Origin of the sequence: Mesorhizobium sp. M0145 (assembly GCF_040322355.1) — a bacterium.
Taxonomy (GTDB): Bacteria; Pseudomonadota; Alphaproteobacteria; order Rhizobiales; family Rhizobiaceae; genus Mesorhizobium.
Genome location: NZ_JAMYTK010000029.1, coordinates 1 through 55,737 on the forward strand (window position 1 = coordinate 1; position 55,737 = coordinate 55,737).

Consider the following 55,737-nt stretch of genomic DNA (forward strand, 5'->3'; position numbering starts at 1 on the left):
TGACTGGAGGTCAGAAAATGAACATCAAGAGCCTTCTTCTCGGCTCCGCTGCGGCACTGATCGCAGTTTCCGGTGCGCGCGCCGCCGACGCCGTCGTCGTCGCCGAGCCGGAACCCGCTGAATACGTCAAGATCTGCGACGTCTACGGCGCTGGCTACTACTACATCCCCGGCACCGAAATCTGCCTGCGCATCGGCGGCTATGTCCGCTATGACATCTCCGTGGGCCAGGCTGGCTCGTTCGACGGCGCCAGGTACCAGGACCTGTCGGATGCCTTGGATGGTGAAGACAACGTCAACGACGGCTATTACAAGCAGGCTCGCTTCACGTTGAGGACCTACACCGGCCAGGAAACCGAGATGGGCACCTTGAAGACCTACACCGAGACCCGCTTCAACTGGGGAACCGGTTATCAAGACGTGCCTGGGTTCGACGAGCACTTTTCCAGGTTTGGTAGCAGAGGCGTTTCGCTGAATTTCGCCTGGATCCAGCTCGGTGGTCTTCGCGTCGGTAAGGACGAAACAGCCTTCAACACGTTCACCGGCTACGCCGGCAACGTCATCCAGGATACGATCGTTCCCTACGGCGGCTTCGACACCAATGTCGTCCAGTACTACTTCGATGCCGGCAACGGCTTCTCGGCCGTGGCGTCGTTGGAAACCGGTGAAGGCTTTATCCTTAACAGCGCCAATACTGCCATCACTCTCGGTCACGACTCGGTCGACAGCTATGTTCCGTATGTCGTTGGCGGCGTGAAGTACACGCAGGGCTGGGGTTCCATCAGCGGTGTTGTTGCCTATGACAGCAGCCTGGAAGAATGGGCCGGCAAGGTTCGCCTCGACGTGACGCCGATGCAGAACCTGTCGCTGTTCCTGATGGCCGGCTACGGCTCTGACGACAATCTCCCGCGCAACTTCTACAAGCAGTGGGGCGGTAACTGGGCAGTCTGGGGTGGTGGCACCTACACCATCAACGAGAAGACCTCGTTCAACCTGCAGGCGTCGTATGACGAAGCCAAGGAAGCTGGCGTCGCGGCCAATATCGCCTACGATATCGTTCCCGGCATGACGATCACGGCCGAAGTGGACTGGGCTCATAACAGCCACCACATCGATAGCGACTCGCTGCCCGGTTATGAATACAACTGGACCGGCATCCCGGGCGACAAGAAAAACGCCGTTGGCGGCTTCCTCCGCTTCCAGCGCTCGTTCTAAGGGCTGGACTTAAGGCAAGTGAAATCCAGCCCGGGCGCCTTAACGCCCGGGCTGTTTTTGTTTTCGCGACTGGTCGCAAACAGAAGGAAAAGGGGGTTCGGTAGCTGAACAGGGTTGTGGAACGATGTCGTTGGGATCCGCCACTGGTGGATGAAATCGGCCACAACGCTTAAAACTCTTGAAAGGGCACCGCCAAGCAGGTAGGTCTAGGCCTATCCACTCGGGGGTGTGGCGAATAATGACGAACGATGCGATTCAAGAGGGAGGAACCTCTGATCATTTTTCGATGTTTTCTTCTCAAACTGCAAAAATAAAATACAGTTACAACAAGATACGAGAAGTAAAGTCGCACAGGATCGGAGAACTTTTTTCAGCATACCGGGACATACTTTGGGATGACGGGCGGCATAAATACAATGTCAGCTCCTTCATCGGCGAAATAGACGAGATCCTCCTTGGGGAGCGTTTCAGCGCCTTTGACCAAAGCACCCTCGACAATCTTATCGGCACCTTGCGCCAGCGCGGCAACAGCAACGCAACCATCAATCGGAAGATGGCTGCCCTCAGCAAACTGCTGCGCAAGGCTCACAAGATGGGAGATATCCACAGCCTGCCCGAGTTCCGCCGCCAGAAGGAGCGGGCGGGACGGATTCGTTTCCTCGAAAGGGACGAGGAGGCCCGGCTGTTCGCTGCCATCAAGAGCCGCAGCGAGGACGCTTATCGGCTTTCCGTCTTTCTCGTCGACACCGGTTGCCGCCTCGGCGAAGCGCTGGGTTTGATCTGGAACGATATCCAGGAGCACCGCGTCAGTTTCTGGATCACCAAATCCGGCCGCAGCCGCACCATTCCGATGACCGAGCGGGTAAAAGAGGTGATCAAGCTGCCGGCCACCGAGGGCCGCCGGCCCAAAGGCCCGTTCACCAAGCTCAGCCAGGCGCAGTTTCGCGCCATCTGGAACGATGCTAAGGCCGAAGTCGGGCTTGGCGCCGACGATCAGGTCGTGCCGCATATATTGCGCCATACTTGCGCCTCGCGTCTCGTCCAGGGCGGCATCGACATCAGGCGCGTACAGATGTGGCTCGGTCACCAGACGCTGTCGATGACCATGCGCTACGCCCATCTGGCCACCAACGACCTCGACGGCTGCGTCACCGTGCTGGAAACGCCTCGGTCCGGTGGCTCGGACATCGGCGGTGCAAGCGCTTTGTCTGCTCCACCTCCGGCAAGGCGAGGGCCAAAAGGCGAGCCGGCCGCAAGCAAGGCCCCAAAGCCAGCGAAGAGAAGCGCCAAATCCTGACGGATCTGACGTGAGATATCAGCCAGCCGCTCAGGGTTGCGCTGCCCCTCATTGCCCTGCCGGGCATTTCTCCCCGTATAGCGACGGGGAGAAAGGCGCCCTTGCGAAAGATTTCGCTAATCCCCAGCGTTGCAGACACCACCCTTCTCCCCGTCGCTATACGGGGAGAAGGTGCCGGCAGGCGGATGAGGGGCAGCGCCGACATCGATAAAATTATTTCACCGCTAATTCCGGAACTGTCAACGGCCGTCGGAATGCTTTGACCGACGCAAAACCTGCGCGTGAATTACTTCGCTCGGTCGAGCTTTACTTCCTGCCACCCCGCCGCTCCGCCCGATCGAAAAAACCAGCGATCCTGCCCGGCAGGATCCCGGACGCCAAAAAAAGTGCATGCCCCTGGCCGTCGGCAGTGATCGTCTCGATATCGGTATGGCGCGTCCGCATCTGCTCGAGCGTTTCGGCGGACAGCAGCTTCGAATTGGCGCCGCGTATGACGAGCATCGGGATGGCCGCCAGCGCGTCGAACTGTGGCCACAGATCGGCCAGCGGCCGGCTGGGATCGAGCCCCGCCAGCGTCTCGACCAGTTTCGGATCGAAATCGGGCAGAAATCCCTCCTCGGTCTCGCGGTAGAGGGCTGATGCCATCCGCTCCCAATCCGCATCGGTCAGCGCCGAAAAATCCCCGCCATGGGTGCTGCGCAGGCCGCAGACCACCTCCTGGTACGTCTTCGGCCATGGCGCGAGGTCGAGATAGGAGCGGATATGGGCGAGACCTTGCGCCTCGATCACCGGGCCGATGTCGTTGAGAACGACGGCCTTCAGCACGGCCGGCCGCATCGCCCCGAGCACATGGATGATCAGTCCGCCGCGCGAGGTGCCGATGAAGGCTGCCTCGTCGACGCCAAGTGCAGCCAGCCCGGCGAGAATATCCCCCGCTTCGATGCCGATATTGTAATGGCCGATATCGGCATCGTAGGCGGACTGCCCGCGCCCGCGATAATCGAAGGCGACAACCCTGCGCTTCGCCTGCGTCGACAGATAAAGCGCCAGCTCGTGGAAATCACGGCAATTGCGGGTCAGGCCGGGCAGGCAAACGACTGGCCAGCGGCCGGAATTCGCTTCGCCGTAGATGCGGGCGTGCAGGGACAGCCCGTCCGGCGCGGCGTAGAAGAAATCGGAGAAGCCTTCGTCGTTTGGCATGTACACTCGATTCCGTGCTGCTGTCAGATCGTTTGCGACTGCTACAGGCGAGGGCAGGGGCGGTCAAATCGGGGGCTCTTCCTTCTCTCCTTGTGGGAGAAGGTGGATCGGCGCGTTAGCGCCGAGACGGTTGGGGGGAGGGTGGACGGACGCTGTCGGAACCAAGCTGGAGCACCCCTCATCCGACCGAGCTTCGCTCGGCCACCTTCTCCCACAAAGGGAGAAGGAAAGGCTAACCCCGGCCGTTCACCAGATCCCCGACAATGTCGTATTTGCCGGAGATACGCATCTTGTAGACCTCGTAGTTCTCCATCACGCGCTGGACGTAACTTCTTGTTTCCGTATAGGGAATCCGCTCGATCCAGTCGACGATGGCATCGATGTCCTTGCCGCGCGGATCGCCGTATTTCGCCACCCACTGGGCGGCGCGGGTGGGGCCGGCATTGTAGCCGGCGAAGGTCAGCACGTAGGAGCCGTCGAAGCGGCCGAGCTGCTCGCCGAGAAAGGCAGCGCCCAGCGTTGCGTTGTAGCCGGCATCGGTGGTCAGCCGGGCCTGCGAGAAAGTCATGCCGGCCTTCTTCGCCAATTGCTTGGCCGTGCCTGGCATCAGCTGCAGCAGTCCTCGCGCGCCGGCGCTGGAGACGGCGCCGATATTGAACTCGCTTTCCTGACGGGCAATCGCATAGGCCAGCGCCTTGCCCGAGCCGGAAATGTTGGCGGTGTCGGGAATGACGCCGAGCGGATGCGACAGCGCGCCGACGTCGATGCCACGTGCGCCGGCGATCTTGCCGACCTTCAGCGCCATGAAATGGTTGCCTTGTCTTTCCGCCAGCATCGCAAGCAGCGCCAGTTCGCCGGGGCTGCTCAACTGCCCGGCAAGGTCGCGGTAGAGGGTTTCGGCATAGCGGTCATAGCCTGCCTGCTGCAGCCGCTCGATGGCGCTGACCGCCTCGCGGGTGGCAAAATTCTGGCGATCGGCGGCACTTGGCTGCGGGTAGACGATGTTGAGGGTATGCCGGCCGACACGCTCGCCGGCGAGCTGGCCGTAAAAGGTCGTGCCGTAGCTGGCGGCACGGCTGAAATAATCCTTGGCACTGCCGGGACCGCCGAGTTCGGCGGCACGGCCGAGCCAGTAATAGGCGCGCGACAGCGACATCGGCCCTTGGGCGAGCTCCGCGATTTGCGCAAAATGCTTGGCGGCGGTGCTCGGGTCGTTGAGGCCGCGCAGCGCGTACCAGCCTGCATGGAATTCCGCCTCGGCAGCATTGGCGGGACTTTCGGCGGCATGCGCGGCGACTATTCTGTAGGCGGTCTTCATGTCGCCCTGGTCGACCAGCTCGCGCGACAGCACCCGGCGTTCGACCCACCAGGCGTCCGGATCGACCAGAGCGTCGCGGTCACCCGGCGCCTTCAGCACCAGCGCGGCGGCATCGGAAAATTTCTGTTGCTTGCGCAGATATTCGGCTTCGGCAAACAGATAGCCGGCCGCCCGCTGCGCTGCCGGCACCGCCTTCAGCAGCTTGGCCGCGTTCTTGTCGCCTTTGGTGACTGCCGCCCAGGCATCGGCCAATTGCTGGGCACCGGCGAGACCGGCGACGCGCAGCGCCGAAGCGACCCGATCGGCATAGAACATGCGCTCCATGCGGAAGCGATGGTCGGCGGCCGGGATCAGCGCGCCGAACTCGCGGATGACCGCCGCCTCGTCCGTGGCTTCGAGCTTTTCGGTGCGCCAGAATGGCGACAGCACCGAGCGCGCCGCCTTCGTATCGCCCAGCGCTATATAGGAGCGGGCAAGGATCACCACGCCCTCGAAGGTCAGCGGCTGGCTGCCGTCGAACGCCCGCACCACGACCTGTGGCGCGGGGTTCTCGCGATAGAGCGCGCGCTCGCTGTTCTTGCGCAAGGCGATCGTGCCCGGCCAGTTCGGCAGCATCTTTGCCGCATCGGCGATGTCGCCGCTCGGCACCTGGTCGCCGCCATAGAGCGCTATCGCCCAGGCAAGGATATGCCGGTCGAGCGATTTGGCCGGCTGCGTCTCGCGTACTTGGCGCGCGCGCTGAATGTCGTTTGCCGCCAGCGCGTCGAGACCGCTCTTCAGCGCCGCGACGCTGGCGGATGGCGAAGGGGACTGCTGCAGTGCATCGTTCTGCGGCTCCGTCATCGGGATCGCCGACGTGACCTGCCCATCGACGCTGCCGCCGATCGCCGCACCGGGGATCAGCACAACGATCGCGCCGAGAAGCGCGAAAAGATGAGGCCGCCTGGTCGGCATGGATTTGGTCTTTTCCTATTTCTTCGATGCTACAGCTGGCACAGATGAACTGCAGCCTATTCGTCTGTGATGAAGGGCGCGTAAAGAAAACCCTATCGAGGTCGTTCGAATTGCAATTGCTGGCGCAATGCTTGCCGCGCAACAATGTCGAGACTATGGTGCGCCGCTTCGCTTTCGGCTAGAAGGCGCGCACGACAAACACCTACAGCGCCGCGCGTCTTCTCAGACGCGCAAAGGACGCTGTAGCAATTTAAATTTGGCGCATGATCCTTTCCGAAATCGACTGCGATTTTCGGGGTCATGCGCTAGTCCCAAGGAGTTGGACGACATGCTAAGAGGCTCGCTGACCGCGCTCGTCACACCGTTCGAAAAGAGCGGCCGTTTCGACGAGAAAGCCTTTCGCGCGTTCATCGCCTGGCAGATCGCCGAAGGCACGACGGGCGTCGTCCCTGTCGGCACCACCGGCGAGTCGCCGACGCTGTCGCATGACGAGCACCGCCAAGTCGTCAAGGTTTGCATCGAGGTCGCCAAGGGCCGGGTTCCGGTCGTCGCCGGCGCCGGCTCCAACAACACCGACGAGGCGGTCGGCCTGGTCCAGTATGCCGAGAAGGCGGGCGCCGACGCGGCCCTTGTCGTCACGCCCTATTACAACAGACCGACGCAGCGCGGCCTCTATGCGCATTTCGCCGCCGTCGCCAAGGCAACCAGCCTGCCGATCATCATCTACAACATTCCGCCGCGCTCGGTGGTCGACATGAGCCCCGAGACGATGGGCCAGTTGGTGCATGACTTCAAGAACATCGTCGGCGTCAAGGATGCCACCGGCAAGGTCGAGCGGGTTTCGGAGCAGCGCGCCACCTGTGGCAAGGATTTCATCCAGCTCTCCGGCGAAGACGCCTCGGCGCTCGGCTTCAACGCGCATGGCGGCGTCGGCTGTATTTCGGTGACGGCAAATGTCGCACCCAGGCTTTGCGCTGAATTCCAGGAGGCAACGCTTTCCGGTGACTGCGCCAAGGCGCTCGACCTGCAGGACCGTCTGTTGCCGCTGCACAAGGCGATTTTCATGGAGCCCGGCGTTTCCGGCGCGAAATATGCGCTGTCGAAGCTGGGCAAGGTCGAGAACGTGCTGCGCTCGCCGCTAATGACGGTCGAGCCGTCGACCGCCGAGAAGATCGACGCGGCGATGAAGCACGCCGGCTTGATAAACTAGGGATGAGGCGCCACCTCTCCGCATCATGAATCACGTCAGAAAAGCCGATCCCAACAACAAGACCGTTGCGGAAAACCGCAAGGCGCGGTTTTCCTATGAGGTGCTCGACACGATCGAGGCCGGCCTGGTGCTGACCGGTACGGAAGTGAAATCGCTGCGCCAGGGCCAGGCCAATATCCAGGACAGCTACGCCTCGGTCGAGGGCGGCGAGATCTGGCTGATCAACTCCTATTTGCCGGAGTATCTGCAGGCCAACCGCTTCAACCATGAGCCGCGCCGCCGCCGCAAACTGCTGCTCAACAAGCGCGAGATGGCCAAGCTGGCGCAAAGCGTCGACCGCGAAGGCATGACGCTGGTGCCGCTGAAGATCTACTTCAACGACCAAGGCCGTGCCAAGCTGCTGCTCGCCGTTGGCCGCGGCAAGAAGCTGCACGACAAGCGCGAGACCGAAAAGCAGCGCGACTGGTCGCGCGAGAAGGGCCGGCTGCTGAAAGAGCGAGGGTGAGGGGCGGTCCGCGAAGCGGAGGAAAAGCCAGCGATTTGGCTTTTCGAGCGACGAACGCCCGGAGCCGTAGCGGCGGGCAGGGCGGACCAAAAGGGATAGGTCTCGTTTGAAAAACCGGATCGTCTTATGGGGCGCGGCCGGTCTGCTCGTGGCGGGCCTCGTTCTGGCCGGCGGCTATACCTACTTCCAGACATTTTCTCCGGACCGCCGCAAATATCCGGTCAGGGGCATCGACGTCTCCCATCATCAGCGGCAGATCGACTGGCGGCGTGTTGCCGCCGACGATGTCGCCTTCGCCGTGATCAAGGCGACGGAAGGCGGCGATCATGTCGACGATGCCTTCGCCGCCAATTTGCGCGCGGCCCGCGCCGCCGGTCTTGCCGTCGGTGCCTATCATTTCTTCACCTTCTGCAGACCGGGTACGGATCAGGCACGCAACTTCATCTCGGTGGTGCCGCACGATCAGCCTTTGCTGCCGCCGGTGGTAGACATCGAGTTCGGCGGCAATTGCCCGCAGCGGCCAACTCCCGAACAGCTGAGCGCCGAACTCTCCGCCTTCCTCGGCCCGGTCGAGGCGGCGTTCGGCAAGACGGCGATCCTCTATGTGACCGACGAGGCGGCGCAAGCCTATGCCGGGCAGCTAGCCAGCCGCCCGCGCTGGCTGCGTTCGCTGGCGCTGCGGCCGGCCCATGACAACTGGATCTACTGGCAGTATCACAACCGGGGCCGCGTCGACGGCATCAGCGGCGACGTCGACTTGAATGTTCTCCAGGGCGGGCCGGCGACGCTGGCCGCGTTGTTTGCCGCAGCGCCTGAAGCGACGGCGTCGGATTGACGCTATTCCTGTCCACCAAAACACCGTCGATGGCCCGAAGACAGAGCGACGAAGCGTTCCCCATGTGGCTATTCATATCGCAGGCGGCGCCGTGCTAAGTACATTTGATGCCGGAGCGCCCTTCATCAACCAATGACAGCAACGCCCCGCCTGCTGCGACGGACGGCGGCGACCCCCGCCTGGCATTTGTCTATGCGGAGGCGGTGCGTGGCCTCCAGCACCAGCAGGGCGTGGTTGAAAGTCTCAATACGCGCGCCGGCAATCTGATCTTCGCAACCGCGTTCGCGAGTTCTCTCCTCGGAGGCAGGGCGCTCCTGGATGGCGTGGGGCCTTGGGACTGGCTGGCGCTGACATTGCTTTTTCTTATCGGGCTGCTGGTCGCGATTATGGTGTGGCCGTATTATAACTATACGTTCCGTTTCGATCCAGAGAAGCTGCTCCAGGACTTCGTCGATCAGCACCCTCCCGCAACCCTGGACGGGATGCACCGAGCGCTTGCGCTGCGCATCAAATCCGACATGGCCAGCAATTGGCGGATCATCCAACGCCTGCGCGTCGCGCTGCAGCTTGCACTGTTTCTGTGGTTGCTGGATCTCCCGGCCTGGTTGTTCGCGATCGCCCGAATCTAGGGCTCGTGCCCTGGCGGGCGTCGCCCGACTCTATGTCTTCAGAAAAGCTTCTATCTGACTGAAGACGTTGACGAACATCGCTTCCGTCAACACGCCGGTATTGGTGTTGTAGCGCGAGCAATGATAGCTGGAAAACAGCGTGATGCCATTGGCCTGCTGCTGCCCACCATGCCGGAACGGATAGGCTGCAACGCGTTGGCCGAGCGCCCGCACGGTCGACTGGTGCGCGATCGAGCCAAGCGCCAGCACAGCGCGCAGATTTGGAAATCGCGCGATCGTCGGCACCAGGAACGTCCGGCAGGTCGCTATCTCGGCGCCAACCGGCTTGTTGTCCGGCGGCACGCAGCGCACCGCATTGGTAATCGCCGTACCGACAAGCTCCAGCCCGTCATCCGGTCGCGCTTTGAATTCGCCGCGCGCAAAGCCGTGCGCGATCAGCGTGTTGTAGAGCAGGTCGCCGGCAAAATCGCCGGTGAAGGGGCGCCCCGTCCGGTTCGCCCCGCGCAGTCCAGGCGCCAGCCCGACGATCAGCAGACGCACTGCATCCTCGCCTTCCGGCGGCAAAAAGGTCGGCACCGGCGCGTTGAACCAGGACGGCTCGCGCCGTCGCCACTCGGCGATGAAGTCGTGCAACCGCGGGCAGAGCGGGCAATCGCGATCGGGTTCGGGGGAGACGACCAGGGGCGCGGTCAAGGCAACGACCGTCAATAGTCTTCCTCGTCGACTTCGGCCGGTTCGGGCCGGCGCACCGGCCGCTCCGACGGATCGCGGCCGACTTCATTCTTAAGCGTCATCAAGTCGATGAAATGGTCGGCCTGGCGGCGCAGATCGTCGGAGATCATCGGCGGCTGCGAAGCCATGGTCGAGACGATCGACACCTTGCGCCCGCGCCGCTGCAGCGCCTCGACCAGCGTGCGGAAATCGCCGTCGCCCGAAAAGATGACATAATGGTCGACGACATCGGCAAGCTCGAGCGCATCGACGGTCAGCTCGATATCCATATTGCCCTTAATCTTGCGCCGGCCGGTCGAGTCGGTGAATTCCTTGGCCGGTTTGGTCACCACCTTGAAGCCGTTATAGTCGAGCCAGTCGATCAGCGGCCGTATCGAGGAGTATTCCTGATCCTCGACCAGCGCGGTGTAGTAATAAGCGCGCAGCAGATAGCCGCGTTTCTGGAAGCTCGCCAGAAGTTTGCGGTAATCGATGTCAAAGCCCAGCGCGCGCGAGGTGGCGTAGAGATTGGCACCGTCGATAAAGAGAGCGATTTTTTCACGAGGATCGAACATGGAAAATGTCCTTTTTCGAAATAAGCGGTCGTCTAAATGCGTGGCGACTATCGGCCGGTCTGATAATAGACCTGTTGGCCTTCATCGTTCGAGATAACGCCAGTTTTACGGCAATCCAAGGCACCATGCCGCACCGCAAGCAATTGTGATCGGCGCTGTGTCGTCGCAGGCGGCCCGCGTCAGAGCTGCGCACCGCCATAAAAGCTTGTATTTTGGCAGCGTTCAGGTTATGGACCGCGCCTGTTTTCCATCAAATCCAGGCATGAAAGGGGCAACTCATGGCCCGCGTAACCGTTGAAGATTGCATCGACAAGGTCGACAACCGCTTCGAGCTGGTGCTCTTGGCCGGCCACCGCGCCCGTCAGATCAGCCAGGGCGCGCAGATCACCGTACCGCGCGACAACGACAAGAACCCGGTCGTTGCGCTCCGCGAAATCGCCGAAGAGACGCTGTCGCCGGACGACCTCAAGGAAGATCTCATCCATTCGCTGCAGAAGCATGTCGAGGTCGATGAGCCGGAAGCCGATGGCGAGGCGATTGCCGACCAGACCGGCAGCGCCGTTGCAGCCACCGATGCCGACGACGCCGAGGACAACGTCACCTTCGATCGCATGACCGAAGAAGACCTGTTGGCCGGCATCGAAGGCCTGGTGCCGCCGGAAAAAAGCGACGATTATTGATCTTAGCGACAACTGCCGACACTTTCGCGTCGGCAGTTTCGTGGCTATCTATGACATGCGCCGTACGCCAGTGCGGCGCATGATTCATTTCAGCATTGCGAGATCCCGGCCATGATGCGTCAGTATGAGCTTGTCGAGCGCGTGCAGCGCTACAAGCCTGACGTCAACGAGGCGCTGCTCAACAAGGCCTATGTTTACGCCATGCAGAAGCATGGCCACCAGAAACGCGCCTCCGGCGACCCGTATTTCTCGCATCCGCTCGAAGTCGCCGCCATCCTCACCGAAATGCACATGGACGAGGCGACGATCGCCGTTGCCTTGCTGCACGACACGATCGAGGACACCACGGCGACCAGGGCCGAGATCGACGAATTGTTCGGCCCGGAAATGGGCAAGCTGGTCGAGGGCCTGACCAAGCTGAAGAAGCTCGACCTCGTCTCGAAGAAGGCCGAGCAGGCGGAGAACCTGCGCAAGCTGTTGCTGGCGATCTCGGAAGACGTGCGCGTGCTTCTGGTCAAGCTCGCCGACCGCCTGCACAATATGCGCACGCTCGACCATGTGCCGGAAGCCAAGCGCCTGCGCATCGCCGAAGAGACGATGGACATCTACGCGCCGCTGGCTGGTCGCATGGGCATGCAAGGCATGCGCGAGGAGCTGGAGGAGATTGCCTTCCGCTTCATCAATCCGGAAGCCTACCGCGCCGTCACCGCACGGCTGGCCGAAATCTTCGAGCGCAACAAGGGCGTGCTGTCGGAGATCGAGAAGGCGCTCTCCACGCTGTTCGACAAATATTCGATCAAGGCCGAGGTCAAGAGCCGGCAGAAGAAGCCGTGGTCGGTATTCCGCAAGATGGAGGCCAAGGCGCTGTCGTTCGAGCAGCTGTCCGACATTTTCGGCTTCCGCGTCGTTGTCGAGACGGTCGAGGACTGTTACCGCGCGCTCGGCGCCATCCACACCACCTGGTCGATGGTGCCCGGCCGCTTCAAGGATTACATCTCGACGCCGAAGCAGAACGACTACCGCTCGATCCACACCACCATCGTCGGCCCGTCGCGCCAGCGCGTCGAATTGCAGATCCGCACCTATCAAATGAACAAGATCGCCGAATACGGCGTCGCGGCTCATTCGATCTATAAGGATACCGGTGGCAAGATGAATGGTGCCGCCCATGCGATCTCGAAGGAAACCAATGCCTATGCCTGGCTGCGGCGCACCATCGAGCAGCTTGCCGAAGGCGACAATCCCGAGGACTTCCTCGAAAACACCAAGCTGGAACTGTTTCAGGACCAGGTATTCTGCTTCACGCCGAAGGGCATGCTGATCGCGCTGCCGCGCGGCGCCACGCCGATCGACTTTGCCTATGCCGTCCACACCGACGTCGGCGACACTTGCGTCGGCGCCAAGGTCAATGGCCGCATCATGCCGCTGATGACGGAGCTGAAGAACGGCGACGAGGTCGAGATCATCCGCTCGAAGGCGCAGGTCCCGCCGGCGGCGTGGGAATCGGTGGTCGTTACCGGCAAGGCACGCTCGGCCATCCGCCGCGCCACCAAGAACGCCATTCGCAAGCAATATTCGGGTCTCGGTATCCGCATTCTGGAGCGCGCCTTCGAACGCTCTGGCAAGACCTTCACCAAAGAAAGCCTGAAGCCGGTGCTGCACCGGCTGGCGCGCAAGGACATCGAGGATGTACTGGCCGCGGTCGGCCGAGGCGAACTTGCCTCCACCGATGTCATGAAGGCGGTGTTTCCCGACTACAAGGACGAGCGTGTCACGCTGGTCGCGCCCAAGCAGCGCGAGGAGGGCTGGTCGAAGATCCGCAACGCCGCCGGCATGCTGTTCCAGATTCCGGGCCGCGCCGCACGCAAGGACAAGAACCAGCCGCGAGACGATGCAGTGCCGATCCGCGGCGTGCGCGGCGATCTGCCGGTGCGCTTCGCGCCGGAGGGGGCAGTGCCAGGCGATCGCATCGTCGGCATCGTGCAGCCGGGAACCGGTATCACCATCTATCCGATCCAGTCGCCGGCGCTGCAGGCCTTTGACGACCAGCCCGAGCGCTGGATCGACGTGCGCTGGGATATTGACGAGCGCACCAAGGAGCGGTTCCCGGCGCGCGTCTCGGTCACCGCCATCAACGCGCCGGGTTCGCTGGCCGACATTGCACAGGTCGTCGCATCCAACGACGCCAACATCCACACTCTGTCGATGGTGCGCACCGCGCCCGATTTCACCGAAATGCTGATCGATCTTGAAGTGTGGGACCTCAAGCACTTGAACCGGCTGCTGTCGCAGCTAAAGGACAATTCGAGCGTCAGCGATGCAAGGCGCGTGAATGGGTGAATAGCGAATAGTGAATAGTGAATAGTGAATAGTGAAAGAGGGTGCTCTCACTACCCTACTACCATTCACCATTCACCATGGACATGGAGTGAACGATGAACACCGATGAAGTGCTGGGCATTTTCCGCGAGGCCGGCGCCGTTCTCGAAGGGCATTTCATCCTGACGTCGGGCCTGCGCAGCCCGGTCTTCCTGCAGAAGGCGCGCGTTTTCATGCATGCCGACAAGACCGAGCGCTTGTGCAAGGCGCTCGCCGAAAAGATCCGCACTGGCGTGCCCGGCAGGATCGACTACGTCGTCGGCCCGGCGATCGGCGGGCTGATCCCGGCCTATGAGACCTCGCGCCATCTTGGTGCGCCGGCGATCTGGGTCGAGCGGGAAGGGGGCGAATTCAGGCTGCGCCGCTTCGAGATCGCCAAGGGATCGCGCGTCGTCATTGTCGAGGACATCGTCACCACCGGCCTGTCGATCCGCGAGACCATCGACTGCCTGCGCGGCCTTGGCGCCGAAGTCGTTGCCGCCGCATGCATCATCGACCGCTCGGCCGGCAAGACCGATGTCGGCGTGCCGCTGATCGCGCTCGCCGAATATGAAGTTCCGGCCTATCCAGCCGACATGCTGCCGCCCGAACTCGCCGCCATACCGGCGATCAAGCCGGGCAGCCGCAATATATGACTGAGACGCTGCCGTGATTGCCGGCATCGATCATTTCGTGCTGACAGTTCGTTCGGTGGACGATACCTGCGCCTTCTATCAGCGCGTGCTTGGCTTCGAGCGCCTCGACGAGCCGGATCGACCAACGGCGCTGCTGTTTGGAACGCAAAAGATCAATGTGCATGAGGTCGGGCGTACCTTCGAGCCGAAGGCCAAGGCGCCGACGCCGGGCTCCGGAGATTTCTGCTTGATTGCTGCCCGGCCGCTCGCCGAGATATGTGCCAACCTCGCCGCCAATGGTGTGGTGATAGAGGTCGGCCCGGTCGAGCGTGCCGGCGCTCGTGGCGCGATAATGTCGGTCTATTTTCGTGACCCGGACGGCAACCTCGTCGAGGTCAGCGAATATCGATCCTAAGCGACGCTCCTTAAATTCGCCGCGATCATACCCTGTTCAGAACGGCGATACCCAAGGCTGGCGCGACCGGCCACCGAGCGGATGCCTCGGCCTCGTTGTTCTTCGGCCAGCGCATCGCTATATCAAAGTCGTAGTTGCTTTTCGGCGACCGCAGAGCGCAGCATAGGGCTGTCGCGCCCGGCTGGAGAAGCCGGCGTGAAGCTATTGACGGAACTAGGAACAGGAACAGAGTGCTTTTTCGACGGCGCAAGCCTGATGGTTTTTTCGAGCGGGTGCGTACTTATTTGTGGCCGCGCCGCTCGTTCTCGCGCTCGCTGCGGTATTTTTCCAAGCGCATCCTGCGGCTTAGGGCCACGCCGCATGCCGTGGCCGCCGGTGTTGCGGCGGGCGTATTCGCGTCGTTTTTCCCGCTTGGCTTTCACTTCATCATTGCTGCCATCCTGTGCTGGCTGATCGCCGGCAATCTTGTCGCGGCAGCACTCGGCACGGTCTTCGGCAACCCCCTGACCTTTCCGCTGCTATGGGCCGCCTCCTGGGAGGTCGGCAAGCTGATCCTGCATGAACACCTGCCGGCGCATGGCCCGCCCGCGCATCTCGGCGACATGCTGCATAATCTTTCCTTTGCGCAATTGTGGGGACCGGTGCTGAAGCCGATGACGATCGGCGCAATACCGCTCGGCCTGGTTTTCGGCCTGCTGTTTTACGGCATCACCCGCTGGGGCATGGTCACTTTCCACGAGCAGCGCCGCAAGCGGCTGGCCGAAAGAGCGGCAAAGGCTGGAAAAACCGGGCCGGAAGTTCCTGCCGAATGATTATCGGTATCGGCAGCGACCTCATCGACATCAGACGCATCGAGAAGTCGCTGGAACGCCATGGCCAGCGCTTCATCCAGCGCATCTACACCGAGATCGAACAGGCGCGCTCCGAAAACCGCGCGGCGCGTGCGGCCTCCTACGCCAAGCGTTTCGCTGCCAAGGAAGCCTGCGCCAAGGCATTGGGTACCGGTCTGGCGCAGGGTGTGTTCTGGCGCGACATGGGGGTCGTCAACCTGGCCAGCGGCAAGCCGACCATGGCGCTGACCAATGGGGCGGCAGCGCGGCTGGACGAAATTCTGCCTGAAGGGCACCGCGCGGTGATCCACCTCACCATCACCGATGATTTTCCGCTCGCTCAAGCCTTTGTGATCATTGAAGCGTTGCCGGTCGAAGAAGCGCCACATTGATTGCATCTGACCACCGGCATGACGTTGCCCAGCGCGCGCCGAGACTCTATACCATCCAACGCACAATCGAGGACGACATGAGCGTGGCTGAAAAAACCCAGAAGAAATCCGGCGGACTTGGCGAAACCGTCAGCGTCATAGTCCAGGCCCTGCTGCTTGCGCTGGTCATCCGCACGCTCCTGTTCCAGCCGTTCTCGATCCCGTCCGGGTCGATGCGGCCGACTTTGCTCGAAGGCGACTATCTCTTCGTCACCAAGTGGTCCTACGGCTTCTCCCGCTATTCACTGCCGTTCGGGCCGAACATCTTTTCGGGCCGCATCTGGGGCTCAGAGCCGAAGCGCGGCGACGTGGTGGTGTTCAAGTTTCCGCCGGATCCTTCTGTCGATTATATCAAGCGCGTCGTCGGCCTGCCGGGCGACAAGATCCAGGTCAAGGATGGCCAGCTCTTCATCAACGACGTGGGCGTGCCGCGCGTCAAGGTCGGGCAGATCGACAACCGCGACATCACCGAGGAGAACGGGCCGGTCGATGTCTATCGCGAGACGCTGCCGAACGGCGTCAGCTACGACACGCTCGACCTGACGCAGGCTTCGATCGGCGACAATACCAAAGAGTTCAAGGTGCCGCCCGGTCACTATTTCATGATGGGCGACAATCGCGACAACTCGTCGGACAGCCGCTTCACCGTCGGCTTCGTGCCGGACGAGAATTTGGTCGGCCGCGCCAACCTCATTTTCTTCTCGATCGGCGGCAGCGCCAGCCCGCTCGAAATCTGGAAATGGCCGTCACTGATGCGCGCCTCGCGCCTGTTCGATTTCGTCAATTAGGGCCATGGCGGCGACGAAACGGCTGACCGCCGATGCGCTCGCCGAGGCGCTCAGGGAGCGCACCGGCCACAGTTTTGGCGACCATCAGCGCCTGCAGCGGGCGCTGACCCATGCCAGCGCTCGCGGCAGTCACGCCGGCATCGACTACGAACGTTTCGAATTCCTGGGCGACCGCGTTCTCGGCCTTGTCGTTGCCGATATGCTGCTGGCGGCATTTCCCGACGCCGCCGAGGGTGAGCTGTCGCTGAGATTGAACGCTCTGGTCAACGCTGAAGCCCTGGCGGAAATTGCCGAGGAGATCGGCCTGCCGGAACTTATTCGCGCCGGTTCGGACGTACGCGGCCTCGACGGGCGCAAGCGCGTCAATCTGCGCGCCGATGCATTGGAATCGCTGATCGCCGTGCTCTATCTCGACGGAGGGTTGGAAGCGGCCCGTGCCTTCATCCACAGATACTGGCAGCCGCGCTCGCAAGCCATTGACGCCGCCCGTCGCGATGCGAAAACCGAACTCCAGGAATGGGCGCATCAGGCGGCAGGCGCAGTGCCGGTTTACATAATCGACAGCCGCGAGGGACCGGACCACGATCCGCTGTTCACCGTCAGTGTCAAGGTCGGCGCCTATCCGCCGGCGACCGGCAGCGGGCGCTCCAAGCGCGAGGCGGAGCAGGCTGCAGCCGCGGCACTTCTGCAGCGGGAAGGCGTCTGGCTCGATCAAGGGAGTGCCGCATGACCGCCACCGAAGCTCCGGCAACAGAAGCTCCCGCTACCCGCTCCGGCTTCGTCGCGCTGATCGGCGCGCCCAATGCGGGGAAATCGACGCTGGTCAACCAATTGGTCGGCGCCAAGGTGTCGATCGTGACGCACAAGGTGCAGACCACGCGCGCTATCGTGCGCGGCATTGCCACCCACAACAACGCGCAGATCGTCTTCGTCGACACGCCGGGCATATTCAAGCCGAAGCGCCGGCTGGACACCGCGATGGTGACCACAGCGTGGGGCGGTGCCAAGGACGCCGATATCGTGCTGCTCTTGATCGATGCCGAGCGCGGCATCCGGGGCGATGCCGACGCCATCCTCGAGCGGCTGAAGGATGTCCGGCAGCCGATGGTGTTGATCCTCAACAAGGTCGATCGGGTCAAGCACGAGACGTTGCTGGCATTGTCGGCGGCAGCCAACGAAAGGGTGCCGTTCAAGCGCACCTTCATGGTTTCGGCGCTGACCGGGTCCGGCTGCAAGGACCTGCTCGACTATCTCGCCGAGACCTTGCCGGCCGGCCCCTGGTACTATCCGGAGGACCAGATCTCCGACCTGCCGATGCGCCAGCTCGCGGCCGAGATCACCCGCGAAAAGCTCTATCTCAGGCTGCATCAGGAACTGCCTTATTCCTCCCACATCGAGACCGAGAAATGGGAAGAGAAGAAGGACGGCTCGGTGCGCATCGACCAGACAATCTATGTCGAGCGTGACAGCCAGAAGAAGATCGTGCTCGGCCATAAGGGCGAGACGATCCGCGCCATCGGCCAGGCCGCGCGCATGGAAATCGCAGGCATACTCGAGCAGAAGGTGCACCTCTTCCTGTTCGTCAAGGTGCGCGAGAACTGGGGCGACGATCCCGAGCGCTACCGTGAAATGGGGCTCGAATTTCCGCACTGAGCCTGTTTGGGCGATCCGCAGAGCGGCCTGTTGGCCGCCTCAGGATTCTGAGCGGTCGCCGGGCTGCCCGATTGGTCGACTTGCATATTGAACAGCCGGCCGAAATCATTCCGGGAGGCCATGCGCCGGCCATGTCGGGCCGACCCGTTCCTTGGGGGTACCGGCGCGACGGGAAATCCTGAGCGGTTTCTGAGAAATTTCCGATACTTCATGCAAAACAGGCCAGCTGACCGGCTGGAACTCCTGCCGATACTGCGATCGAGCATGGTTACCGTTTGTCGTCTCTCCGTCATACACCCTGCCTATAGGCGTGCGAAGACCCGCTTCCGAGCAAACCGGAACAGGCGGGCAAGCAGCCAGATTAGGACATGACCAGGACTTGGAATCGCATCGACCCCATCCGTCAGATCGAGTTTGCAAACGCCGTCGCTGTTGAGATCGAGCGCGTGCTGGCGCGGCAAGGCAAGGTTACGAACAGCGATGCGGTCGTTGCAGCGGGCAGGGTCGCCGGCGCCGTTGCCGCCGCCGTCGCTTTGCTTGCGCCGACCGACATCAGTGCGATCGACACCATGCAGGAAAGATTACCCGGCATGGCGTCGCGTTTCGTGCGGATATTGGCAGCCGAAGCTGCGGAACGCCGTGCCCGGACGCATCTGTCGACGGCGCACGAAGGCCAAGGGGCAGACATCCAACACCTGGCCGGAACGGGCGACCTCGACTCGATGAGGCTCGAGGACTGGGCCGGTCGGGTCGCCGGGTCGACGTTCCTGCAGCAAAATCTCGGCATATCGCGCTCGACCCTGCATCGCTGGCAGCGGAGCGGCACCGTCGTTGCGTTGCGCACCGGTGGCCGCAAACATGTATTTCCCCTGGCCCAGTTCATCGACGGCAGGCCGGCGCCGGGTATCAAGGAAGTGTTATCCGCGATGCCCGATCCACGGCATGCCTGGTCGTGGCTGATCGGCCCCGCGCCCGGCCTCGCCGGACGTATTCCCATTGAAATGCTCAAACGGGATCTGGTGGCAGAAGTCGTTCTTGCCGCACAGAACGCAGCGATGGCGAAGTCGCCTTGATCTCGCTGCCAACGTTAGAAGTCTATTCCAAAAAAAGAACACGTAGAAGGAATGTATGTCGGACTCGTATCGGTTTGCCGGCTAATGGCATAAGTATATTTTTGTACAATTGTGACAGTGTCTCGTTTGTGCCGGGGGCAAATTGTGAAGAAAATATAAAGTGATATTTGTGCAACATGAATTTATTCTGTTATATAAACATTGATTATTTTTGGAATCGTCATTGAGACTGGAATGCGGATGAGTATGTTCGCCGCCTGAAGAGGGGGTGCGGTGCGCGCCTTTTTCGACGTGGGTGAGGCGTTGAGCCGTTCAACCCATGAATCCAAAGCCATTTTTAACTTTGACTGGAGAGGTCAGAAAATGAATATCAAGAGCCTTCTTCTCGGCTCAGCCGCGGCATTCGTCGCGGTCTCCGGTGCGCGCGCCGCCGACGCTGTTGTGGTCGCCGAGCCGGAACCCGCCGAATACGTCAAGATTTGCGACGTCTACGGCCCCGGCTACTTCTACATTCCCGGCACCGAGACCTGCCTGCGCATCGGCGGCTATGTCCGCTATGACGCCAGCTTCGGCGACGCCGGCCGCGTTTTCGATGGCGCGACGACACATGACCTTTTGGACGGTGACGAGCAGCAGACCTGGAACAAGAATGCCCGCTTCAATCTGAAGACGTGGACCGGCCAGGAGACCGAGCTCGGCACGTTGAAGACCTATACCGAGACCCGTTTCAACTTCGGCAACACCAAACACACCGTGAGCGGTGTTGATTTCAGCGTGCAGGACAACAAGGCGGTTACCCTGAACTTCGCCTGGATCCAGCTTGGAGGTTTCCGCGTCGGTAAGGATGAAACTGTCTATGATTCGTTCATTGGCTACGCCGGCAACGTCGTCCAGGACACTATCATTCCTTACGGCACCAAGGACACCAACCTGATCAGTTATTACTTCGACGGCGGTAATGGCTTTACGGCAGTCGCCTCGGTCGAAACGGGCTCCGGCGCTAGTCAGTCGATCGACAGCTATGTTCCGTTTGTCGTCGGCGGCGTGAAATACAAGGGTGACTGGGGTGCGATCACCGCGGTCGGCGCCTATAACAGTGCGTCGGAAGAATGGGCCGGCAAAGCTCGCCTCGACGTCAAGCCGATTACTGACCTGACCCTGTTCGTGATGGCGGGCTACGGCAGCGACGACAACGTCGCGAAGAACTTCTACAAGCCGTGGACTGGCAACTTTGCCGTCTGGGGCGGCGGCAGCTATGCCGTCAACAAGAAGACGTCTTTGAACGCCCAGGTCTCCTATACCGACGACCAAGACTTCGCCGTTGCGGCCAACGTCGCCTACACCATCGTTCCTGGTTACACGATCACCGCCGAAGTCGATTATTACGACAATTTCGATGCCGACGATGCCGACACAATCGGCGGCATCTTCCGCTTCCAGCGCTCGTTCTGATCAAACGACGATCTCGCAAAAAACGGCCCATAGCGATACGCTACGGGCCGTTTTGGTTTGGCGGCGGATACGTCGCACATCTTGATTTCGCCATCCAACCGGTGACAAGCTCTCGTCATGGAATGGCGCGACGAGGGAATCATTCTCGGCACCCGCAAGCATGGCGAAACCAGCGCCATTCTCGAGGTGATGACGTGCGCGCATGGCCGCCATCTCGGTCTCGTGCGCGGCGGCCGTTCGCGCAAACAGCAGCCTGTCTTGCAGCCCGGCAATCGCGTCGACCTGTTGTGGCGGGCGCGGCTCGACGAGCATCTCGGCACCTTCCAAGTCGAGGCTATCGAGATGAACGCCGCCCGGCTGATGGACAGCGCCGTTGCCGTCTACGGCCTGCAGACGATGGCCGCGCATTTGCGTCTTCTGCCTGAGCGTGACGCCCATGGCGGCCTTTACGAGACGCTTGCGGTGATGATCGCTCATCTCGACGATGCCGATGCCGCCGGCGAGCTGGTGGCCCGCTTCGAGCTGCTGGTACTCGACGAACTCGGTTTCGGCCTCGATCTCAGCCAGTGTGCGGCGACCGGCACCAGGCAGGACCTTGCCTATGTCTCGCCGAAATCCGGCCGCGCCGTGTCGCGGGCGGCGGGCGCGCCGTGGCGCGACAAGCTGCTGGCGCTGCCTGCCTTCCTGCAGCGCGGCTCCGGGCTGCGCGCCGATCCGGCGGCGATCGAGGACGCCTTCCGGCTGACCGGCTTCTTTTTGACCCGCCATGTCTACGAACCGCGCGGCATCGAGCCTCCCGGCGCCCGCGCCGGGTTTCTCGCCGCCTTGCGCAGGCATTATGCGCCCGGCCATGGATCCGGCAAGGCGAGCGCCGCAGAAACCGCCGGGGAGACCACCAGATGAGCGACGTTGAACCTTATCCCGGCAACGTTTCGCCGCTCGGCCGTGGCACAAGGGCCGCACGCTGACGGTTTCGGAAGCGGCGCTGAACGACGCCAACGGCAAAGCTGCTGGCTTTCGCCACCGAAACATGCTCGATCTTTCCGGCCAATCTGGCGGCACGTTGAATGGACCGGCCGTTTGGCCGCCGCATTTGAATGTCACTGAACATTGAATGTCAGTGACAACTGGCCTGGTTTGGGGGAACCGCCATGTTTGAAAGCCTGATTGGCCTCGTCGCCATCATCGTGCTGTTCGTCATCATTTCACGCCAGCAGAGCCGCATCGGCCTGATCGAGCGCGAGCTTGGCGCCTTGCGCAGCCTTGTGCTTTCGGGCACGCCTGCGCTGCCGCCGCAAGCCAAGGAACCGGCTGCAAACGACAGCAAACCGGCGGATGCCGCAATCCCGCTTGCGGCCGCAGCCGACATGGCCGTATCGCCACGGACCGCAGCGGTCGTGTCAGCTTCAGAGGCCGATGCCGATACAACGGCGCCGTCCGCGCCGGAGTCGGCGCAACCGGCGGCAGCGGCGAAGGCAGCTCGCCAGTCCGACGTCGAAACGGCGCTCGGTACCCGCTGGGCGGTCTGGGTCGGCGGCATCGCGCTGGCGCTGGGTGGCTTGTTTCTGATCCGCTACACCATCGAGGCCGGCATTTTCGGGCCACGCGTGCGGCTTGTCATGGCGGCGGCACTCGGGCTGGTGCTGGTCGCCGGCGGCGAGTTCATCCGGCGCACCGGCTTCAGGGTGCCGGTGCAAGGTGCCGCCGGTGCCTATATCCCGGCGATCCTGACGGCGGCCGGCGCTTTCATCCTGTTCGGTACCGTCTACGCCGCGTACAGCGTTTACGGCTTCATCGGCCCGACGCTCGCTTTCACGCTGCTCGGCGCCATCGGGGTGGCGACGATCGCGGCAAGCCTGGTCCACGGTCAGGCGCTGGCCGGCGTCGGCCTGCTCGGTGCCATGGTGACGCCGCTGCTGGTCGCCTCGCAGGCGCCCAATCCGTGGGCGCTGTTCGGCTATCTGGCGATCGTGCTCGCCGCCACCTGCGTCATTGCCCGCATCCGCGACTGGAGGCTTTTGATGGCCGCAGCCTTCGTCGCCACGGGCATCTGGACCATCTTCTACATGACCGACGCGCCGGGGGCGAACCTTGCCGTCATCCTCTTTATCGACGGGGTGACACTGGCCGTGCTCGCCTTCGTCTGGCTTGGCCGCCGCGACGAAGCGGTCGCCGGCAGCGGCTTCGACTGGCCGTCGATCGCGCCGGGCTTCTTCGTCGGCCTTTCGGCGCTGGCCCTGTTTGTCGATCCGGCCTTCGCCGCCATCCGCGGTGCATTGCCGGGGGCCGCCCTTGTCGCAGCCCTGGTGGCGGTGGCGCTCTACCGGCCGCGGGCGCTTGCACTGCTGCACGCCGCCGGGCTGGCGACGGTACTGGTCTATCTCGGCATCATTCCGCCGACCACGATCGCTTCCGATTTTTCGGGTGGCGCTCTCGGCGTCGACGGCATGCCGGTTGTGGGGTCCGATGCCTTGATGCTCAGGGTCGGCATCGCGCTCGGCCTGGTCTTCATCGGCGCCGGCTTTTGGGCGGCGCGCCGTTTTGCGTCCGCTGGCTGGCTGCGCGCCGCCGCATGGGCGGGCTGGAGCGCTGTCGCGCCGCTGGTCATCCTGCTGGCGCTCTGGTCTGCCTTCGGCAATCTCGACCGTGACCTTGCTTATGCGGGGGTCGCAGCCGTTTTGGTCGGCGTCTTCGTCGCCGGCGGCGAATGGATAGCGCGCGGCGAAGCGCCGCCGCTAACCGGCGGCGCTGCTGTCTCCTTCGCGCTCGGCGGGGCGGCGATTGCCGGCCTGCTGATGCTGCACATGGCCTTTGGTTCCGGCTGGACAACCATCCTGCTCGGAGCAGCCGCCGTCGTGCCGGCGCTGGCGACGCGCTGGCGCAGTTATCCGGTGCTTGGCTGGATTTCCGTTGGTGCGGTGATTGCAGTGCTCGGCCGCGCTGCCTTCGACCCGACCATCGTCGGTGCCGAGTTCCTGTCGAAGACGCCGGTGTTCAACTGGCTGCTGCTTGGATATGGCGTGCCGGCGCTCGCTTTCGGTTTTGCCGCCTGGCAGCTTGCCCGAACCACCAACGGCCGACCGCGCCTCGCAATGGAGGCCGGCGCCGCGCTGTTCGCCCTGCTCACCGTCGCCATGCTGGTGCGCCATGCCATGCATGGCGGCGTCATCGATACCGCTGCTGCGACGCTTGCCGAACAGGCGATCTACACGCTGATCGCGATCGGTGGCGGTGCCATCCTGGTCGCCATCGACATGCGCTCGCCAAGTTCGGTGCTGCGCTACGGCTCGATTGCAGCGGGCGTGGTCTCGGTCGCGTTCATCGTCCTCCAGCATTTTTTGGCGCTGAACCCGTTGCTGACGGATGAATCGACCGGCAGCATTCCGGTGTTCAACCTTCTGTTGCTCGCCTACCTCTTGCCGGCAGTCGCGACAGGCGCACTGGCGCTCTATGCCCGCGACAAGCGGCCGAAATGGTATGCGGCCATGCTGGCGGTTATGGCGGCGGTGCTCGCCTTCGCCTATGCGACGCTGTCGGTCAGGAGGCTGTTCAAGGGTGAGTTCATCGGCCTGTGGAGCGGCCTCGGCCAGCTCGAGACCTATACCTATTCGGCGCTCTGGCTGGTCATCGGCGTGGTGCTGCTCACCGCCGGTGTCTGGCTGAGGTCGCAGGTGCTGCGCATTGCGTCGGCGGCGCTGATCTCGGTCGCCGTGCTCAAGGTCTTCGTCTTCGACATGTCTGAGCTGGAAGGCGTGTTGCGGGCGCTGTCCTTCATCGGCCTCGGCGCGGTGCTCATCGGCATCGGCTTGTTTTATCAGCGGCTGCTGACAAGAGCGGCGAGGGAGGCCTAAGGGATCAGGGGAGATCGCTGGAGTCACGGCCTTCCTCAATTTTCCAAGGATGCAGAAAAGGCGCTGTCGCCGAAGCTGCCAATCTCCCACTTGTGGCGGAGATGCCCGGCAGGGCAGAGGGGGGCGCGAAGGAACGCGGCCTCAAAGGCGAACAGGGCGAAGCGAATTCGCATTTTTTGCCGGTCGCAACGTATTTTGTTCTTGCTTTGTGCCGGCAGCTATGGTACTAATTTCGCTATGGTGCCAATTGGCTCCAACGACCCGCCCGCCGAGGCGGGTTTTTTGTGTGTGCCGAGCATGATCGACCAGCTCGGAGGTGCAAGTCCTCTACCCAGCCTGATGGCGGCGAAGGGTTATCGAAGCACAAGGGCTCGATTCTGGATCGCTGCGCCTTCCGGCACGTGCCAAGGCGGGATATCGGGTCTTTGTCGCGTCGCTCGCGATGGGAGGGACTCTGTTTGCCTCTCAATCCTGCCGGGAATAAACCTGCCGCTGGCAGCGTTATTCAGATGCTTGGGTGACCGGGGCGGCGGACCGCTTCGCGCTGGCCGCTTGCGCCGCGCCGCGAAGGCGCGTTCAATCACCACGGACAGGGCTCCAGAACCAGCGGTCATGGACGAAAAGAAGGCAGCAATCCTTGGTGAAATACCGCGTCTGCGCCGCTATGCACGCTCGCTGTTGCGCGACCGCGATTCCGCCGACGATCTCGTCCAGGATTGTCTCGAGCGGGCACTTGTGCGGCTCGACAACTGGCAGACAGGAGAAAGCCCCAGGAGGTGGCTGTTTACGATCATGCATCATTTGTTCATCGACCAGATGCGCAAGGTGAACCGGCGCGGCGAGGCAGCGATGCTGCCGCTCGAGGCGAGCGAGGCGCAGGCAGCACCCGCCGAGCAGGTCGAGAGCATCGCCTCGCGCGAGATCGTCGAGGCTCTGCAGGCGATCAGCCCAGACCGGCGCGCGGCCCTTGTGATGGTCGCCATCGAAGGGTTTTCCTATGCCGAAGCCGCCAACATCCTTGGAGTCCCCGCCGGCACTTTGATGTCGCGCATCGCGCGCGGGCGTGAGGAACTGCGCGCGCTGCTGGATGATACCGCGCGCCGCCGATCGATAAGGATCGTCGAGAAATGAGCCGGCGCGATTTCTCCGAACGCGACATTCACATGGCGCTCGATGGCGAGTTGCCGGGCGACGAGCGGACGGCCTATGAGGCATGGCTCGACGCCAATGCCGAGATGAAGGCCAAGAGCGCACGCTACGCCGCCGACCGGGCAGCATTGCGCGCGGCCTTTAACGGCGTGCTGGACGAACCCGTCCCGGTGCGGCTGAATAAAGTGGTGCTCGGCGAGGCGCCAGCGGTCAGAGCGTCGCCGTCGCGCTCGCGTTGGTGGCTTGCGGCCGCCGCTGCCGCCATCCTGGTGATTGGCGGTGCTGGCGGCTATCTTGCCGGCATCGGCGGCCTCGGCCTGGAAAATACGGCCGAGGACCAGCTTGCCGAAGAGGCGATTGCCGCCCACGTCATCTATGCCGCTGAAAAGCGGCATGCTGTGGAAGTGCCGGCAAGCGACAAGGATCATTTGCAGAACTGGCTGTCTAACCAGGTAGGTTTGAAGCTCGTCGCGCCAGATCTGGCGGCGCAGGGATTCCAACTGGTCGGTGGCCGGCTGCTGCCTGCCGGCCAGGGCAAGGCCGCGATGCTGCTTTACGAGGACGACAAGGGCGAGCGCATATCGCTCTTCGTAATCGCCGAATCGGCGGCCAAGGCCAAGGGCACTTATGGGTCGGAGGAAAATGGTCCTGAGGCCGTCTACTGGCTGGACAAGGGTTATGGCTGTGCCGTCGTCGGATCGCTGCCGCGCGAGCAGCTAGCCGCGGTGGCCAAGAGCGCCTATGGCCAGCTTCTGGCGGGCTTGAAAAGCTGAGCAGGATCTCGTTTTTCCGGAGCCGCGCCGATGCCGAAACACGAAGGTCGTTTCAAAGCCTTTGCGCGACCTGCCTGCCTTGAAAACTGTCACAATTCGGCCCTAATCGAGGTGCGATAGCGCTTGCTGAATGCTGGCGCTTCGGCTGGTGTGACCGATGTTTAGACTAGGGCCGTTTCCACAACCCAATCGAGGTTTTCTGAGCCCGCATGCCTGCCGAGATTCGCAAGGCCCGCGCGTCCGACGTCGATGACCTCGCCGCCATCGAAAAAGCTGTTTTCTCGAGCGACCGCATTTCTCGCCGCTCCTTTCGCCAACTGATCGAACGCGACACCGCCGAACTGCTGGTTGGCGAGAACGATGGCCACGTCGCCGGCTATGCGGTCGTGCTGTTTCGCAAGGGCAGCGGCGTCGCACGACTCTATTCGATCGCCGTCGGTCCATTTTTCGGCGGCCGTGGCGTTGGCCGCCTGCTGCTGGAAGAGGCTGAAGCCGCCGCTTTCGAGCATGGCCGCATGATGCTTCGTTTGGAAGTCCGCGAGGACAACCCGCGCGCCATCCAGATCTACGAGCAGAGCGGCTACCGCAAGATCGGTCGTGAACCGGACTACTACGAGGATGGCGCCACGGCGCTGCGCTATGAAAAGACCTTGCGCGGCGACATTCCGGTCGCCACCGAAGTGCCGTTTTATCAGCAGACTTGCGAATTCACCTGCGGACCATGCTGCCTGATGATGGCGATGGCTTACTTCGGCCCCGGCTTCGTGCCGGACCCGGTGATGGAAATCCGGCTGTGGCGTGAGGCGACGACCGTTTTCATGATGTCGGGGCCGGGCGGCTGCGAACCGTTCGGGCTGGCCGTCGCCGGTTATGAGAGCGGGCTTGCTGCTGAGATCTATGTCTCCTTCTACGGCGCGCTGTTCCTGCAGTCGGTGCGCAGCGAGGACAAGCGCCGGGTCATGGAGCTGGCGCAGGTCGACTTTCGCCGCCGCGCGGAACTTTACGGTATCCCGGTGAATTACCGTTCATTCGGGCTTGACGACATTCGCACCGCGATCGCAGAGGGAAAACTGGTGCTGGTCCTGATCAGCGGCTTCCTGATGTTCGGCAAGAAGGTTCCGCACTGGGTATTGGCCATCGGTGACGACGGCGATCATATCCTGATCCACGACCCTTGGGTCGAGGTCGAGCGGCAGGAGACGATCCTCGATGCTGCCAACATTCCCGTGCCTTACGGCATCTTCATGAACATGGCGCAATTCGGCCGCGACGGATTGCGCGCCGCCATCACTCTCGGAAAGCGCGACAGCCAATGACCTGGGTCATCCTTACCGGCCGGCAGAACGATCTCGACCAGGTGGCGACGCCGCACAAGATCATCACCAATCGCGACTACCTTGCCCATCCGGCACTGTTTCGCGGTCAGCGGCCGAAGGTCATCAACCTGTCGAACAATTATGGCTACCAGAGCCGCGGCTATTACGCGTCGCTGCTTGCCGGTTCGCGCGGCCATAAGGTCATCCCGACGGTCGAAACGATGATCGACCTGTCAGAACGCAAGCTCTATGAGCACGCGTTGCCGGAACTCGAACTCGCACTCAACAAGTGCCGCAAGGACCTGGGTGGCGCTTTTCCGCAGAAGGTCTGCATCTTCTTCGGCATCGGACCATCCAGGATCTGGGACCGCTTCGCAAAACTTCTGTTCGACTGGTTCCGTGCCCCGGCTCTCGAGCTCCACATCAGGGACAGCGCCGAATGGGCCTCGATCCGCAAGATTGGCTTCCATCCCCTGGCCAGGATGACCGAGGACGAGGAAACGCACTTTCTCCAGTGCCTGGAGACCTACACCAACCGCGAGTGGCGCGACACCAAGGGCCGCACGCCGGCGCGCTACACTTTCGCAACGCTGGTCGATCCGCATGAGGAACTGCCGCCGTCGGAGATTTCGTCGCTGCGCCACTGGGCCAAGATCGCTGAAAAGATGGGCGTCGAAATCGAGCCGATCACCAAGCGGGATCTGGCCAAGCTCGCCAACTACGACGCGCTGTTCATCCGCGAGACCACTTCGATCTCCAACCACACCTACCGCTTTGCCCGCCGCGCCCAGCAGGAAGGCATGCCGGTCATCGACGATCCGCTGTCGATGATCCGCTGCACCAACAAGGTCTATCTCAACGAGCTGATGACCTACAACAAGGTACCGGTGCCGCCGACGGTGATGATTGCCGGCACCTCGGACCTGGAAGTTGCGGCACAGACGCTGGGCTTCCCGCTGGTGCTGAAGATCCCGGACTCCTCGTTTTCGCGCGGCGTCAAGAAATGCGGCACCTTTGAAGAGTTGAAGACGCTCGCAACCGAATGGCTGGAGGATTCCGACCTCCTGATCGCGCAAAAATTCATTCCGACGGAATATGACTGGCGTGTCGGTGTCCTCGGCGGCCAGCCCTTGTTCGCCGTCCATTATCTGATGGCCAAGAAACATTGGCAGATCGTCAATCATAAGGCCAACGGCAAACCCGACCAGGGCGGCATCAAGACCTTCACCCTGAAGGAAGCACCGGCCCATGTCGTCGAGACGGCGGTGAGCGCGGCGCGCTGCATTGGCGACGGCCTCTACGGCGTCGACCTCAAGGAAACCAGGGACGGCGTCTTCGTCATCGAGGTCAACGACAACCCCAACCTCGACCACGGCTGGGAAGACTCCGGCGAAAAAGACGAGGTCTGGGTGCGGCTGACGCAGTGGTTCCTGGAGCGGCTGGACCGGCCGGGGCGATAATATCCGAACTGAGGGGAAAAAGATGCTGTTCTTCGTAACCGAGGATTTTCGCGGCTGCGACCGCAAGGAGATCTACCGCCGTTTCCGCGACCAGGGCCGCCTGAAGCCGGACGCGCTTCTCGTGCACCACAGCTGGATCGCAGCGGATATGAGCCGCTGCTTCCTGCTGGTGGAGGCCGATGACGTCACGCTCCTGCAGCGGTGGGTCATCGAATGGGCGGATCTGGTCGAATTCGAGATCGTTCCCGTGGCGACGAACAAGGATATGGTGGAGGCATTGAGCGGACATCTCTGACCCGTTGGGAACCTCCTGGTTCGCCACACCTGAATGCCGCCTTCTCCTATCAAGGAATTAACACGCGGATCGAGCGTCATCTCAAGGAGATCTAAGGCGGTTGCCCGCGCTTCCGCGAGACTGTCGCACTTAGCCGGACTGCCGGATCGTCGCGCTCGACTTCAGCAGCCGATTAATGTCCGACGCCTTTGACGGCACCCCGATCAAATAGCCCTGGGCCTCGACACAACCCTCCTTTTGCAGGAATTCAAGCTGCGCTTCGGTCTCGACACCTTCGGCGGTGACGGTGATGCCCAGCTGTGCGCCAAGCCCGATGATGGTGCGCACGATCGCCGCGGTATCGCGACTGTCGATGTCACGGGTGAAAGAGCGATCGATCTTGATCTTGTCGACGGGAAAGCGCCTGAGGTAGCCCAGCGACGAATAGCCGGTGCCGAAATCGTCCAGCGCGATGCGGACGCCCAGATCGCGTAGCTGCCTGAGTGTCTTGAGCACCAGATCGCTCTCGTCCATCAGCACGGTTTCGGTGATTTCCAGTTCAAGCCGGTTGGCCGGCACGCCCGAGAACGCCAGTGCCGAGATAACGCTGCGGGCAAAGGTACCGCTTTTGATCTGCACGGCGGAGACATTGACTGCGATGCGCCAAGCCGCCCAGCCTGCCGCGGTCGTGCAGGCTTTTCGCAGCGCCCATTCTCCAAGCGGCACGATCAGCCCGGTCTCCTCGGCGGCCGGAATGAAGTCGTCCGGCCGTACCAGGCCGCGCACCGGCGAACGCCAGCGCATCAAGGCTTCGGCACCGACGATTTCGCCGGAGGCGATGTTCATGATCGGCTGGAAATCCAGCTCGAATTCCCGGCGCGACAGCGCTGCCCTGAGATCGATTTCGAGCGCCCGGCGTGCCCGCACCATCGCGTCCATGGCTGGTTCGAAGAAGCGGTACAGGTTGCGCCCTTCGCTCTTTGCCCGATAGAGCGCCATATCGGCATTTTTCAGCAAAGTGTCGGCGTCCTTGCCGTCATTCGGAAACAGCGCGATGCCGAGACTGATGCCGACACGCATGTCGTGTCTTTTGTCGCGAAACGGCTTTCCGATGATCTCGACGATGCGTTTGGCCAGCTTTTCCGCGTCGCCCGGGCTTTTGAGATTGAACTGGATGATGACGAATTCGTCGCCGCCGAAGCGGGAGACAACGTCCGTTTCATTGCGCAGGCACCGTTGCAGCCGTTCGGCCACGCATTTCAGCAGCCAGTCGCCGGAAGGATGGCCCCAAGTGTCGTTGACCGCCTTGAAGTGATCGAGGTCGAGCGAGAATATCGCCAGCGATCCGTCTCTCGTCTCACTCAGGGCTTGGTCGAGCCGTTCGCGAAGCATCGAGCGATTGGGCAGGTTGGTCAGTGTGTCGTGGTGCGCAAGATGGGTCATGCGCTCTTCCACGCGCCTGCGCTCGGTGACGTCGTCGAACGTCGCGACCCAGCCGCCGCCGCTCATCGGCCGGCGCGCAACCAGCAGCGTTCTGCCGTCAGCGAGATGGCGATGCGTTACGTGTGTTTTCCCCGCCCGCAGGCAGGCTTCGATTTGCGAGATTTCGTTGTCGGGGTCGAGCTTTGTATAAATGCCCAGTTCCAGCAGCCGCTTGAACGCATCATGGTGACTCATGCCAAGCGGGAAGTCGGCCGGCCTGACATGATAAAGTTCCAGGAAACGTTCGTTGCGCACGATCAGCTTGCCATCCGCATCGTACATCAAAAGGCCTTGCGACATGTTGGCAAGTGCCGCGTCGAAACGGCGGTGCTGCTCCTTCAACTCCTGCTCGGCGCGCCGTTGCTCGGTGATGTCCTCGTAGATCGATACCCAACCGCCTGACGCCAGCGGCCGGTGCGAAATGTTGACGATACGCCCGTCTGCAAGCGTTTCCTCATAGGTGGAAGGTTTTGCCTGGTCGATATAGGGCTTGCGGATGGCATAGAGTTGCTCAGCGCTTTGCGAGGCGATGCCGATATCCACGCTGTGCTGGAGGATGTCGAAAAACCGGATGCCGGGCCGCACCACTTCGGCGTCGAGGCGAAAGATGCTGATGTAGTTCCTGTTGCAGATGATCATCCGTTCATCGGCATCGAACATGCACAGGCCATGCGACATGTTCTCGACCGCTGCCGAAAAACGCTCGTTCTGTTCGCGCAGCTCGTCTTCAATAGGTTGCGGCTGACCAACGCCTTTGGCCCTCCGTCGGCGGACGGACGAACCAGCCTTGATACCGGCAACGGGCATGAGGCAAGCCTATGGACCATGGTTAACCATGGCACTGTTGTCCCTGCCGGTTAATTTACCGTTTTCAGCCGGCTGGAACGGCAGTCTGGCGTCGAGACTTTTCGATCGCCGCAAAGCGTTTGAGAAAGGCATTCTGCGCCCAAGTCACCGAGCGCGGCGTGACGTCGAAGCGCTCGGCATTGAAGCCGCGCGGCCTGCCGAAGAACTCCGTCGCCTCTGCCGTCGAAAAACCCGCAAGCAGCGTTGCTTCGAAATAAGCGGCGATCTGATCCGCTCGCTTGATCTCCTTGCGCAGTCCCGCGTCGAGTTCGGCCGGCAGTGAAAAGCGCAGATGGATGGCGCGCTGCAGCCTGATCTCGCAATCCCTGTAGCTGCCGCCCATCACGGATTTGAACGGCGAGATCATGTCGCCGATGACATATTCCGGCGCGTCGTGCAGCAGCGCCGCCAACCGCGCGTCGGCGTCGGCATCCGGCATCAGCTCGCCGACAAGCGTTTCGACCAGCAGCGAATGCTGGGCGACCGAAAAGGCGTGATCGCCTCTGGTCTGGCCGTTCCAGCGTGCGACGCGGGCAAGGCCATGGGCAATATCGGAGATCTCGATGTCGAGCGGCGAGGGATCGAGCAGATCGAGCCGTCGGCCGGACAGCATGCGCTGCCAGGCGCGCGGCGGCGCCCCGGCGCGATCTGCAGCCATCAGGCGTCCTCCGCGCCGATGGCTTCCTGCGGAAAGCTGAATTTCGCCCAGGACGGGATAGCGAGCGACACGGCGACATCCTCCGCCAGGACCGGCAGGCCGGCGTCGAGCGCTGCCTTGACCCGGTCGATGCGGGCAATGGCAAGGCCTGTCCTGGCCGCGGTCGAGCCAAGCGTGCCGACCGGTCGCCCCTCCACGGTCAACTCTGCGCGCGAAGTGGGCAGGGTGCGTTCGGCCGAGACAATCAACACCCGACGCCTGGCAGTGCCGCGATGCTGCATGCGCGAGACGACCTCCTGGCCGACGTAGCAGCCTTTCTTGAAGCCGACACCGCCGATCTCGTCGAGCAGCACGTCATGCGGAAAAGCGTCGCCGAGTTGGTAGTCCGCACCGCTTTCGGCAATGCCATGGGCGATGCGAAAGGCTTGCCATGCGGCAAGGTCGCCGCCATCTGCGGTGTCATCATAGAAGCGCTTGACGGCAGTATCGACAAACCGCGCATCAGCAAACGGTGCTGATTCAAATTGCGAAATGGTTGAATCGCTTCCCCATGCGACGGCCACAACCGGCTGATCCAGCTTGGCAATTTCGACTTTGGCGCGCAATTTGTAGAGCGTCAGCCGTCGCATGAAATCATCGGCGGTCTCGGTACGGCATTCAAGTCGGAAAGCATTTTCGCCGGCGCGCGAGATCAGGAAGTCGAAAAGGATCTTGCCTTGCGGCGTTAGCAGCGCACCGGGCTTTGCTTCGCTGCTGCCGAGCACGTCGAGGTCGGTGGTCAGGATGTTCTGTAAAAAGTGCTCGGCATCCGGCCCGGACACGGAAACGAGTGCGCGATCTCTGAGCGAGGCAAAGGGCATGGTGGGAAAACGAGCCTGATCTTGCAAAACTATTGGTCATTACGTAAGCCGCTGGCACTTCCCCCGCAAGAGACCGGATCCGTATGGCCCCCATCTACGATCTCATCCTGACAGGCGGCACCGTGGTCAATCACGACGGCCAGGGTTTTCGCGACGTCGGCATCAATGGTGGGCGCATCGCTGCCATCAGCGACCTCCGCGAGGCGTCGGCCGGTGAGACGATCGACTGCCGTGGGCTGCACATCCTGCCGGGCGTCGTCGACAGCCAGGTGCATTTCCGCGAGCCGGGCCTGGAGCACAAGGAAGATCTGGAGACGGGCTCGCGGGCAGCGGTGCTCGGCGGCGTCACCGCCGTCTTCGAGATGCCGAACACCAATCCGCTGACCACCAGTGAGGCAACCCTTGCCGACAAGGTGCGGCGTGCCACCGGCCGCATGCATTGCGACTTTGCCTTCTGGGTCGGCGGGACCCGCGACAATGCAAAAGACGCTGGCGATCTCGAGCGGCTGCCAGGTGCGGCCGGCATAAAAGTTTTCATGGGCTCGTCCACCGGCGACCTGCTGGTCGAGGACGACGAAGGCGTTGCCTCGATCCTGAGGAACACACGCCGCCGCGCCGCCTTTCACTCCGAGGACGAGTTCCGGCTGCGCGAGCGGCTTGGCGAGCGCATCGCGGGCGATCCGTCCTCACATCCGGTGTGGCGCGACGAGATCGCTGCGTTGCGCTGCACCGAGCGCCTTGTGCGAATCGCGCGCCAGGTCCGCGCCCGGATCCATGTGCTGCACATCTCGACCGCCGAGGAGATAGGCTTCCTCGAACAGCACAAGGATGTCGCGACCTGCGAGGCGACGCCGCATCATCTGACGCTGAGCGCCGATGATTATGCGCAGTTGGGCACCCTGATCCAGATGAACCCGCCGGTGCGCGCCACGCGCCATCGCGACGGGGTCTGGTACGGCGTTGCGCAAGGCATCGTTGATGTGCTCGGCTCCGACCATGCGCCGCACACGCTGGCCGAGAAGGCAAAGCCTTATCCGGCGTCGCCGTCCGGCATGACCGGGGTGCAGACTTTGGTGCCGATCATGTTGGATCATGTCAACGCCGGCCGGCTGACGTTGCAGCGCTTTGTCGACCTGACCAGCCACGGCCCGCAGCGTATTTTCGGCATCGCCAGGAAAGGCCGTATTGCCGCCGGCTACGATGCCGATCTGACCATCGTCGATCTGAAGCGCCGCGAGACCATCGCCAACGCCCAGCAAGGCTCCAAGGTCGGCTGGACGCCTTATGACGGCAGGCAGGTGACCGGCTGGCCGGTCGGCACCATCGTTCGCGGCCGGCGCGTGATGTGGGAAGGCGAGATCGTCGCGCACGGCCAGGGTAGGGCGGTGGAGTTTTCCGAGGCGTTGGCGGGCTAAGCTCCCTGCCTCCATAGGGGCCAGGCTAAATCACTCAATCCCCAGCGACGAAGAACGTCCATTGTCCGGTCGGCGTGATGCCGACTCGGTAGAAGATGTACGCACCGAACTGCTTCATATCGTCATAGTCGCTGGCGGTGACGATCTTGAACAGCTCGACCCGCTGCCTGGCATCGAGCTTGTCCAGTGGCAGGGCGAAGAAATAGGGCCAGACATAGAGATCCTGCGGCGTGCCGGCATCGACATGGACAAAACCGGCATTGAGCACCTCTTCCAGGATGGCGAGGATCTCCTGGCCTTCCGTGTCGCCGGAAAGGCCTTTCAGGAAGGCGATCGGGTCGCCCTCCATGTCGCCCAGCGACAATTGGGTCATCATGTCTCCCGTGCCGATCAGCGGCCGAAGCTTTTCGATGTCGCCGCTTTTGCACGCCTCGACGATCAGATCGTGCATGCGCCTGACCGGTTCCGGCAACTTGGCGAGGTCGTAGACGACTTCGGGCACAGGCGCGTCGGGATCGACATGCGGATTGGCCACGCCGCCATCATTGGCCGGCCCTTTCGGTTCGGTTTGTTCCGGCTCGTCGGATGGCGTCGGCTGGCTGGCCGGTGGTGGCGTCGTGCCGAGCGGGCCGGGCATCGGCACGGTACTTCCAGGCGGCGACATGTCACCGTCGGGCGGCGGCGTGACCGGCGAAGGCAGGTCTTCGCGCTTGATCTCGCTGAGGGCGTGAGCGGGACTGCTCGCAAGAAACAGTGCAAGGGGAATCGTGGCGCAGGAAACAGTAAGCCAAATGCTGAGGACCAGGCCGCGCGGCTTGCCTGATATCGAAAAATTCACCGCCTGCTACTCCCTGGTTCCAGCCCATCCATGTGCCCGGACATGATGTCCGGCGGCGCGCCGTCGTCAAAGAACCGGGGTCAGTGCCGCAGTCTTTCGGGCTCGAAGGCCCCGGCAATCACCTTTTCACGCATGCGATCGAGCAGGGCAAGCGCCGAGGTCTCGCCATTGGTGCGCAGCATTTCGCCGAATGCCGTTTCGAGGGCTGCCTCGGCGATGATTTCCGGCTCGATCCCGGCCGACAATCCTTCTGCCCAGGCTTCGCTGTGGCTTTCCACGGCGGTCAGGCGCTTTTCTTCCCTGACCAGCGCGTCGATGTCGTTGACGCCATGTTCCATTGCGATTTCCACCCTTTCAAGCGGTGATCCGTTGGACAGGGATCAAGCTTGAGTTGTCCCTTTTACACGCAGGCGCAGTAAGTATTTGTAAATACGACATTTTTTTGGTCGTCTTCTACAAATTCCGTCGCGTCCAGCAAACCTGCGTCCGATCCGATTCAAACTTAGCCGATTAGGCCGGCCAAGGGGACGGAAACCTTCAGTTTGAGTTAATTTCACATTCGCGCGCTAACGTTTCGTTAACATAGTTGCAAAAGTGCAACATCAGGTTTGCACCAAGACCTCACCCGAGGCAAGCGGAGAAGTGTCGAACGCGTCCGCCGCCCACAGCGCCGGCGGTTGATGCCGGTTTGCCGGAACGGCAGCTGCCGTCGTCAGTTTCCGTAGCGCGAAGCGATGTCGCGAGACAGCGTCTCGCCTTCCTTCATGTAGCGGCTGATGGCTTCCGTCGCCGAGGCGGTGCATTGCGTATAAGTACCGCCGAACGACCGGTAGCCGCGGTTGAAGCTGGCGATGAAGCGGGCGCGCCGCTCCGGGTTCGGATTTTCCGATGCGATCAGTTTTTCCATCTCGGCTCGCCACCGATCGCCCTTCTCGCCACACAGATTACGCAGGAAATGCAGCGAGCCGAGCACTTCCGCCAGCCGCATCAGCCCGGGCTCGAACGGTGCTTCGGCGGCAATCGCCGGGCGCGCACCGACAACCACACTGACGGCGAGGCATGCGGCGAGAAACGAAGACGTGCGGCTCATGAGTCCTTGTGCTGAAACAATTTGTCGCCTGCAAGGCGATTCTCTGGCTCAGGTCCCGCCGTCTTTGTTGGGACCGAGTAGATCGTCCGCAATTTCAAACACCGCATCGGCGAGCGGCATCGCTGTCATTTCGGCCAGCGTATAGAAAGCCGCGGTCTCGGCGTCGTCGCTGGCCACCGCCTCGCCGCCAGCATAATCGGCCCCAAACACCGTCAGCCAGTAGTCGACCGGATGCCCGTCGCCGCTGCCGTCGATGTGGATTTCCCGCAGCGGCCGATAGCTGCGCGCCTGCAATCCGGTCTCTTCCAGCAATTCGCGCCGTGCTGCCTGTTCCAGCGTCTCGCCGGCTTCGACCTTGCCGCCGGGAAAGGCATGGAGGCCTTGCGAGGGCGGCCTGGCCCGCTTGACCAGCAGCACCGTGTTCTCGCGCACGACGCAGACCGAGACTGCCGGAATGATCTTGCGTGCTTCCATGGGCTTCGGATCGCTCGATTGGCATAGCCCGTTGTGGACCGGCCGTCGGCGAACAGCTTTAGCGGTTGCGAAAGGCGGGTTCCATGGCCACTTTCACATGCCACCAATTCGAGAGCTGAATTCATGTGCGGACGCTTTGCCTTGACCGCCACTCCGGACCAGACCGCCGCCTTTCTCAGCCTGGCGGAACTTGAGGAGTTTCCGGCCCGCTACAACATCGCGCCGACGCAGCCGGTGCTGATGGCGCTCGCCGGATTGCCGCAGGCGCCGGGCTCGAACCTGCCCGACCGCCGCTCGATGCTGGTGCGCTGGGGCCTGATCCCGGCCTGGGTCAAGGATACGCGTAACTTCCCGCTGCTGTTCAACGCGCGTTCTGAGGGGGCTTCGGAAAAGGCGTCGTTTCGCGCTGCCATGCGCCATCGCCGCGCCCTGGTACCGGCTTCGGGATTCTACGAATGGCACCAAACCGGTGGCAGAAGAGGGCAGCCCTATTGGGTGCGGCCAAGGCGTGGCGGGCTTGTCGCCTTCGCCGGGCTGATTGAGACCTATGCCGAGCCGGGCGGCTCGGAAATGGACACCGGCGCCATTCTGACCGCCCACGCCAATGCCGATACTGCCCATATCCACGACCGCATCCCGGTGGTGATCCATCCCGAAGATTTCGCGCGCTGGCTGGATTGCAGCACGCTCGAGCCGCGCGATGTGGCCCATCTGCTGAGACCCGCCCAGCCCGATTTCTTCGAAGCGATCCCGGTTTCCGACCTCGTCAACAAGGTCGCCAATACCGGGCCGGAGATTCAGGAGAAGGGCGTCGTCGAGCCTGAGCCTAAGAAGGTCAGGCGCCAGAAGTCCGGCGCGAACGACAGTCAGATGAATTTATTTTAGCAAAAGCTACTATTGCTGGGTGCGCCGTGAGCGCCTCAACCTTCCCGACGGCATTCTCAGGCAGCGCGCGGCGAAACGATCTTCTGCGCCGGCTTCTTCTTCTTCGCGGTGTGCAGAAGAGCTGCGACGATTGCTGCCGGGCCGATCGCCCGGTAGTGGCTGGCGAGCGCCGGTTGCTTGGCGCGGTTGGATTCTTGCTTAGGCATTGTTCTCTTCCCTGGTAACGTCTTCGTGTCTGCGTTTGCTGGCCGAATCCGACCAAATCGTGACGCTTGCTGATCTAGCCGGCGAATGTTTCATCACAGTGCCGACCTGTTTAATAAAATGTTTCAGTGGCTCAATTCCTGTGAGCCAACGATATTTTTGGCGAAGGTAGCGACTTGACGGCAACACCGGGCAAGGCGATAAAGCCGGCCATGAAAACGTCTTTCGCCATTTGTGGCATTTGCATTATCGGCTAGCCTCGCGCTGGTCCTGGACGTTTTCGCCTCATCTCCTCCCAGATTGGACAAACGCCCCGGCCAGCAGGCTGGACCCCGATTTGCGCCTCGGCGTAACCGACTCCATCCAGAGCACGATCCCAAAAGATCATGCCAAAGTAACGCACCGGGAACGCACGTATGTCTGACGCATCGAAGAGCCTGCGCCTCTACAATACGCTAACGCGGAGCAAGGACGATTTCTTCCCGATCGATCCGCGCAACGTGCGCATGTATGTCTGCGGCCCGACGGTCTACGACTTCGCCCATATCGGCAATGCGCGGCCGGTGATCGTCTTCGACGTGCTGTTCCGTTTGCTGCGCCATCTCTACGGGCAAGCGCACGTCACTTACGTGCGCAACATTACGGACGTCGACGACAAGATCAACGCCCGCGCACTGCGCGATTTCGGCGGCGAGATTGCCTCTGGCAAGCTGTCGCTGAACGAAGCGATCAGGCGGGTCACCGAAAAGACCGCCGGTCAGTTCCACAAGGACGTTGCGGCGCTCGGTTGCCTGGAACCGACGGTCGAGCCGCGCGCCACCGAGTTCGTCGAGCCCAGGCCCGACGGCAAGGTCGACATGATCTTCTTGATTCAACGCTTGATCGAACGCGGCCATGCCTATGTCGCGGCTGGAGAAGTCTTGTTCGACACCGCTTCCATGCCGGATTATGGGCAGTTGTCGAAGCGCAATCTCGATGAGCAGCAGGCCGGCGCCCGCGTCGCCGTCGATGAGCACAAGAAGAACCCGCAGGATTTCGTGCTGTGGAAATTGTCTTCGCCCGAGGAGCCGGGCTGGGACAGCCCGTGGGGCAGGGGTCGGCCGGGCTGGCACATCGAGTGCTCGGCGATGTCGGCCGCCTATCTCGGCGAGGTGTTCGATATCCATGGCGGTGGTCTCGACCTGATCTTTCCGCACCACGAGAACGAGATCGCGCAATCGCGTTGCGCCCACGGCACCGAAACGATGGCCAAGATTTGGATGCACAACGGTTTCCTGCAGGTCGAGGGCCAGAAGATGTCCAAGAGCCTGGGCAATTTCTATTCGATCACCGAATTGCTGGAGACGGATACCTTTGGCGGCCGCAAATGGCCGGGCGAGGTGCTCAGGCTGGCGATGCTGATGACGCACTATCGCGAGCCGATCGACTTTTCCGTGCGCAAGCTGGAAGAGGCGGAGAATACGCTGCGCAAATGGAAGCGGGCGGCCGATCTGGCGCCGCCGACGGCAAAGCCGGTGCCGGCGGATGTGATCGAAGCGCTGTCGGATGACCTTGCCACCTATGCCGCATTCCAGTTGCTGACGCAGTTGGCTGGTGATGCTGTTGATTTCAACGCAGGTAGCGGCAACGCAGCCGCCGAAGACAACGATGCTGCCGCTTCACTGAAGGCATCGCTTCTGTTCCTCGGCTTCGACATCGCAACAGCCAAGGTGGATGAAGACGCCATTGCCAAGGCGATCGCCAAACGCCTCGCGCTGATCGCCGCCAAGAACTGGGCCGAGGCCGACCGCATCCGCGACGAGTTGCTGACGCAAGGCATCCAGTTGAAGGACGGCAAGGACCCCGTCACCGGCGAACGCATCACCACCTGGGAGGTAAAAAGATGATCGATCATCTCGGCATCACCGTTTCGGATTTCGACGCGTCGAAGGCTTTTTACGACAGGGCGATAGCGCCGCTCGGCGCCTCGCTGCTTTACATGGTGCCGCAGGAATATACCGGCGGCGCCAAGGTCGGCGGCTACGGCCGCGACCGGCCGGTGTTTTGGCTGCATGCCGGCAAGGACAAGCCGAAGGATCATCAGCATGTCGCCTTCACCGCTCGCAGCCGCGCCGAGGTCGATGCCTTTCACGCCGCGGCGATTGCCGCCGGCGGCAAGGACAATGGCGGGCCGGGCCTGCGCCCGCACTACCATCCGAACTATTATGGCGCCTTTGTTTTCGATCCCGACGGCAACAATGTCGAGGCGGTTTGCCATGCCCCGGAGTAGTGCGCGATGAGCCTCGACAACAGACCGGTCTATACAGGCGGCTGCCAGTGCGGCGCGGTGCGCTTCCGCGTCGAAGGAGCTCTCGGTGATGCTTCCGTATGCCATTGCCGCATGTGCCAGAAGGCGAGCGGCAATTTCTACCTGCCGCTGGTCTCGGTGCGCGGCGCAAGGCTGGACTGGACGCGCGGTGAGCCCAAACGCTTCCGCTCGTCCAACGCGGCTTTGCGCGGTTTCTGCGCCGAATGCGGCACGCCGCTGACCTTCGAAGCGCCCGACGGGGTGGCCCTCGCCATCGCCACATTCGACCACCCCGAGGAGATCGCCCCGACCATCCAATGGGGTGTCGAAGCCAAGCTCCCGTACGTGGATCACGTCCACGAATTGCCAGGTGAGGAAACGATGGCCGACGTCTCGTCGGCCTCCTATCTCGCCGATCTCGTCTCCTACCAACATCCCGACCACGACACCGAACAATGGCCGCCGGAGGAAAAATCATGACCGAAACCGTTCGTACCGGCGGCTGCCAGTGCGGCGCCGTGCGCTTCCGCATCCACGGGGCGCTCGGCCGTCCGTCCATTTGTCATTGCCGCATGTGCCAGAAACAGTTCGGGTCGTTTTTCGGCGCGCTGGTGACAGTGCCGAGCGACGGCGTCGAATGGGTGCGCGAGGAGCCGAGTTACTTTCAGTCGTCGGTCAACATCGATCGCGGCTTCTGCGCCCGCTGCGGCACACCGCTGACCTACCGCCAGCCCGGCGCGCTGGAGATCGCCATCGGCGCCTTCGACGACCGTTCCGATCTGGCGCCGCAGATCCAGGTTAACTACGCCGCCAGGCTGCCTTGGGTCGAGACGATCTTCGACGCGCCGATCCATGACGACCCGGATTTCTACGCGCGACAGGAATCCATCATCTCCTTCCAGCATCCCGATCACGAGACGGCCAACTGGCCGCAGCAGGGCCTGAAATTATGAGCAGCGAATTCCGTACCCTCTATCCCGAGATCGAGGCTTTCGAGTCCGGCATGCTCGACGTTGGCGATGGCCATCAGGTCTATTGGGAGCGCTCCGGCACCAGAGGGGCCAAGCCGGCTGTCTTCCTGCATGGCGGGCCGGGCGGCACCATTTCGCCAAAGCACCGGCGGCTGTTCGATCCGAAGCTGTACGATGTCATCCTGTTCGACCAGCGCGGCTGCGGAAAATCGACGCCCAATGCCTCGCTTGAAGCCAACACCACCTGGCACCTGGTCGCCGACATCGAGCGCCTGCGAAAAATGTGCGGCTTCGACAAATGGCTGGTGTTCGGCGGTTCGTGGGGTTCGACGCTGGCGCTGGCCTATGCCGAGACCCACCCCGAGCGGGTCAGCGAACTGGTCGTGCGCGGCATCTACACGCTGACCCGCGCCGAACTCGAATGGTACTACCAGTTCGGCGTGTCGGAGATGTTCCCCGACAAGTGGGAGCGGTTTCTGGCGCCGATCCCGGAGGCCGAGCGCGGCGACATGATGGCCGCCTACCGCAAACGGCTGGTCGGCAGCGATCCTGTGGCGCAGGTCGAGGCCGCCCGCGCCTGGAGCCTGTGGGAGGGCGAGACGATCACGCTGCTGCCGGAACCGGAAACCAGCGGTCCCTTCGGCCAGGATGATTATGCCCTGGCTTTCGCCCGCATCGAGAACCACTATTTCGTCCATGCCGGCTGGCTGGAAGAGGGACAGCTGCTGCGCGATGCATGGAAGCTTAAGGATATCCCGGGTACCATCGTTCACGGCCGCTACGACATGCCGTGCCCGGCGCGCTACGCCTGGGCGCTGCACAAGGCGTGGCCGCAAGCGGATTTCCATCTGATCGAAGGCGCCGGCCACGCCTATTCGGAGCCGGGCATCCTCGACAGGCTGATCCGCGCAACGGACATGTTTGCCGGGAAATGACCATGGCTCGCGAGCGCCTTTATCTGTTCGACACCACGCTGCGCGATGGTCAGCAGACGCCGGGTGTCGACTTCTCCGTCGAGGACAAGATCGCCATCGCCAAGCTGCTCGACGAGTTCGGCATCGACTACGTCGAGGGCGGCTACCCCGGCGCCAATCCAACCGACACCGCCTTCTTTGCCGAGCGCCGCACGGCCGATGCCAAGTTCGTTGCCTTTGGCATGACCAAACGGGCAGGAGTGTCGATCTCGAACGATCCTGGGCTTGGCGCGCTGGTCCAGTCGAAGTCGGACGCCATCTGCTTCGTCGCCAAGAGTTGGGACTACCATGTCCGCGTCGCGCTCGGCTGCACCAATGAGGAGAACCTCGAGGCGATCAAGGCCTCGGTCGAGGCGGCGCTCACTGCCGGCAAGGAGGCGATGGTCGACTGCGAGCATTTCTTCGACGGCTTCAAGGCCAATCCAGATTATGCGCTGGCCTGCGCCAGGACGGCCTACGATGCCGGCGCGCGCTGGGTGGTGCTGTGCGACACCAATGGCGGCACGCAGCCCTCCGAGGTGCGCGCCATCGTCGAAAAGGTGATCGCCGCCGGCATACCGGGCGATCATCTCGGCATCCACGCCCATGACGACACCGGCCAGGCGGTGGCGAATTCGCTTGCCGCCGTGGAGGCCGGCGTGCGCCAGATCCAGGGCACGCTGAACGGCATCGGCGAGCGCTGCGGCAACGCCAACCTGATCTCGATCGTGCCGACATTGGCGTTGAAGCCGGCCTTTTCGGGCCGCTTTGCTACAGGCATTTCGGCAGAAGCGTTGACCGGTATATCGCGCCTGTCCCGCGCCTTCGACGAGTTGCTGAACCGCGCGCCCGAAGCGCAAGCGCCCTATGTCGGCGCCTCCGCTTTCGCCACCAAGGCCGGCATCCATGCCTCGGCGCTGGCCAAGGAGCCGGCGACCTACGAGCATGTGCCGCCAGAGACTGTCGGCAACCGCCGCCGCGTCATGGTTTCGGACCAAGGTGGCAAGGCCAATTTCCTCGCCGAGCTGAAGCGGCGCGGCATCGACATGCCCCGGGATGACCATCGCCTCGATGCGCTGATCGCTGTAGTCAAGGAACGTGAGGCGGAGGGCTACGCGTACGAAGGCGCCGACGCCAGCTTCGAGCTTCTGGCGCGCAAGATGCTGCATGGCCTGCCGGAATTCTTCCGCGTCACCTCGTTCCGCTGCATGGTCGAGCGCCGCTTCGACGCCAACGGCCAGCTGAAGACGGTCTCGGAGGCGATCGTGAAAGTGCTGGTCGAGGGCGAGGAGAAGATGTCGGTCGCCGAAGGCCATGGCCCGGTCAACGCGCTCGACATTGCGCTGCGCAAGGATCTCGGCAAATTCCAGAGCGAGATCGCCGACCTCGAGCTGGCCGACTTCAAGGTGCGTATCCTCAATGGCGGCACCGAGGCGATCACCCGCGTGCTGATCGAATCGCATGACGGCACCGGTGCGCGCTGGTGGACGGTCGGTGTCTCCGAAAACATCATCGACGCTTCCTTCCAGGCGTTGATGGATTCGATCGTCTACAAGCTGATGAAGAACCGCGACATGGCGGGATTGGCGGCGGCGGAGTAGCGTTGAACCATCAGCAAGACTCCATTGATCCATCAGCAATTTGCGATGGTTTTGGGCAAGCCGCTGGCGCATAGCCTTGGGCCATGACTACCCAAGCACTTCACATCGAGGCCGACACCAAAGCTCGTCGCGGCTTCCTGCTGGCGCTCGGCGCCTACCTGCTTTGGGGGCTGCTGCCCTTCTACATGAAGGCTGTCGCGCATCTGCCGCTGGCCGAAGTCATCGCCCACCGCATCGTCTGGTCGGTGCCGATCGCGGCCGCTGTCCTGGTCTGGGCTGGTCGCACTGCCGATTTCAAAGCGGCAGTTCGTTCGCCGCGCATCATTTCGATGGCGGTGCTGACGGCGGCGCTGATCTCGGTCAACTGGGGCATCTATGTCTGGGCGATCGCGGTCGACCGCACCATCGAGACCGCGCTCGGCTACTACATCAACCCGCTGGTCAGCGTCGTTGTCGGCGCTGCTCCTCGGCGAGCGGCTCGACCGCCTGCAGATCGCGGCGGTGGTGCTGGCGGCAATCGCGGTCGCGGTGCTGACCATCGACGCCGGCAAACTGCCCTGGGTGTCGCTGGTGCTAGCCTTTTCCTTTGCCGCCTATGGCTTCTTCCGCAAGACGCTGCCAATCGGCCCGAGCCAGGGCTTCCTGCTTGAAGTGCTGCTGCTGTCGGTGCCGGCACTCGGCTACATCATCTTCCTGATCGCCACAGGACAGGATCATTTCGTCTCCAGCTCGCTGAACGACACCGCCTTGCTGATCGGCTGCGGTCCGGTCACCGCCGTGCCGCTGCTGTTGTTTGCGTTCGGAGCCAGGCTGCTGCGCCTCTCCACCATCGGCATCATGCAATATATCGCGCCGACGATCGTCTTTTTGATCGCGGTGCTGATTTTCGGCGAACCCTTCGGCAGTGTTCAGGCCATAGCCTTCGGGCTGATCTGGGCGGCACTGGCGATGTACTCCTGGTCGATGTTTTCTTCGGCGCGCAAGACCGTTTCCGCATCAGCTCGAGCCGCGTAACGAAGAAAGGCGGCTGGCCGGTCTTAATGCCGGCAGCCGCGTCTTTCACGAGCGCTCAGCGCTTCGGCCCGAAGCCGGGATATGGCTGCAGCGGCACGATGGCGGCAATAGCCATCATGCCGGCCTTGACCAGCGGCAAAGTTGCAAGATGGTGGCGCACGTCGGCATCGCTGCCGGCTTCGAACATCATGCCGCTGCCGGGAATGTCGCCCCGATTCCACACCTGACGCACGGCGCCTTCGGCATAGAGCGTGCGGCGCTGCTCGGCCTCGCCAAGCAGCAGCGGCGCGAAATCGGCGTCGGTGAACTTTTCGGTGTTGCGCGCTAGAAGGGCAAAGAACTGCATCGGAATCTCCTGATGTTGGCCGTTGGAATGGCGGAAATATTCGCTTCTGCTGGCCAGACAGTCCAAGACTGATTAGGCTAAATTTGAGACCTCACGGGACTTGAGCATCGAAGCAACAATGTTCGACCTGCGCCAGCTCCGCTATTTCATCACGGTGGCCGAAACCGGCAACGTCGGGCGTGCCGCCGAATTGCTGCACATCTCGCAGTCGCCGCTCAGCCGTCAGATCATTCAGCTGGAGGAGCAGCTGGGCGTCGCACTGTTCGAGAGGGCGAGGCAGCGTGTTCATCTCAATGCCGAGGGCCGCGCTTTTCTTGCCGAGGCGCGTGCGCTGCTGGCCCATGCAAGACGGCTCGAGGAACTCGGCCGCAATCTCGCCAGCGGTACGGTCGGCCGTCTCGCCATCGGTTATGTGGAAGGTGCGGTCCATGCCGGGCTTGTCGCTCGGATGCTGCGCCAGTTTCGCCGCGACCGGCCCGAATTTCATCTTCAACTGAAGGGTCAGCGTTCCGCCGCCCAGATCGAAGCGCTGCGCGAACGATCGCTCGATCTGGGCCTCGTCTACACGCCTCCTCCTGCCGACGATCCCGACATCGCCGCCATGCTCATTATGCGCGAGCCGCTGGTTCTGGCGATGCCGGAAGGCGATCCATTGGCAGAAATCGCGGAGATACTGCCGCAGCAACTGGACGGACGCACCTGGATCACGGTGGTGCGCCAGCCTGACGACACCAACCGCAGCCAATTTCTCGCCGCCTGCGCGAAGGCGGGCTTCCTGCCCGACATTGCCTATGAGACGACCGATCCGTTGACGTCGTTGGGCCTGGTCAGCGCCGGGCTTGGGCTGGCGACGGTGCAGGCCAGCCTGCGGAGTGCCGCGCCGCCTCAGACCGTGTTTCGCGATCTGCCGTGGTTTGGACGCACCGTCTCGATCCATCTCGCCTGGCGGCGTCAGGACAAGCGTGCGGTCATCGGAGACTTGAGGAAGGCAGTAGGCAAGGAGTGAATAGTGAATAGTGAATAGACAGGCGCCGGTTTGGAAAGTCTTCTACTTCACCATTCACCATTCACCATTCACCATTCACCATTCACTCTACATCTTATCAATCACCGACTGCACGCCCTCCGTCGGTGCATCGACGGAGGATCCCGCCACCATGATAGCGGCGACGATTGCTTCCGGATCCTCGACCACCAGCGGCTTGACCCGTTGCGCCGTGTGGATGAAGCCCTCCGTTGCCATGTGGTCGAGCAACGCCAGCATCGGATCCCAGAACCCGCCGACGTTGCCGAAGACGATCGGCTTGCGGTGATGGCCGAGCTGTGCCCAAGTCATGATCTCGACGATCTCTTCGACGGTGCCGATGCCGCCGGGCAACGCCACAAAGGCGTCGGATTTCTCAAACATCCTGTGCTTGCGCTGGTGCATGTTGTCGGTGATGACGAGCTCGTCGAGCCGGTTAAGCGCGGTTTCGGTCGCCTCCCGGTTGATCAGAAAACGCGGAATTATGCCGGTTACCTTGCCACCGGCCTTTAATGCCCCTTCAGCGACGGCACCCATGATCCCTTTAGTGCCGCCGCCATAAATCAGACGCAGGCCGGACTTGGCGATCGAGCGGCCAAGCAGGTGTCCGGCCTTGATATAGGTCTCATCTCGGCCCGGGGACGAGCCGCAATAGACGCAGACAGATCGAATCGTGTTCATGTTATGATTGGTGATAGGGACTATAGGCATGGTCAAGCCCCGGGGCGGGCTTTTTCTTGTCGGCTTTGGCAAAACAGGCTAGACCGAAATTAGGTGGCTAAGGGGCAGGGAAACATGGCAATTAATCCATTGAAGGCGTTTTTGTTCGCGGCTGGCGGCTCTGTCGCAGCAGCGGGAACCGCCTATGTATCGGGCGCACTCGACCCGTATCTCAATTCTACCCGGCCTGCGGAGGTCGCGGCGCTGACGCCGCCGGCTTCGAAACCGGCCGCTCCGGCGACCGAGGGCCGGGTGCCGCCTGCGTCTGCCGCGTCCACCGATGCGGCAGCGCCCGCCGCGCCGGCCACAGCAGGTGCAATCGTGCCGACCTTCGACATCGTGCGCGTCGAAAGCAACGGCTCGATCGTCGTCGCCGGCAATGCGGCGCCCAACGCCAAGGTCGAGATTCTCAACGGTTCGGCTGTGCTCGGCTCGACGGTCGCCGGCCCTGACGGCGCCTTTGCCATTGTTCTCGACGATCCGCTGAAGCCCGGCGACTATACGATCACGCTGCGCTCTACAGCTGGCAATGTCGTGACCGCCTCGGCGCAGACCGCCGTCGTTTCGATCCCCCAGAATTCCACCGGCCAGGTGCTGGCAATGGTCGAGGAGCCGGGCAAGCCGTCCGAACTGCTCACTGTTCCGGCCCCTCAGGCGAAATCTGACGCCTCGCCGTCTGTCGGCGAACAGGCGGCCGTTCAGCCACCCGCCACGGGCACCGAATTGCCGGCTGCCGCAGCGCCGGCGCCAGCCGCCCCGGCGGCTGATGTTCCAGCAGCGTCTGCTCCTGCCGCGCCGGCCGCTGTTGAAGCCGCGCCGGCTACGGCAGCGCCCGCCACTCCCGCGGTGGAGCCGAAGATCGTCGTCGAAGCTGTCGAAATCGACGGCAACAAGATTTTCGTTGCCGGCGTCGCCGATCCCGGCCGCAAGGTGCGTGCGTATGCCAACGATATCCTGCTCGGTGACGCGAAGACCTCGCCCGACCGCCACTTCCTGGTCGAAGCGACACGCGACATCCCGGTCGGCACCTACACCATCCACGTCGATGCGCTCGATGCCGACGGCGTGACGGTGGTTGCCCGTGCGGCTGTGCCGTTCGAGCGCGAGCCTGGTGAGGCGGTTGCGGCCGTGGCGCCGGCCGAGCAGAAGCCTGCCGGGATAAAACCAGCCGAGCCGAATGCTCCGGCGACCGAAGGCGCACCGGCAACGGCCACCGAAACGCCCGCAACTGCCCCCACTCCTGCAACCGAGGCCCCGGCCGAAACGGCTGTCGCAACGCCTCCGGGCGAAACGCCCGAGACCGTGGCGCCAAAGCTCGAACATGCCGATGGCGCAGTCATCATCCGCCGCCATGACACGCTGTGGCGGATTTCGCGGCGGGTCTATGGCCAGGGCATGCGCTACTCGACCATCTATCTCGCCAACCAGGACCAGATCAGCAATCCGAACCGAATCTGGCCGGGGCAGGTGTTCAAGGTGCCGGAGAAATCGAAGGAAGGCGAGCCCGCCGATCTCAAGGCAATGGGCGACCAGATGACGACGGCGCCAGTCAAGGCCGAATAGCCGTTCTGCCCATCAGGATAGCTTGCGGCAGGGCCAGTCATCGTTTATCGCCGATGGACGATGACCGAATCCCCCCTCGTAACGGACCGAAGCCGCGCGGCAGATGAACGCGCGCCGGCCAACTGCACGCCGGCCAACTGCATGCCGGATAGCCGCGCTGTCGCTGTCCGGCTCGCGGCCCTTTCGCATCCAGCGCGGATCGAAATTCTCAAACACCTTTCCGCAAGCCGTTCCTGCTGCTGTCGCGAGGTCGTCGAACATCTCGACCTGGCGCAGTCCACCGTTTCCCAGCATTTGAAGATCCTGGTCGAGGCCGGGCTGATCCGCTTCGAGCCTGACCGCCAGCGCTCGCGCTATGAGCTCGACCGCGCCGCGCTCGCCGATGTTTCGGCATCGCTGGCCGCGCTGGTCGATTCCTGCTGCTCCGGCCGCTGAAATCATAAAGGTAAACAAGAATGGCCGAGAAAACCGTTTCCGCAGATTCCGGCTCGACCTTCAGAACGTTGCGCAATCTCTGGCCCTATATGTGGCCGGCCGACCGCGCCGACCTGAGGGCCCGAGTGGTATGGGCCACCGTACTGCTGGTTGTCGCCAAGCTGACCCTGGTGGCCGGACCCTATTTCTTCAAATGGGCGACCGACGCACTGGCCGGCGATAGCAAATCGCCGCCGCCGCTGCCGGCCCTGCTGCTGGCGCCGGTCATGCTGGTCGTCGCCTACAATGCCGTGCGGCTGGTGCAACTCGGCTTCAACCAGTTACGCGATGCCCTGTTTGCACGGGTCGGCCAGCATGCGGTGCGCCGGCTCGCCTTCCGCACCTTCGTGCACATGCACGAACTGTCGCTGCGCTTCCACCTCGAACGGCGCACCGGCGGACTGTCGCGCGTCATTGAGCGCGGCACCAAGGGCATCGAGACGATCGTCCGCTTCACCATGCTGGCGACGGCGCCGACAATCGTCGAATTCGCGCTCACCGCCGGCATCTTCGCCGTCACCTATGGCTGGCTATACGTCTTGGTGATCGCGGTCACGGTCTGGCTCTATGTCTGGTTCACCGTCAGGGCGAGCGATTGGCGTATTTCGATCCGCCGTGAGATGAACGAAAGCGACAATGAAGCCAGCACGAAGGCGATCGACTCGCTACTCAACTACGAAACAGTCAAATATTTCAATAACGAAACCATGGAGGCCGAGCGGTTCGACCGGTCCACGGCGCGCTACGAGTTGGCGGCGACCAGGACCTGGACCTCGCTTGGCTGGCTGAACTTCGGCCAAGGTGTGATCTTCGGTATCGGCATGACCGTCGTCATGGTGATGTCGGCGCTCGAGGTGAAGGCGGGCACACAGAGCGTCGGCGATTTCGTCTTCGTCAACGCCATGCTCATGCAGCTTTCGGTGCCGCTGAATTTCATCGGCATGATCTACCGCGAAATTCGCCAGGGCCTGACCGACATCGAAAACATGTTCGATCTGCTCGACGTCAAGCGTGAGATCGTCGATCGGCCGGGCGCCAAGCCGCTGGTCGTCGATGCCGGCAGGGTCGAGTTCCGCGACGTACATTTTTCCTACGACCCCAACCGCAAGATCCTGAAGGGCATCAGCTTCGAGGTGCCAGCCGGCAAGACGGTGGCCATCGTCGGCCCCTCCGGAGCCGGCAAGTCGACCATTTCGCGGCTTTTGTTTCGCTTCTACGACATCCAGCGCGGCAAGATTCTGATCGACGGCCAGGACATTCGCGACGTGACGCAGGAGAGCTTGCGCGCCGCCATCGGCATGGTGCCGCAGGACACGGTGCTGTTCAACGACACCATCGCCTACAACATCCGCTACGGCCGCGTCGGCGCCAGCGAGGAGGATGTGCGCAAGGCGGCAGAACTGGCCCAGATCGGACCGTTCATCGAGCGGCTGCCCGACGGCTATCGCTCAATGGTCGGCGAGCGCGGATTAAAACTGTCCGGCGGCGAGAAGCAGCGGGTGGCGATTGCCCGCACCATTTTGAAGGCACCGCCGATCCTGATGCTCGACGAGGCGACCTCGGCGCTGGACAGCCACACCGAGCAGGAGATCCAGGCGGCACTCGACCTGGTCAGCCAGGGCCGCACCACCCTCGTCATCGCCCATCGGCTGTCCACAGTGATTTCGGCCGACGAGATCATCGTCCTGCAGGATGGCCAGATCGCCGAGCGCGGCACCCATGTCGCCTTGATAGCCAAGCGCGGCCTTTATGCATCGATGTGGGACCGCCAGCGCGAGGCAAGCGAGGCCGAGGAGCGGCTGCGCATTGCCCGCGAAAGCGACGAGTTCGGCGTCGTCGTCCGCCGCCGCACCTCGGAGGTGAGCTGAAAATTCGTGCTTGACCTCAACTTAAGTTGAGATCGTAGGCCGTTTTGGATCGCAGCAAGATGCGTCGTTCAAAAACGGAGACAATCGATATGAATGGGATAAATCAGGCAGTTAGTGGCGGCAGTGTATTCCGGGTGGACAAGTTTGTCGTTCCGGCCAACGCCCGCGAGGAGATTCTTGCCAAGGTCCGGATTACGCATGAATTGCTGCGCCAGCAGCAAGGGTTCGTCCAGGATTTCCTGCTTGAGCAATTCTCGGGGCCGGGCGAGTTCAACCTCGTGACCATTGTCGAATGGGAAGGGCAGGCCGCCGTCGACAAGGTCGTGCCGATCATCAAGGCCGCGCATGAGCGCAGCGGCTTCAAGCCTCAGGAGACCATCGCGCGACTTGGCGTCAAGGCCGATATTGCCAACTATCAGCGGATTCCCGGGATGTAAGCTCTCTACGGCCAGCCGGCGCCCGGCGCGGTAGCGTCGACGCTGAGCACTTGGCCGGTACGGGCATCGCTGATCATATGTTCGAAGCCGCGCCATTCGGCTGCGACGATGAACAGCGTTTTTCCCTCGCTGCCGCCGAGCATGCAGGCAAAGCAGCCGCGGTCGACATCGACACTTTCGAGCATCGCGCCGCCCTCGCGCACCCGCACGCAATGCCGGTTGGGAACGTCGGCGTACCACGCCGCACCTTCGGCATCTAGGCAGATGCCATCGGGAAAACCGTTGCCGAGATTGGCCCAGACCCTGCGGTTGGAAAGGCCGCCATCGGCAGCGATGTCGAAGGCGGTCAGCCGGTTGGCGTGGGACTCGGCAACGACCAGCGTCTTGTTGTCAGGCGTCACCGCCATGCCATTGGCGAAGGCGAGGTTATCAGCCACCTGCTGAACCGAGCCATCAGGTGCGACCAGCACGATGGTGCCGGGGCCGAAATGCTGGCCGGGACCCGGAGCAGGCCCACCGCCATTGACGTATATGTTGCCGCGCCCATCGACCACGATCTCGTTCCACGGGCTCTTCGAGAGGTGTCTCAGATCGGCATGGGTGACCAGCCTCCCGTCTGCCTCCTGCCTGAGGACCACCCCTTCGCAGCCGGAGACGACAAGCAGCCGCCCGTCCGGAAGCCAGTCAATGGAATAGGGCAGGGTGGCCGGCACGGTGAGCGCGATCTCGCTGTTGCCCAGAGCGTCAACGGCGATGATCTGGCCTGTGCCCCAGTTGCAGAACCACAGCCGGCCATCGTGCCAGCGCGGTGACTCGCCGAAGGCCAAGCCGTTCATCACCACTTGCACTTGCCTAGCTGCTGATTTCTGCATCGGCCGAGAACCTCCGGGTTTGCGCAAATCGTCATGGCCGAAATGCCGATGAGAGGCGCTGTCTTGCCAAGGACGGGCGAGAGTGCTGCGTTCCGACAATCGCAATGAACATTTCCGGTTGATCGCTTCGGCAGTCCGGATGCTGCTAACGGCATCCTGAAACGGCGGCGACCGCCACCCCCCGAGCGCTCTCATTGTCGCGTTGCGACCGCGGGGTGTTTCCGCTATTGAGGCCGGACTTGGAACCAAGGTTGCCCTCATCCCATGAGCCTCGTTGACACGATCAAGAATGCGTTCGTTCCGATCCATCGCGAGGGTTATCCCTTTATCGCTGCGTTCGGCGCGGCGACGCTCTTTCTTGGCTACTTCTCCTCGACCCTGTTCTGGATCGGTCTCATCCTGACGGCCTGGTGCGCCTATTTCTTCCGCGATCCCGAGCGTGTCACGCCGATCGATGACCGGCTGGTTGTCAGCCCGGCCGACGGCATCGTCTCGGCGGTTGGCCCGGCCGTGCCGCCGCGCGAGCTTGGCCTCGGCGGCGGTGAAATGACCCGCATCTCGGTGTTCATGAACGTCTTTTCCTGCCACGTGAACCGCTCCCCGGTGCGCGGCCGCATTTCCAGGATCGAGCATCGGCCAGGAAAATTCCTCAACGCCGAACTCGACAAGGCAAGCACCGAGAACGAGCGCAACGGGCTGGTCATCGAAAGCCCCAATGGAACGGTCGCTGCGGTACAGATTGCCGGCCTGGTGGCGCGGCGCATCGTCTGCTGGGCCGAGCCCGGCGGCGCCATCGGCACCGGCGAGCGCTTCGGGCTGATCCGCTTTGGCTCGCGCGTCGATGTATTCCTGCCCTCGACCGCGACGCCGCGTGTCGCCGTCGGCCAGACCGCAGTTGGCGGTGAGACGGTGCTGGCGGAATTCGGCGGCGTTGCCGCAACGCCGCTCGTGCGGATCTCCTGACCGGTGGCCCCGCCGTTCAAGAAATTCGAGGCGCATGGCGGCGGTGGCCCGCGCATTCGCGAAATCCCGATGCGCATGGTGCTGCCCAATCTGGTCACGGTGCTCGCCATCTGCGCCGGCCTGTCCGGTATTCGCTTCGGCTTCGAGGGCCGCTTCGAGCCAGCGGTGGTGATGGTGCTGCTCGCGGCCTTCCTCGATGGTATCGACGGCCGTCTGGCGCGAATGCTGAAGGCGACTTCCAAATTCGGCGCCCAGATGGATTCGCTGGCCGATATCGTCAATTTCGGCGTGGCACCGGCGCTGGTGCTCTATGCCTTTCTGCTCGACAGGGCAGGTTCGCCGGGCTGGATCGCCGCGCTGCTGTTCACCATCGCCTGTGGGATGAGGCTTGCCCGTTTCAACGTGCTCGACGAAGAGCTCGACCGTCCGCAGTGGCAGACCGAATATTTCGTCGGCGTGCCGGCGCCGGCGGGTGCGGTGCTGGTGATGCTGCCGCTCTATCTGTTCTTCCTCAGGCTTGGGCTTGAACCCAGCCGCCTGGCAGCCTTCATTGCCACCGGCTTTACAATATTGGTGGCGTTCCTGCTGGTCAGCAGACTGCCCGTCTATTCCGGCAAGAGCGTCAGGATACCGGGCGACAGGGTGCTGCCGATCATCCTCGCAGTCGTCCTCTACGTCCTGCTTTTGATGACCTATCCCTGGTATACGCTGACGGCCTCGGTTGCGGGCTATCTGGTCTTCTTGCCGTTCAGCGTGCGCGCCTATTCGAGACGCGCCAAGCGCGAAGGCGAGAAGGTGCCGTCCTCGGATATTGGCTGACAGATTTGGTGCCAGTTCGCGTTGCGCCTGGCAGTGCATGATTCCGAAAAGGGTCGTCCGTTTAGACTCAGGACCGGCTCTCACAGCGCGCGGCGCTGTGGAATGCACCTCAAAAACACCGGTTTCGGAACTTGCTGGGCGGCTAGACCGTTTGTGTTTGGTAGGTCCGTCTGAGCGGCTGCTCGTGGTACGTCATCTACGTCGCGCAAGCTGCCGCATCGGGCGCAGAACCATCGGAAACGAGGAGAAATGGCTGTCATCCTCATCGGCGCGTTACTGACTGTCGCCGGCCTCGTCTATATGGCGGTAGCAGCCATCATGCGCGGGCGGCTTAGTGAACCGGCCGCTGTCTCCACCGCGCCGGACAGTCCGACGCCTAATCTCGCAACACCAGGTCCGACCCTGGAGCCGCGGCGGCGCGGGCTCCGTTTTCTCGGCCTGTCGCAGAACTGGCCGGGCCTGCTGATGATGGCCGTCGGTGCCATTCTGCTGTTGTCGGTGGTGGTCTTCTAATGCATTCGCGCAAAAGTGTGCAGCGGTTTTGCGATAACGGCATGCATAAAAGCAAGAATCTAAAGCGCGTGGCACAAGGCCGGTCGAACGCGACGCGCTTTAGAGTTCTCGACAGCAAACCTCAGGCGGCTGCGCTCAGTCCCAGCCTCTCGAGTGCCAGCTTTCTAGTCGAGACATAGTCGGTCTTGCCGGAGCCCAGTACAGGGATCTCCTCGACCTTGACGATGTCGTTCGGCACCATCAGTTCGGCCGCGCCGGCTTTTTTGCCGAATTCGCGCAATTCGTGGGGATCGGCATTGTCGGCGGTGGTGACCAGAACGAGGCGCTCGCCGCGCCGCTTGTCCGGCACCGCTACCACGGCGTGATGCTCTTCCGGCCACAGCGACTGCACCAGCATCTCGACCGCACCAAGCGATACCATCTCGCCGGCTATCTTGGCGAAGCGCTTGGCGCGGCCGCGAATGGTGATGAAGCCTTCGCGATCGACCGAAACGATATCGCCGGTGTCGTGCCAGCCTTCGAGCGGCTGCAGCTCGCCAGGCCGATTGCTGGTCATGTAGCCCATCATCAGGTTCGGCCCGTCGAGCCACAGCCGGCCGGCGTCGCTGATGCCTTCAACCGGTTCGAGTTTCATGCGCATGGCCGGCAGCAGCCGCCCGACCGTTCCGTCGCGGCCGTGGATGGCGGTGTTGACGGCAACCACTGGTGCGGCCTCGGTCAAGCCAAAACCTTCGATGATCTCGGCCTGGAAGCGCTCGCGGTAAACCCGGCGCGTCTCCGGCTTCACCGCCTCGGCACCGGCCACGACGAAGCGCAGGCTGGAAAAATCGCCGTCCTTGGCGGTGCGGGCATAGTTGGCGAGGAACGTGTCAGTGCCGAACATCACCGTCGGCCGGACCTTGCGCGCCACCTCCGGAATAAGTTTGTAGTGGAGCGGTGACGGGTAGAGGAACAGCTTTACTCCGGTGACCAGC

General features: G+C 62.6%; 56 protein-coding genes and 1 pseudogene (1 of these 57 only partly in view). 41 read left to right on the plus strand and 16 right to left on the minus strand.

Annotated features, from left to right (window positions below; translation table 11 throughout):
• The first annotated feature begins 17 nt into the window (after positions 1-17).
• Together NKJ28_RS28140 and NKJ28_RS28145 are read left to right on the plus strand one after the other, a co-directional pair.
• Positions 18-1,214, plus strand: coding sequence for a porin (locus tag NKJ28_RS28140; protein ID WP_352637861.1), 1,197 nt, complete (start codon positions 18-20; stop codon positions 1,212-1,214).
• A 238-nt stretch (positions 1,215-1,452) separates the two neighbouring features.
• Positions 1,453-2,511: a tyrosine-type recombinase/integrase gene (locus NKJ28_RS28145; protein ID WP_352795750.1), complete on the plus strand. Its 1,059-nt coding sequence runs from the start codon at positions 1,453-1,455 to the stop codon at positions 2,509-2,511.
• A gap of 306 nt (positions 2,512-2,817) precedes the next feature.
• On the opposite strand, the gene NKJ28_RS28150 is transcribed toward NKJ28_RS28145, so the two are convergent.
• Positions 2,818-3,711 carry an alpha/beta fold hydrolase gene (locus NKJ28_RS28150; protein WP_352637862.1) on the minus strand — a complete coding sequence of 298 codons (894 nt, stop codon included), beginning with the start codon at positions 3,709-3,711 and terminating at the stop codon, positions 2,818-2,820.
• Between the two features lie 232 nt (positions 3,712-3,943).
• Positions 3,944-5,983 (minus strand): lytic transglycosylase domain-containing protein, encoded by a 2,040-nt coding sequence (locus NKJ28_RS28155; protein WP_352637863.1) that lies wholly within the window; start codon positions 5,981-5,983, stop codon positions 3,944-3,946.
• A gap of 328 nt (positions 5,984-6,311) precedes the next feature.
• On the opposite strand from NKJ28_RS28155, the gene dapA reads away from it, so the two are divergent.
• From dapA to NKJ28_RS28175, 4 genes are all read left to right on the plus strand, one after another.
• Entirely contained in the window at positions 6,312-7,193 is an 882-nt protein-coding gene (dapA, locus tag NKJ28_RS28160) for a 4-hydroxy-tetrahydrodipicolinate synthase (protein ID WP_352449009.1), read from the plus strand.
• Between the two features lie 25 nt (positions 7,194-7,218).
• The gene (gene smpB / locus NKJ28_RS28165; protein ID WP_023677778.1) at positions 7,219-7,698 is read left to right on the plus strand and encodes an SsrA-binding protein SmpB; all 480 of its coding nucleotides are present in this window, start codon (positions 7,219-7,221) and stop codon (positions 7,696-7,698) included.
• A 106-nt stretch (positions 7,699-7,804) separates the two neighbouring features.
• Positions 7,805-8,533, plus strand: coding sequence for a GH25 family lysozyme (locus tag NKJ28_RS28170; protein ID WP_352637864.1), 729 nt, complete (start codon positions 7,805-7,807; stop codon positions 8,531-8,533).
• A 107-nt stretch (positions 8,534-8,640) separates the two neighbouring features.
• Complete coding sequence (locus tag NKJ28_RS28175; protein ID WP_352622542.1) at positions 8,641-9,162, plus strand: hypothetical protein; 522 nt, start codon at positions 8,641-8,643, stop codon at positions 9,160-9,162.
• A 30-nt stretch (positions 9,163-9,192) separates the two neighbouring features.
• On the opposite strand, the gene NKJ28_RS28180 is transcribed toward NKJ28_RS28175, so the two are convergent.
• Positions 9,193-9,870, minus strand: a complete 678-nt coding sequence (locus NKJ28_RS28180) for a uracil-DNA glycosylase (RefSeq protein WP_245274739.1) — start codon at positions 9,868-9,870, stop codon at positions 9,193-9,195.
• Complete coding sequence (locus NKJ28_RS28185) at positions 9,867-10,448, minus strand: LabA-like NYN domain-containing protein (RefSeq protein ID WP_023677774.1); 582 nt, start codon at positions 10,446-10,448, stop codon at positions 9,867-9,869. Before NKJ28_RS28185 ends, NKJ28_RS28180 begins: the two co-directional genes overlap by 4 nt.
• A 278-nt stretch (positions 10,449-10,726) precedes the next feature.
• Here NKJ28_RS28185 and rpoZ point away from each other — a divergent pair, with 278 nt between their 5' ends.
• From rpoZ to NKJ28_RS28275, 18 genes are all read left to right on the plus strand, one after another.
• The gene (rpoZ, locus tag NKJ28_RS28190; RefSeq protein WP_023677773.1) at positions 10,727-11,128 is read left to right on the plus strand and encodes a DNA-directed RNA polymerase subunit omega; all 402 of its coding nucleotides are present in this window, start codon (positions 10,727-10,729) and stop codon (positions 11,126-11,128) included.
• A 111-nt stretch (positions 11,129-11,239) separates the two neighbouring features.
• Positions 11,240-13,468 (plus strand): RelA/SpoT family protein, encoded by a 2,229-nt coding sequence (locus NKJ28_RS28195; protein ID WP_023677772.1) that lies wholly within the window; start codon positions 11,240-11,242, stop codon positions 13,466-13,468.
• Between the two features lie 95 nt (positions 13,469-13,563).
• Positions 13,564-14,142 carry an orotate phosphoribosyltransferase gene (pyrE, locus tag NKJ28_RS28200; RefSeq protein ID WP_352449004.1) on the plus strand — a complete coding sequence of 193 codons (579 nt, stop codon included), beginning with the start codon at positions 13,564-13,566 and terminating at the stop codon, positions 14,140-14,142.
• Positions 14,143-14,155: 13 nt separating this feature from the next.
• Positions 14,156-14,536, plus strand: coding sequence for a VOC family protein (locus NKJ28_RS28205; protein WP_352592010.1), 381 nt, complete (start codon positions 14,156-14,158; stop codon positions 14,534-14,536).
• 230 nt (positions 14,537-14,766) lie between these two features.
• Positions 14,767-15,348 (plus strand): DUF2062 domain-containing protein, encoded by a 582-nt coding sequence (locus NKJ28_RS28210; protein ID WP_023677769.1) that lies wholly within the window; start codon positions 14,767-14,769, stop codon positions 15,346-15,348.
• Positions 15,345-15,758 (plus strand): holo-ACP synthase, encoded by a 414-nt coding sequence (gene acpS, locus NKJ28_RS28215; protein WP_023719885.1) that lies wholly within the window; start codon positions 15,345-15,347, stop codon positions 15,756-15,758. Before NKJ28_RS28210 ends, acpS begins: the two co-directional genes overlap by 4 nt.
• Before the next feature lie 77 nt (positions 15,759-15,835).
• Complete coding sequence (lepB, locus tag NKJ28_RS28220; protein ID WP_023677767.1) at positions 15,836-16,585, plus strand: signal peptidase I; 750 nt, start codon at positions 15,836-15,838, stop codon at positions 16,583-16,585.
• 4 nt (positions 16,586-16,589) lie between these two features.
• Complete coding sequence (rnc, locus tag NKJ28_RS28225; RefSeq protein ID WP_023677766.1) at positions 16,590-17,315, plus strand: ribonuclease III; 726 nt, start codon at positions 16,590-16,592, stop codon at positions 17,313-17,315.
• The gene (gene era / locus NKJ28_RS28230) at positions 17,312-18,238 is read left to right on the plus strand and encodes a GTPase Era (RefSeq protein ID WP_023677765.1); all 927 of its coding nucleotides are present in this window, start codon (positions 17,312-17,314) and stop codon (positions 18,236-18,238) included. The genes rnc and era overlap by 4 nt, the downstream gene beginning before the upstream one ends.
• 368 nt (positions 18,239-18,606) lie before the next feature.
• Positions 18,607-19,311 carry an antitoxin Xre/MbcA/ParS-like domain-containing protein gene (locus NKJ28_RS28235; protein ID WP_352454374.1) on the plus strand — a complete coding sequence of 235 codons (705 nt, stop codon included), beginning with the start codon at positions 18,607-18,609 and terminating at the stop codon, positions 19,309-19,311.
• 363 nt (positions 19,312-19,674) lie between these two features.
• Entirely contained in the window at positions 19,675-20,763 is a 1,089-nt protein-coding gene (locus NKJ28_RS28240; protein WP_352637892.1) for a porin, read from the plus strand.
• Between the two features lie 117 nt (positions 20,764-20,880).
• Entirely contained in the window at positions 20,881-21,666 is a 786-nt protein-coding gene (recO, locus tag NKJ28_RS28245) for a DNA repair protein RecO (protein WP_352637865.1), read from the plus strand.
• A 248-nt stretch (positions 21,667-21,914) separates the two neighbouring features.
• Positions 21,915-24,614 (plus strand): DUF2339 domain-containing protein, encoded by a 2,700-nt coding sequence (locus NKJ28_RS28250; RefSeq protein ID WP_352637866.1) that lies wholly within the window; start codon positions 21,915-21,917, stop codon positions 24,612-24,614.
• A 612-nt stretch (positions 24,615-25,226) separates the two neighbouring features.
• The gene (locus tag NKJ28_RS28255) at positions 25,227-25,745 is read left to right on the plus strand and encodes a sigma-70 family RNA polymerase sigma factor (RefSeq protein WP_352622556.1); all 519 of its coding nucleotides are present in this window, start codon (positions 25,227-25,229) and stop codon (positions 25,743-25,745) included.
• On the plus strand, positions 25,742-26,536 hold the full coding sequence (locus tag NKJ28_RS28260; RefSeq protein WP_352637867.1) for an anti-sigma factor family protein: 795 nt from the start codon (positions 25,742-25,744) through the stop codon (positions 26,534-26,536). The genes NKJ28_RS28255 and NKJ28_RS28260 overlap by 4 nt, the downstream gene beginning before the upstream one ends.
• A gap of 209 nt (positions 26,537-26,745) precedes the next feature.
• Entirely contained in the window at positions 26,746-27,852 is a 1,107-nt protein-coding gene (locus NKJ28_RS28265) for a peptidase C39 family protein (RefSeq protein ID WP_352637868.1), read from the plus strand.
• Positions 27,849-29,312, plus strand: a complete 1,464-nt coding sequence (locus tag NKJ28_RS28270) for a RimK family ATP-grasp domain-containing protein (RefSeq protein ID WP_352448993.1) — start codon at positions 27,849-27,851, stop codon at positions 29,310-29,312. Before NKJ28_RS28265 ends, NKJ28_RS28270 begins: the two co-directional genes overlap by 4 nt.
• A 22-nt stretch (positions 29,313-29,334) precedes the next feature.
• Complete coding sequence (locus NKJ28_RS28275; protein ID WP_023719871.1) at positions 29,335-29,607, plus strand: DUF3303 domain-containing protein; 273 nt, start codon at positions 29,335-29,337, stop codon at positions 29,605-29,607.
• 129 nt (positions 29,608-29,736) lie between these two features.
• Here the strand turns inward: NKJ28_RS28275 and NKJ28_RS28280 are convergent, their stop codons facing one another.
• The 3 genes from NKJ28_RS28280 to ygfZ all read right to left on the minus strand — a co-directional run bounded on the left by NKJ28_RS28280 (position 29,737) and on the right by ygfZ (position 33,432).
• Entirely contained in the window at positions 29,737-31,875 is a 2,139-nt protein-coding gene (locus tag NKJ28_RS28280; RefSeq protein WP_352637870.1) for a putative bifunctional diguanylate cyclase/phosphodiesterase, read from the minus strand.
• Between the two features lie 64 nt (positions 31,876-31,939).
• Positions 31,940-32,572: an HD domain-containing protein gene (locus NKJ28_RS28285; RefSeq protein WP_023677753.1), complete on the minus strand. Its 633-nt coding sequence runs from the start codon at positions 32,570-32,572 to the stop codon at positions 31,940-31,942.
• Positions 32,572-33,432: a CAF17-like 4Fe-4S cluster assembly/insertion protein YgfZ gene (ygfZ, locus tag NKJ28_RS28290; RefSeq protein WP_023677752.1), complete on the minus strand. Its 861-nt coding sequence runs from the start codon at positions 33,430-33,432 to the stop codon at positions 32,572-32,574. The genes NKJ28_RS28285 and ygfZ overlap by 1 nt, the downstream gene beginning before the upstream one ends.
• Positions 33,433-33,515: 83 nt before the next feature.
• Here ygfZ and NKJ28_RS28295 point away from each other — a divergent pair, with 83 nt between their 5' ends.
• Entirely contained in the window at positions 33,516-34,847 is a 1,332-nt protein-coding gene (locus NKJ28_RS28295; protein WP_352637872.1) for a dihydroorotase, read from the plus strand.
• 34 nt (positions 34,848-34,881) lie between these two features.
• On the opposite strand, the gene NKJ28_RS28300 is transcribed toward NKJ28_RS28295, so the two are convergent.
• The 4 genes from NKJ28_RS28300 to NKJ28_RS28315 form a co-directional block, all read right to left on the minus strand.
• Positions 34,882-35,685: a hypothetical protein gene (locus NKJ28_RS28300; protein ID WP_352637873.1), complete on the minus strand. Its 804-nt coding sequence runs from the start codon at positions 35,683-35,685 to the stop codon at positions 34,882-34,884.
• A gap of 80 nt (positions 35,686-35,765) precedes the next feature.
• Positions 35,766-36,023, minus strand: a complete 258-nt coding sequence (locus tag NKJ28_RS28305; protein ID WP_023677749.1) for a hypothetical protein — start codon at positions 36,021-36,023, stop codon at positions 35,766-35,768.
• Between the two features lie 374 nt (positions 36,024-36,397).
• A complete protein-coding gene (locus NKJ28_RS28310; protein ID WP_023677748.1) occupies positions 36,398-36,775 on the minus strand; it encodes a TIGR02301 family protein in 378 nt (125 codons plus the stop codon).
• A gap of 48 nt (positions 36,776-36,823) precedes the next feature.
• Positions 36,824-37,249, minus strand: a complete 426-nt coding sequence (locus NKJ28_RS28315) for an NUDIX hydrolase (RefSeq protein WP_023677747.1) — start codon at positions 37,247-37,249, stop codon at positions 36,824-36,826.
• Between the two features lie 123 nt (positions 37,250-37,372).
• Between NKJ28_RS28315 and NKJ28_RS28320 the strand changes: the two genes are divergently transcribed.
• Positions 37,373-38,134, plus strand: coding sequence for an SOS response-associated peptidase (locus NKJ28_RS28320; RefSeq protein ID WP_023677746.1), 762 nt, complete (start codon positions 37,373-37,375; stop codon positions 38,132-38,134).
• A 56-nt stretch (positions 38,135-38,190) separates the two neighbouring features.
• On the opposite strand, the gene NKJ28_RS28325 is transcribed toward NKJ28_RS28320, so the two are convergent.
• Positions 38,191-38,340 (minus strand): hypothetical protein, encoded by a 150-nt coding sequence (locus NKJ28_RS28325; protein ID WP_023677745.1) that lies wholly within the window; start codon positions 38,338-38,340, stop codon positions 38,191-38,193.
• Positions 38,341-38,754: 414 nt separating this feature from the next.
• Between NKJ28_RS28325 and cysS the strand changes: the two genes are divergently transcribed.
• The 7 genes and pseudogenes from cysS to rarD all read left to right on the plus strand — a co-directional run bounded on the left by cysS (position 38,755) and on the right by rarD (position 45,164).
• Positions 38,755-40,224: a cysteine--tRNA ligase gene (gene cysS, locus NKJ28_RS28330; protein ID WP_352637875.1), complete on the plus strand. Its 1,470-nt coding sequence runs from the start codon at positions 38,755-38,757 to the stop codon at positions 40,222-40,224.
• Positions 40,221-40,607, plus strand: a complete 387-nt coding sequence (locus NKJ28_RS28335; RefSeq protein WP_023677743.1) for a VOC family protein — start codon at positions 40,221-40,223, stop codon at positions 40,605-40,607. The genes cysS and NKJ28_RS28335 overlap by 4 nt, the downstream gene beginning before the upstream one ends.
• 6 nt (positions 40,608-40,613) lie before the next feature.
• Complete coding sequence (locus NKJ28_RS28340) at positions 40,614-41,105, plus strand: GFA family protein (protein ID WP_023677742.1); 492 nt, start codon at positions 40,614-40,616, stop codon at positions 41,103-41,105.
• Positions 41,102-41,578 (plus strand): GFA family protein, encoded by a 477-nt coding sequence (locus NKJ28_RS28345; RefSeq protein WP_352448982.1) that lies wholly within the window; start codon positions 41,102-41,104, stop codon positions 41,576-41,578. The genes NKJ28_RS28340 and NKJ28_RS28345 overlap by 4 nt, the downstream gene beginning before the upstream one ends.
• Positions 41,575-42,531: a prolyl aminopeptidase gene (gene pip / locus NKJ28_RS28350; RefSeq protein WP_023677740.1), complete on the plus strand. Its 957-nt coding sequence runs from the start codon at positions 41,575-41,577 to the stop codon at positions 42,529-42,531. Before NKJ28_RS28345 ends, pip begins: the two co-directional genes overlap by 4 nt.
• Positions 42,528-44,150: a citramalate synthase gene (gene cimA, locus NKJ28_RS28355; protein WP_198023571.1), complete on the plus strand. Its 1,623-nt coding sequence runs from the start codon at positions 42,528-42,530 to the stop codon at positions 44,148-44,150. Before pip ends, cimA begins: the two co-directional genes overlap by 4 nt.
• Positions 44,151-44,233: 83 nt before the next feature.
• Positions 44,234-45,164 (plus strand): annotated as a pseudogene (rarD, locus tag NKJ28_RS28360) (EamA family transporter RarD).
• Between the two features lie 55 nt (positions 45,165-45,219).
• On the opposite strand, the gene NKJ28_RS28365 reads toward rarD, so the two are convergent.
• On the minus strand, positions 45,220-45,510 hold the full coding sequence (locus tag NKJ28_RS28365; protein ID WP_352637876.1) for a muconolactone Delta-isomerase family protein: 291 nt from the start codon (positions 45,508-45,510) through the stop codon (positions 45,220-45,222).
• A 100-nt stretch (positions 45,511-45,610) separates the two neighbouring features.
• Between NKJ28_RS28365 and NKJ28_RS28370 the strand changes: the two genes are divergently transcribed.
• On the plus strand, positions 45,611-46,516 hold the full coding sequence (locus NKJ28_RS28370; RefSeq protein WP_352637878.1) for a LysR substrate-binding domain-containing protein: 906 nt from the start codon (positions 45,611-45,613) through the stop codon (positions 46,514-46,516).
• A gap of 87 nt (positions 46,517-46,603) precedes the next feature.
• Here NKJ28_RS28370 and NKJ28_RS28375 read toward each other — a convergent pair whose 3' ends face one another.
• Positions 46,604-47,215, minus strand: coding sequence for an LOG family protein (locus NKJ28_RS28375; protein WP_023677735.1), 612 nt, complete (start codon positions 47,213-47,215; stop codon positions 46,604-46,606).
• 114 nt (positions 47,216-47,329) lie between these two features.
• On the opposite strand from NKJ28_RS28375, the gene NKJ28_RS28380 reads away from it, so the two are divergent.
• The 4 genes from NKJ28_RS28380 to NKJ28_RS28395 all read left to right on the plus strand — a co-directional run bounded on the left by NKJ28_RS28380 (position 47,330) and on the right by NKJ28_RS28395 (position 51,596).
• Entirely contained in the window at positions 47,330-48,817 is a 1,488-nt protein-coding gene (locus NKJ28_RS28380) for a LysM peptidoglycan-binding domain-containing protein (RefSeq protein ID WP_352637879.1), read from the plus strand.
• 60 nt (positions 48,818-48,877) lie between these two features.
• Positions 48,878-49,252 (plus strand): ArsR/SmtB family transcription factor, encoded by a 375-nt coding sequence (locus tag NKJ28_RS28385; protein WP_352637880.1) that lies wholly within the window; start codon positions 48,878-48,880, stop codon positions 49,250-49,252.
• A 20-nt stretch (positions 49,253-49,272) separates the two neighbouring features.
• Entirely contained in the window at positions 49,273-51,159 is a 1,887-nt protein-coding gene (locus NKJ28_RS28390) for an ABCB family ABC transporter ATP-binding protein/permease (protein ID WP_352501837.1), read from the plus strand.
• A gap of 89 nt (positions 51,160-51,248) precedes the next feature.
• Positions 51,249-51,596 (plus strand): antibiotic biosynthesis monooxygenase, encoded by a 348-nt coding sequence (locus NKJ28_RS28395; RefSeq protein ID WP_352637893.1) that lies wholly within the window; start codon positions 51,249-51,251, stop codon positions 51,594-51,596.
• Between the two features lie 5 nt (positions 51,597-51,601).
• Here the strand turns inward: NKJ28_RS28395 and NKJ28_RS28400 are convergent, their stop codons facing one another.
• Positions 51,602-52,468, minus strand: a complete 867-nt coding sequence (locus NKJ28_RS28400; RefSeq protein ID WP_352637881.1) for an SMP-30/gluconolactonase/LRE family protein — start codon at positions 52,466-52,468, stop codon at positions 51,602-51,604.
• Between the two features lie 264 nt (positions 52,469-52,732).
• Here NKJ28_RS28400 and NKJ28_RS28405 point away from each other — a divergent pair, with 264 nt between their 5' ends.
• The 3 genes from NKJ28_RS28405 (at position 52,733) to NKJ28_RS28415 (ending at position 54,763) form a co-directional block, all read left to right on the plus strand.
• Positions 52,733-53,431: a phosphatidylserine decarboxylase gene (locus NKJ28_RS28405; protein WP_023677729.1), complete on the plus strand. Its 699-nt coding sequence runs from the start codon at positions 52,733-52,735 to the stop codon at positions 53,429-53,431.
• A gap of 3 nt (positions 53,432-53,434) precedes the next feature.
• Positions 53,435-54,250, plus strand: coding sequence for a CDP-alcohol phosphatidyltransferase family protein (locus tag NKJ28_RS28410; RefSeq protein ID WP_023677728.1), 816 nt, complete (start codon positions 53,435-53,437; stop codon positions 54,248-54,250).
• A 249-nt stretch (positions 54,251-54,499) separates the two neighbouring features.
• A complete protein-coding gene (locus NKJ28_RS28415; protein WP_352637883.1) occupies positions 54,500-54,763 on the plus strand; it encodes a hypothetical protein in 264 nt (87 codons plus the stop codon).
• 121 nt (positions 54,764-54,884) lie between these two features.
• On the opposite strand, the gene NKJ28_RS28420 is transcribed toward NKJ28_RS28415, so the two are convergent.
• Positions 54,885-55,737: the 3' portion of an AMP-binding protein gene (locus tag NKJ28_RS28420; RefSeq protein WP_352637884.1), read on the minus strand. It continues 1,370 nt past the right edge of the window; only the last 853 of its 2,223 coding nucleotides appear in the window; the start codon falls outside the window, past its right edge; its stop codon occupies positions 54,885-54,887.

Excerpts from the sequence above, each read along its gene's own strand:
- NKJ28_RS28140 (WP_352637861.1), top strand. The coding sequence starts at position 18 with ATGAACATCAAGAGCCTTCTTCTCGGCTCCGCTGCGGCACTGATCGCA.
- NKJ28_RS28145 (WP_352795750.1), top strand. The coding sequence starts at position 1,453 with ATGACGAACGATGCGATTCAAGAGGGAGGAACCTCTGATCATTTTTCG.
- NKJ28_RS28150 (WP_352637862.1), bottom strand. The coding sequence starts at position 3,711 with ATGCCAAACGACGAAGGCTTCTCCGATTTCTTCTACGCCGCGCCGGAC.
- NKJ28_RS28155 (WP_352637863.1), bottom strand. The coding sequence starts at position 5,983 with ATGCCGACCAGGCGGCCTCATCTTTTCGCGCTTCTCGGCGCGATCGTT.
- dapA (WP_352449009.1), top strand. The coding sequence starts at position 6,312 with ATGCTAAGAGGCTCGCTGACCGCGCTCGTCACACCGTTCGAAAAGAGC.
- smpB (WP_023677778.1), top strand. The coding sequence starts at position 7,219 with ATGAATCACGTCAGAAAAGCCGATCCCAACAACAAGACCGTTGCGGAA.
- NKJ28_RS28175 (WP_352622542.1), top strand. The coding sequence starts at position 8,641 with ATGCCGGAGCGCCCTTCATCAACCAATGACAGCAACGCCCCGCCTGCT.
- NKJ28_RS28185 (WP_023677774.1), bottom strand. The coding sequence starts at position 10,448 with ATGTTCGATCCTCGTGAAAAAATCGCTCTCTTTATCGACGGTGCCAAT.
- rpoZ (WP_023677773.1), top strand. The coding sequence starts at position 10,727 with ATGGCCCGCGTAACCGTTGAAGATTGCATCGACAAGGTCGACAACCGC.
- NKJ28_RS28195 (WP_023677772.1), top strand. The coding sequence starts at position 11,240 with ATGATGCGTCAGTATGAGCTTGTCGAGCGCGTGCAGCGCTACAAGCCT.
- pyrE (WP_352449004.1), top strand. The coding sequence starts at position 13,564 with ATGAACACCGATGAAGTGCTGGGCATTTTCCGCGAGGCCGGCGCCGTT.
- acpS (WP_023719885.1), top strand. The coding sequence starts at position 15,345 with ATGATTATCGGTATCGGCAGCGACCTCATCGACATCAGACGCATCGAG.
- lepB (WP_023677767.1), top strand. The coding sequence starts at position 15,836 with ATGAGCGTGGCTGAAAAAACCCAGAAGAAATCCGGCGGACTTGGCGAA.
- rnc (WP_023677766.1), top strand. The coding sequence starts at position 16,590 with ATGGCGGCGACGAAACGGCTGACCGCCGATGCGCTCGCCGAGGCGCTC.
- era (WP_023677765.1), top strand. The coding sequence starts at position 17,312 with ATGACCGCCACCGAAGCTCCGGCAACAGAAGCTCCCGCTACCCGCTCC.
- NKJ28_RS28235 (WP_352454374.1), top strand. The coding sequence starts at position 18,607 with ATGACCAGGACTTGGAATCGCATCGACCCCATCCGTCAGATCGAGTTT.
- NKJ28_RS28240 (WP_352637892.1), top strand. The coding sequence starts at position 19,675 with ATGAATATCAAGAGCCTTCTTCTCGGCTCAGCCGCGGCATTCGTCGCG.
- recO (WP_352637865.1), top strand. The coding sequence starts at position 20,881 with ATGGAATGGCGCGACGAGGGAATCATTCTCGGCACCCGCAAGCATGGC.
- NKJ28_RS28250 (WP_352637866.1), top strand. The coding sequence starts at position 21,915 with ATGTTTGAAAGCCTGATTGGCCTCGTCGCCATCATCGTGCTGTTCGTC.
- NKJ28_RS28255 (WP_352622556.1), top strand. The coding sequence starts at position 25,227 with ATGGACGAAAAGAAGGCAGCAATCCTTGGTGAAATACCGCGTCTGCGC.
- NKJ28_RS28260 (WP_352637867.1), top strand. The coding sequence starts at position 25,742 with ATGAGCCGGCGCGATTTCTCCGAACGCGACATTCACATGGCGCTCGAT.
- NKJ28_RS28265 (WP_352637868.1), top strand. The coding sequence starts at position 26,746 with ATGCCTGCCGAGATTCGCAAGGCCCGCGCGTCCGACGTCGATGACCTC.
- NKJ28_RS28270 (WP_352448993.1), top strand. The coding sequence starts at position 27,849 with ATGACCTGGGTCATCCTTACCGGCCGGCAGAACGATCTCGACCAGGTG.
- NKJ28_RS28275 (WP_023719871.1), top strand. The coding sequence starts at position 29,335 with ATGCTGTTCTTCGTAACCGAGGATTTTCGCGGCTGCGACCGCAAGGAG.
- NKJ28_RS28280 (WP_352637870.1), bottom strand. The coding sequence starts at position 31,875 with ATGCCCGTTGCCGGTATCAAGGCTGGTTCGTCCGTCCGCCGACGGAGG.
- NKJ28_RS28285 (WP_023677753.1), bottom strand. The coding sequence starts at position 32,572 with ATGGCTGCAGATCGCGCCGGGGCGCCGCCGCGCGCCTGGCAGCGCATG.
- ygfZ (WP_023677752.1), bottom strand. The coding sequence starts at position 33,432 with ATGCCCTTTGCCTCGCTCAGAGATCGCGCACTCGTTTCCGTGTCCGGG.
- NKJ28_RS28295 (WP_352637872.1), top strand. The coding sequence starts at position 33,516 with ATGGCCCCCATCTACGATCTCATCCTGACAGGCGGCACCGTGGTCAAT.
- NKJ28_RS28305 (WP_023677749.1), bottom strand. The coding sequence starts at position 36,023 with ATGGAACATGGCGTCAACGACATCGACGCGCTGGTCAGGGAAGAAAAG.
- NKJ28_RS28310 (WP_023677748.1), bottom strand. The coding sequence starts at position 36,775 with ATGAGCCGCACGTCTTCGTTTCTCGCCGCATGCCTCGCCGTCAGTGTG.
- NKJ28_RS28315 (WP_023677747.1), bottom strand. The coding sequence starts at position 37,249 with ATGGAAGCACGCAAGATCATTCCGGCAGTCTCGGTCTGCGTCGTGCGC.
- NKJ28_RS28320 (WP_023677746.1), top strand. The coding sequence starts at position 37,373 with ATGTGCGGACGCTTTGCCTTGACCGCCACTCCGGACCAGACCGCCGCC.
- NKJ28_RS28325 (WP_023677745.1), bottom strand. The coding sequence starts at position 38,340 with ATGCCTAAGCAAGAATCCAACCGCGCCAAGCAACCGGCGCTCGCCAGC.
- cysS (WP_352637875.1), top strand. The coding sequence starts at position 38,755 with ATGTCTGACGCATCGAAGAGCCTGCGCCTCTACAATACGCTAACGCGG.
- NKJ28_RS28335 (WP_023677743.1), top strand. The coding sequence starts at position 40,221 with ATGATCGATCATCTCGGCATCACCGTTTCGGATTTCGACGCGTCGAAG.
- NKJ28_RS28340 (WP_023677742.1), top strand. The coding sequence starts at position 40,614 with ATGAGCCTCGACAACAGACCGGTCTATACAGGCGGCTGCCAGTGCGGC.
- NKJ28_RS28345 (WP_352448982.1), top strand. The coding sequence starts at position 41,102 with ATGACCGAAACCGTTCGTACCGGCGGCTGCCAGTGCGGCGCCGTGCGC.
- pip (WP_023677740.1), top strand. The coding sequence starts at position 41,575 with ATGAGCAGCGAATTCCGTACCCTCTATCCCGAGATCGAGGCTTTCGAG.
- cimA (WP_198023571.1), top strand. The coding sequence starts at position 42,528 with ATGACCATGGCTCGCGAGCGCCTTTATCTGTTCGACACCACGCTGCGC.
- NKJ28_RS28365 (WP_352637876.1), bottom strand. The coding sequence starts at position 45,510 with ATGCAGTTCTTTGCCCTTCTAGCGCGCAACACCGAAAAGTTCACCGAC.
- NKJ28_RS28375 (WP_023677735.1), bottom strand. The coding sequence starts at position 47,215 with ATGAACACGATTCGATCTGTCTGCGTCTATTGCGGCTCGTCCCCGGGC.
- NKJ28_RS28380 (WP_352637879.1), top strand. The coding sequence starts at position 47,330 with ATGGCAATTAATCCATTGAAGGCGTTTTTGTTCGCGGCTGGCGGCTCT.
- NKJ28_RS28385 (WP_352637880.1), top strand. The coding sequence starts at position 48,878 with ATGACCGAATCCCCCCTCGTAACGGACCGAAGCCGCGCGGCAGATGAA.
- NKJ28_RS28390 (WP_352501837.1), top strand. The coding sequence starts at position 49,273 with ATGGCCGAGAAAACCGTTTCCGCAGATTCCGGCTCGACCTTCAGAACG.
- NKJ28_RS28395 (WP_352637893.1), top strand. The coding sequence starts at position 51,249 with ATGAATGGGATAAATCAGGCAGTTAGTGGCGGCAGTGTATTCCGGGTG.
- NKJ28_RS28400 (WP_352637881.1), bottom strand. The coding sequence starts at position 52,468 with ATGCAGAAATCAGCAGCTAGGCAAGTGCAAGTGGTGATGAACGGCTTG.
- NKJ28_RS28405 (WP_023677729.1), top strand. The coding sequence starts at position 52,733 with ATGAGCCTCGTTGACACGATCAAGAATGCGTTCGTTCCGATCCATCGC.
- NKJ28_RS28415 (WP_352637883.1), top strand. The coding sequence starts at position 54,500 with ATGGCTGTCATCCTCATCGGCGCGTTACTGACTGTCGCCGGCCTCGTC.